Below are 57,671 nucleotides of genomic sequence, written 5' to 3'. Positions count from 1 at the left end.
CGACATCACGAAGACGCTTGCGATCGGCGCGGATTGGGTCAACGCGGCGCGTGGCTTCATGTTCGCGGTGGGTTGCATTCAGGCGCAGACCTGCCACACCGGCCGCTGCCCGACGGGCGTCGCGACGCAGGACCCGGTGCGTCAACGTGCGCTGGTCGTGCCGGACAAGGCCGAGCGCGTGTTCAACTTCCATCACAACACGTTGCATGCGCTGAAGGAAATCGTTCAGGCCGCGGGGCTCAAGCATCCGGCGGAATTGAGCGCGCATCACATTGTGCGGCGCGTGTCGTCGCATGAAGTGCGGTTGATGTCCGATCTGTTGAAGTATCTCGATCCCAACGATCTGCTGAACGGCAACTATCGCTACACGCTGTACGAGAAGTATTGGCCTTTGGCACAAAGCGATTCGTTTGCGCCGAAAATTGAACTGGCCGCGACGTAAGCCGGTTGTGGCGGCGAGAGGCTCATGAGCCTCTCGCCGCCTAAGTCTTAGGTTTCGACGGCGAGTTCTTGCAGAAAAATAAGAATTCTTGAGAGCTCGTCTCATATACAAGGGCAGCGGCGGACCGTACATTTGCGTGGTCTTTTTTCTCGCTCAATGTCCATGGTTACGCCCCCTCCTGCTCCGCTGCCGCTCAGCGAACACACGCAACTCGTCCAGACCCGTCATGGCTGGATGCTCGCCAATCCGAACAACTTCTATCTCGGCCGCGCACTCATCGAATACGGCGAATGCAGCGAACTCGAATCTGCCGTGTTGCGGCAGTTGCTGGTGCAACCCGGGATCGTCGTGGAAGTCGGCGCGAATATCGGCGTGCATACGATCATGCTGGCGCGTGAGGCGCAGGCGCGCCGTCAAGTGCTGGTTGCTTTCGAGCCGCAGCCGGTAATCTTTCAGAACCTCTGCGCGAATCTCGCGGCCAATGGTGTGCGTAACGTGCTCGCATGGCCGTATGCGTGTGGTGCGAGTGCAGGGACACTGCACTTCGCGCGGCCTGACTATGACGCGCCGGGAAACTTCGGTGGCGTGTCCATGCAGACGGAGGCTGCGGCGGACACGCTCCCGGTTCCGTGCGTACGGCTGGACGACGTACTGCGCTCGCATACCGTGGGGCTGCTGAAGCTCGACGTGGAAGGGTTCGAATTGAACGCGCTGCGAGGAGCGGAGGAAACTATCGCCCGCTCGCGGCCGGTGATTTACGTGGAGAATGACCGGCTCGATCGGTCACAGGCGTTGATCGAGTGGTTGTGGTCGAGGGAATACCGATTGTGGTGGCATTTGCCGCCTTTGTTCAACCCGGGCAACTTCTTTGAACGCGAGGAGAATATCTACGGCAGGTTGGTGTCGTGCAATATGCTCGCGCTACCGCGAGAACTGGAGATGGAGATTGATGGGTTTGTCGAGGTGACGGATTCCGCCACGCATGCGTTGATGCGTTTGAGCAATTAGCCGACGGGACACTTCCCGAGACGACGAACGACGATCGGTCGCCTCAAGCGGCCTTTTTTCGTTTGGAGAACACTTCGGCCCCCGTCCGACCCCGCAAAACGGACACCCCCCTCCCTTTCCGTTAAAATCTACGGTTTAGCACTTTGCTCCACGGCCACCCGGCGCGCTTCGGCGCTTACGACGCGGCCCTATGCCCGAAAGGCACTTCATGCTCACGTTTCAGCAAATCATCCTGACACTGCAGTCCTACTGGGATAAGCAGGGTTGCGCGTTGCTCCAGCCGATCGACATGGAAGTCGGCGCGGGCACGTCCCACGTCCACACCTTCCTGCGCGCGATCGGTCCGGAACCGTGGCGAGCAGCCTATGTGCAGCCGTCGCGCCGCCCGAAAGACGGCCGCTATGGCGAGAACCCGAACCGCCTGCAGCATTACTACCAGTACCAGGTCGTGCTGAAGCCGGCGCCGGAAAACATCCTCGATCTGTACCTCGGCTCGCTCGAAGCCCTCGGCTTCGACCTGAAGCAGAACGATGTGCGCTTCGTTGAAGACGACTGGGAAAACCCCACGCTCGGCGCCTGGGGCCTTGGCTGGGAAGTGTGGCTGAACGGCATGGAAGTGACCCAGTTCACCTACTTCCAGCAAGTCGGCGGTCTGGATTGCAAGCCGGTGCTGGGCGAAATCACCTACGGTCTCGAACGTCTCGCCATGTATCTGCAGAAGGTCGAGAACGTCTACGACCTGGTCTGGACCGAGTGGGAAGAGCAAGGCCCGAACGGCCCCGAACTCCGTCGCCTGACGTACGGCGACGTGTACCACCAGAACGAAGTCGAACAGTCGACCTACAACTTCGAGCACGCGAACGTCGATCTGCTCTTCACGTTCTTCAACAGCTACGAAGCAGAAGCCAAGCGCATGATCGAAGCGCAGATCGCGCTGCCCGCTTATGAACTGGTGCTGAAGGCCGGCCACACGTTCAACCTACTGGACGCCCGTGGGGCGATCTCCGTCACGGAACGTGCGGCCTACATCGGCCGGATTCGCGCGCTGTCGCGTCTGGTCGCCCAAGCTTACTACGACTCGCGCGAAAAGCTCGGCTTCCCGATGCTCGGCAATCCGGTGCACGGCGTGCCCGGCCTCACGACCGACGAGCAAGATGCCGCAATGCCCGCGTGGGCGCCGCCGCTGAAAGTCGAACGCAAGATCGACCAGGACTGACGAGAACATCAAGAAATGACTCAACCCCATCAAGCTACCCTGCTCGTCGAGCTGCTGACCGAAGAACTGCCGCCGAAAGCGCTCGCGCGTCTGGGCGAAGCCTTCGCCGAAGGTATTGCGCAGCGCCTCGCGGCGCGCGACCTGGTCGAAGGCGAACTGTCGTTCGAACGTTACGCCACACCGCGCCGTCTCGCCGTCACGATCAAGAACGTGCGTTCGGTCGCGCCGGAAAAACACGTGCGCGAAAAAGTGCTGCCGGTTTCCGTCGCGCTCGATAAAGACGGCCAGCCCACCGCGCCGCTCGCCAAGAAGCTGGCCGCGCTCGGCTTCCCCGATTTTTCGGTGAACGACCTGGAGCGCGCGCAGGACGGCAAGGCCGAAGCCTTCTTCCTGCGCTACGCCGCGCCGGGCGCGACGCTCGCCGAAGGCCTGCAAAGCGCGCTCGACGAAACGCTCGCCAAGCTGCCGATCCCGAAGGTCATGACGTATCAGCGCCCGGACGGCACCAACGTGCAGTTCGTGCGTCCTGCGCATCGTCTGACCACCTTGCACGGCGAACAGGTCGTGCCGGTCACGGCACTGGGCGTCGATGCCGACGACACCACGCTCGGCCACCGCTTCCTGTCCGAAGGCTTCGTGAACATCCAGCACGCGGATTCGTACGCCGACACGCTGATGCACAAGGGCCGCGTGGTCGCGAATTTCGCCGACCGCAAAGAAACCATCCGTACGCATCTGCTCGCGCAAGCCGACGGCGACCAGGTCGTGATGCCGGAGTCGCTGCTGGATGAAGTGAATTCGCTGGTCGAATGGCCGGTGGTCTACGCCTGCCGTTTCGAGGACGAATTCCTGCAAGTGCCGCAGGAATGCCTGATCCTGACGATGCAGACGAACCAGAAATACTTCGCGTTGACGGATGCGAACGGCAAGCTGCGCTCGCGCTTCCTGATCGTGTCGAACATCGAAACGAAGACGCCAGGCGATATCGTCGAAGGTAACGAGCGCGTGGTGCGTCCGCGTCTGGCTGATGCAAAGTTCTTCTTCGAGCAGGACAAGAAGAAACCGCTCGCCGACCGCGTGCCGCTGCTCGCGAACGTCGTGTATCACAACAAGCTGGGTTCGGCGCTGCAACGCGTCGAGCGCGTCGAAGCGCTGGCGGGTGCAATTGCCTCGCTGATCGGCGCAGATGTCGCGCTCGCGAAGCGCGCTGCACGGCTGGCCAAGGCCGACCTGATCACCGACATGGTCGGCGAATTCCCCGAGCTGCAAGGCACGATGGGCACGTACTATGCGCGTCACGACGGTGAACCGGAAGAAGTCGCGCTGGCGTGCTCGGAACACTATCAGCCGCGTTTCTCCGGCGATGCGTTGCCGACCACGGCAACCGGCACCGTCGTAGCGCTCGCCGACAAGCTCGAAACGCTGGTCGGCATCTGGGGCATCGGCCTGCAACCGACCGGCGAGAAAGACCCGTTCGCGCTGCGCCGCCATGCGCTCGGCGTGCTGCGGATTCTGGTCGAGAAGCAATTGCCGGTCGACCTGGTCGAACTGTTGCGCACCGCTTATGCGCAATTCGCCGCAGTGCCGGGCGTCGCTGATTCGACGCAAGCGATCTACGAATTCAGCATGGACCGCCTGCGCGGTCTGCTGCGCGAGCGCGGTTACGCGCCGGGCGAAATCGACGCGGTGCTGGCACTGAACCCCACGTGCCTCGACGACATCGTCGCGCGTCTGGATGCAGTGCGCGAATTCGCGGCGTTGCCGGAAGCGGCATCGCTCGCGGCGGCTAACAAGCGTATTTCGAACATCCTGAAGAAGTCGGAAAGCGCGACGACCGGCAGCGTGCAGGTCGCACTGCTGACCGAAGCGGCCGAAAAAACCTTGCATGCGCAACTCGAACAGGTTGCACCGCGCGTGCAATCGCAACTCGCCGCGCGCGACTACACGGGCGCACTGACCGCGCTCGCCGCGTTGCGCGAACCGGTCGACACGTTCTTCGACGACGTGATGGTCAACGCCGAAGATCCGGCGTTGCGCGCCAACCGTCTGGCTTTGCTCGGCGCGCTGCATCAGCAGATGAATTGCGTCGCCGACATTTCCCGACTCGCCGCCTGAGCCCCGCGCCATGCCGACCAAAAAAGTGGTGATTCTCGACCGCGACGGCGTGATCAACGTCGATTCCGACGCGTTCATCAAGTCGCCGGACGAATGGGTCGCCCTGCCCGGTTCGCTCGAAGCGATCGCGCGGCTGAACCAGGCGGGTTATCGCGTTGCTATCGCGACCAACCAGTCTGGCATCGGTCGCGGCCTCTTCGACATGAACGCGCTCAACGCGATGCATCTGAAAATGCATCGCATGGCGGCAGCGGTCGGCGGGCGCATCGACGCGGTGTTCTTCTGCCCGCATACGGCCCAGGATCACTGCGAATGCCGCAAACCGAAGCCCGGCATGCTGAAGATGATCGCAGAACGTTTCGAAGTCGATCCGCAGCATACGCCGGTGGTCGGCGACGCAATGCGCGACCTGCAAGCGGGCGCGTCGCTCGGACATCCGACTCATCTGGTGCTGACCGGCAAGGGCCGCAAGACGCTCCAGGCCGGCGGCCTGCCCGAAGGCACACGCGTACACGACGACTTGCGCGCGTTCGCGCTCGACTTCCTTTCCGACGCTCACGAGTGACGCGCACCACGCGCGTCCCCAATCCTCACTGACCACGCCGATGCGCTTCATTCGTTCTTTGTTGCTGTTGATCTACTTCGTGCTCTTCACGGTGCCGTACGCGACCGCGTGCTTCATCGCGTTTCCGTTCATGCGCGCCGACAATCGCTACTGGATGGCGGCCGGCTGGTGCCGCGCCACGCTCCACACGGTGCGCTGGCTGAATGGCATCCGCTATAAGATCGAGGGCTATGAGAACCTGCCCGACGGTCCTGCCGTGCTGCTGTCGAAGCATCAATCGGCGTGGGAAACGCTGGCGTTTCCGGCGCTGATGCCGCGGCCGCTGTGCTACGTGTTCAAGCGCGAGCTGCTGTATGTGCCGTTTTTCGGCTGGGCATTGGGCATGCTGAAGATGGTTCACATCGACCGCAAGGAAGGCAAGTACGCGTTCGAATCCGTCATCAAGCAAGGCAAGCAGCGCATGGCCGAAGGCGCATGGGTCATCATGTTTCCGGAAGGCACGCGCACGCCGACCGGCAAGCAGGGCAAGTACAAAACCGGCGGCGCGCGTTTCGCGATTGCCACCGGCGCGCCGGTCGTACCGATCGCGCACAACGCCGGACGTGTCTGGCCGCGCAACTCGTTTCTCAAATATGCGGGTATAGTCACAGTGTCGATCGGCAAGCCGATCGACACGACGGGGCTCACGCCCGATGAAGTGAACACGCGCGTCGAAAAGTGGATCGAAGCTGAAATGCGTCGCATCGATCCTACCGCGTACCGCGCGGCGGATAGAACCTCCGCCGCCGCACCAATCTGACGCGCCCGCGCCCTCGAAGGCGCATTTGCGCGAAGCCGAATCCGATGCAGAAGTCTCCTACGTCGCAGCCCGCTGCGGCGCTCGATAACCGGCAGCTCGATCTCCCGCTCTTCGCCGAGCCGGGGTCGACGTCGTCGTCCCCAACACCCTCCGCATCAACGGCCGGCTTGCAGAGCGGGCAGCAGCCGGTCGTGCCGCTCGCACCGGACGGTAGCAAGCTGCGCAGCCTCACCATCGGTTCGCGCACGCTGCACTATGTGCTCAAGCGCTCGGCACGCCGCTCGATCGGCTTTGCGATCGACAGCACCGGCCTGATGATTACCGCACCACGCTGGGTCACGCTCGCCGATATCGAAACCGCGATCACCGAAAAGCAGCGCTGGATTTTCACGAAGCTGATCGAATGGCAAACGCGTGTCGAACAACGCGCGTTGCCCAAGGTCGACTGGAAAGATGGCGCGGAAGTGCCGTATCTTGGTCAGCCCGTGCGCGTGAAGCTCGGCTCGCCGCAAGGCACGCTCGCGTTCAATGCGGATGAAGCCGCATTGCAGGTGCCGCTGCCGTTGCAAGCCGATCCGCAGCAGATCAAGGATCGCGTGCAAGGCTGGCTGCAAGGCGAAGCAAAACGTCTGTTCGGCGAGCGCCTCGCGATCTACTCGGAGAAGCTCGGCGTCAACTATCGCGCGTATGCACTCTCTTCAGCGGCCACGCGTTGGGGCAGCTGTTCGAGCGACGGCAAAATTCGCCTGAACTGGCGGCTGATCCATTTCCCGCTGTCGATCATCGATTACGTCGTTGCGCACGAGCTCGCGCATCTGCGCGAGATGAATCACAGTCCGCGCTTCTGGCAGACAGTCGAATCGATTTTTCCGGAATTCCGCGAAGCGCGGCAGACGTTGAAGTCGCATCCGCCGGAATTACTGCCGACGCTTTAAGGCGTTCAGGCCTTGGGGCCTTTTCTGGCCCTTCAAGACTTCGGTCTTCAGCCTTCGGTCGTGAGGCCTTGAAGCCGGCGCCTCAACGCGAAGCGCCGACCTTCTGAAACCCGCCACTCACTCCGTGCAGAAGGTTTCCTGCAGGTGACGCCACGTCACCTTGCCGTGCGCGTCGAGGTCCATCACCGCTGTCGAGCGCCGCACGTTTGCATTGCCCGCGCTGTCGCGCTGATATTCACGATATTTCACCACCGCGCCCGACGGATACTCGGACACGATCTCCATATCGCGAATTGTAATCTGCGAGCCGGGACGCGCGCCGTTCAGCTTCGCGAAAGTCGCGCGCAGGCCCGCGTGGTCGAGTGCTAGACCGGACGGCATGACCAGCGTAAATTGCGGAGCGAAGCGCGCCATGATGCGCTCCAGCGCGCCGTGATCCGCGGAGCCATCGAACAAAGACTGGATTTCGACGTGGATGTCGTCAAGTTCTTTGAAGTAGGGATTGCTGTTATTCATTGCTTGTCCTTGCCCCGCCGCTTACGTCACTTTTTCTTCTGGATGAACTCGATCTTGTAGCCGTCCGGATCTTCGACGAAAGCGATCACGGTGGTGCCGTGTTTCATCGGGCCGGCTTCGCGCACGACCTTACCGCCTTGTGCCTTGATCTTGTCGCAAGCGGCGTAGGCATCTTCGACTTCGACGGCGAGATGCCCAAAGCCGGTGCCTAGGTCGTACGAGGGCGTGTCCCAGTTATGCGTCAATTCAATGACAGTGCCGTCGCGCTCGACCGTGTAGCCGACGAAGGCCAGGGTGAATTTACCGTCCGGATAGTCTTCGCGGCGCAGCAATTTCATACCGAGCATTTCGGTGTAGAAGGCGATCGAACGGTCCAGGTCGCCGACCCGGAGCATGGTGTGAAGCAGGCGCATCGTGTACTCCCAAGTGCGTGATGTCGAGAACGACAATGTACCCGGAATCACGCCGCGCTGCAGCGGGTGCCAAACGTGGCGGCATGTGGCAAACACGCGGCGAGACACGTGGCACGCCTGCTTTCAGCCCGCGTTCTTCACCTCGTCGCGCAATGCGCGCCGCAAAATCTTGCCGACGTTGGTCTTCGGCAGCTCGCTGCGGAACTCGATGATCTTGGGGCGCTTGTAACCTGTCAGTTGCTCCTTGCAGAACGCGAGAATATCCGCTTCGGTGAGCGCCGGGTCTTTCTTCACCACGTAAAGCTTCACCACCTCGCCTGACTCCGCGTCCGGCACGCCGACCGCCACCACTTCGAACACGCCCGGGTGCTTCGCCACCACGTCCTCGATTTCGTTCGGATAGACGTTGAAACCCGACACCAGAATCATGTCTTTCTTGCGATCGACGATCTTCACGAAACCTTCTTCCGTCATCACGCCGATGTCGCCGGATTTGAAGAAGCCGTCCGGCGTCATCACCTTCGCGGTTTCATCGGGACGGTTCCAGTAGCCGGCCATCACCTGCGGTCCGCGAATGCAGATTTCGCCGCGCTCGCCGAGCGGCACTTCCTGGCCGGCGTCGTCGCGAATCGAAATGTCCGTGGACGGCAACGGCAAGCCAACTGTTCCAGTGAACGCGGTGGACGTCGGCAGATTGGTGGTGGCGCACGGCGAGGTTTCCGAGAGCCCATAACCTTCGACGATCGGCACACCGGTCAGCGCTTGCCAGCGTTGAGCGACGGCTTGCTGCACCGCCATGCCGCCGCCGTTCGATTGCACCAGTTTCGAGAAGTCGAGCGTTTTGAAGTCGGGGTCGTTCAGCAGCGCGTTGTACATCGTGTTCACGCCGGGAAACGAATTGATCGCGTAGCCTTGCAAGGTTTTGATCAGCCCCGGCAGATCGCGCGGATTCGGAATCAGGATGCCCAGGCCGCCGCAACGCATCGTCAGCAAGCCGCAGACCGTCAACCCGAAGATGTGATAGAGCGGCAGCGCGACGACCGTAATGTACTGCTTGATGTCGGTGCGCCCGCGATAAACCGGTTCGCGCCACAACTCCGATTGCAGGACGTTGGCAATCAGATTGCCGTGTAGCAAAGTCGCGCCCTTCGAGACGCCGGTGGTGCCACCGGTGTATTGCAGGACCGCCACATCGCTTTGCGTGAGCGTGACCGGTGTGAAGCCCGCGTCTGAACCACGCGCGATCGCATCGTTGAGCGCAGTACACGAAGTTGGCGGCGCATTGCCCGCAACCTCAGGACTACCCGCACCGAGCATCTCGCCGATCGAGGTCAGCACGACATGCTTGATCGACGTATGCGCCTGCACTGCCTCGAGCGTCTTCGCGAACGTGTCGAGCAGCACGATCGCTTCCGCGCCGCTGTCGTTCAACTGATGTTCGAGTTCTCGCGGCGTGTACAGCGGATTGACGTTCACCACCACGTAACCGGCACGCAGGATGGCAGCCATGACCACCGGATACTGCAATACATTTGGCAACATCACCGCGACGCGCGCGCCGCGCGCAAGGCCTAGCCATTGAAACCACGCCGCAAGATCGCGCGACTTTGCATCGAGTTCGCCGTAGGTCAACTCGCGGCCCATGCAGACGAACGCGAGCTCGGTCGCGTGCGTCTGGAAACTCTGCTCCAGCAAGTCGCAAACGGAGCTGAACTGCGTAGTGTCGATCTCCGCCGGGACGCCTGGCGGATAGGACTTCAACCAGATTTTTTCCATGTCTCCTCCTGAGGTTGCGCATCGCGATGCACCAATGCACGATGCGCCGATGCGAGCCGCGCTGCTTTTATCGCGTAGTAAGCGCGGGCATACACCGCGCGGGCTGGTCGAAACAATCAAAGAATCTGCGCAACTGCTCGGCCGTACCGCGCTCCAGCACTACTGTGCCGCTCTCAAGGAACTTCGGCAACTGCGTCGCCATGTCGCGCAGCATGCCGTACAAGGTGCTGGTTTCCAGCGCGAGTTGAACGTCGATTGCCGAAGGTGTTCGCTCGTGAATCTGCAACACGCCACGCCGGAGTTCGAGCGCGTGCGTTTCATTGCGATCCGTCACGCGGAATGCGAGTGTCATCTGCACGTCGGCGCAACGTTCCGGATCGACGCTCACGCTGAAGCGCTGGAACACATTGCGCAACGGTTGGGCGCGCAACACATCCACCGAGGCGAGGCTCGCGCTGCCCGCAAACGGCAGTTCGTCGTAGGCGTGTTCGAGTTCGCGCGCCGCGCTCAGATACCAGTTGCGCCAGTTGGTGTTCACGGTGCGGTAGCCCAACTCGCGCAACGCGGTCGCCTTAATGTTGCGCGCGTCGGCGTCGGTTTTATCGAGGCGCACCAGCAGCGTGGCTAACTCCGCGGCCCAGCGCCAGTCCGAGTCGTCCAACGCCACGAGCGCGGCGGCGCGTACCGCTTCCGCGCCGCCCATCATCTGCACCATGCGCTGCGAACGTTCAACGCGCGGCAGCGGATCGAGCGACGCCGGATCGCCATCGAACCAGCCTAGCTGACCGCTATACACCTGCCGTACCGAATGCTTGACCGTGCCGTAGTACTCGCCGAGCCACGCATGCTCCGCGAGATGCGGCGGCAGCGCGGGAATCGCTTCAGCGAGTTCGTCCGGGCTCAGGCCGAAGTTCATGTGGCGAATGGTCTGGTCGTGGATGAACTGAATCGCGTCGCGATACACGCACAGCACCTCGGCGACATACTGCGCACCCGATACCGGACGGCCATGCGCCGGCACCATATGCGCCGCGTTGAAGCCGCGCATCATGTCGATCGTTTGATACCAGCGCACCGGATCGCGGTAACGCGTGCCGCGCAGCGTATGCACGTTCGCGAGACACTCGCCCTGGATCACTTCCGCCGACAGCAGCACGCCGAGATCGGGCAGCCACATGACGATTTCGTCGTCGGCTTCCGAAGGCGCATAGCGGAACTCGAAGCGCACGCCCGCCAGCACGATGTCGAACTTGTCGTCGAACACGCGGGTCGGCGCGAAGAAGCTCGCCGGCTCGGCGATCAGCACCGGTCCGATGCCCGCGTTGACCTTGCCGGTCGCGCCGGCCGGCAGCAGTGTGCCGAAGCTGTAGGCCGAACGTGTGGCGAGAATCGGTGCGACGAGGTTCGCGTTGTTGATCACGGTGTCCATCAACGAGCGGTGCGCGATGATCTCGACGCTGCCCGTCTCGAGCGCGGCTTCGTCGACGAAAGCACGCACGCCGCCAGTGTGATCCGTGTGATTGTGCGTATAGACCACGGCCTTGACCGGCAGCCCGGCGTGCCGCGGATCGATCGCGCAGAAGTCCTCATAGATGCGTTTCGCGGCGGACACGGCCTCGGTCGCGTCGATCACCACGATGCCGTCGTCGCCCACCACGAAGATGATGTTAGCGATCGCATAACCGACCGCGCAATACACACGCTCGGCGACGTGATAGATACGCTGCGCCATGCGCCGCGAGTGTTCGGTGAGACGCGGCGGCACGGTCGGCGCGGCAATGGCGAACGCGAGATTCACACCGGCGTCGAACGCGACATCGAGCGCCTCGCCGATATGCGGCGCGTCGAAGGCGGGATTACGAACCCGTTCGGGGCAACATAAGCTCATGCGGTGTCTCCTCGAATATTTGGCTGCTGCGCGGAACGGAGATCGCGCGGCATCTGGATATGTTTTCCATGAACGGAATCGGAATTCTGATTCCTGTTTTTAGGCAAAAAAATCAGCCGTCCGCTAATCCGAGACAACGCCGCAGCCGGATTTGCAGCCACGACCGCAGTTGCCGGCTGGAGAGCGACAACGGACCGGGATCGTTTAGCACGCTGTTGACCAGCATGCCGAGAATCATCTGCAAGGTGGCGCGTACTTCGAATTCGAGCGGCTGGGTGGCGCTGGCATCGGCCTTGATGCCGCGCGACTGTGCCAACGCGCTGACGAGACGCGGCACGATCAGCGCCTGAACCTCGTGATTGGTCGACTTCACGGCGTCCCAACTGGCTTTGCGCTGCGACGCCCGCAGCAACGACGCGTGATACAGCCCGCGATTGCGCCGGAACGTCATGATATAGAACGAAATGACCGCATCGGCTAGCGTGCCCGCATCGTTCGAACGCCAGGCCGGATCACGCTCGACGGTCTCGCGTATGTGCTCGAGCCCCTCTTCCATCGCCGCGTCCTGGACGACTTCGAAGAAGCTGTCCTTGTTGTCGAAGCGCCGATAGAACGCGCCGATAGACGTACCCGCGCGCTCGACGATGTCGTTGATTGACAGATCGTCGAGATTGCCGCTCGCTTCGATCAGCTCGCGCCCGGCTTGCAGCATGCGAACGAGCCCCTGCTGACTGCGCGTCTGACGCGGCGCCGCGATGGCGCTGGGCTGCGTTTCGCGGCCGCGTGGTGAAATCGTCGTCATGCGGTGTTCAGCCTCGGTTCGCTGCTTTGAAAAAATGAAGACTTACGGAAGACTCACGGAAAACCGGAATCCGGAATCCGGAATCCGGAATCCGGAATCCGGAATCCGGATAGTCCGCGATTGGGATCGCGGTGTCAACCGCATCCAGGGTAATCACGGGGGCCGAGCATATGGTCACCCAATTGGCCGTTCAGCGGTCCAATTGTGTCGCCACTGCATCGGAGTGCAGCAAGCCCTGCGCGGCACGGTTGGCGTCCTCCATCACCTGTTCGGCGAGTCCCAACGCAGAATACGCGGCGGGCGAAGGCGTGCGCTCGGCCAGATACACCAGCGCGAATTCCAGCGCGAGACGCGGCGGATTGACGAGCGGAATGCGCGCCAGGCGCCGCAGCTCCAGATCGCGCCGCACCGCAGACGCCGTGGCGAACAGCACGGCATCGGTCTGCGCAACGACGTCCTTCAGCACCGCCACGTCGTTGCATTCGATCTGCAACGGAATCTGCTCGTGGGCGCGGTACTTGAGCAGGCGATGCAGGCCGTCCTTCATGAATGCGGGCAAGGTCACCGAGACCAGCGGAAACTCGCGCAACGCCGCGAGCTGCACTGTGCCGTGCGCAAACAGGGGATGGCCCGGCCGCGCGAACCAGCCGCCCTCGTGACGCGGCAGGCGCTGCAACGTGACATCGGGCGTCACGGGCGGCACACGGCGGTCGGTGACGAGAAAGTCGATCTGTTCGGCGCGCAGCTTGGCAAGCAGCGCATCGCCTCCGCCGAGTTCGATCGACACCTTGATCTTCGGAAAGCGCCGCGCGAACTCCACCAGCAGGTCCGGCAGCAGTATGACGGACGCATAGGGTCCGAGGCCGATGCGTACCTCGCCGAGCTCGTGCGCTTTCAGCAGTTCGACGTCGCGGAACAGGCAGCGCGTTTCGAACAGCACGCGCCGGGCGCGCTCGACCAGCAGCCGCCCGGCCGCCGTCATCGCGACGCCGCGTGCGGCACGGTCGAACAGCTTCATGCCGACTTCCTCTTCGAGCGCCTGAATGCTGCGGCTCAACGCGGGCTGGCTCAAATGAACCCGCTCGGCCGCGCGCGCGAAGCTGCCTTCCTCTGCCAGGGCGATAAGATGGGTAAGGCGGCGAGAATTGACCTCATGCATAGTTTGCAAGCTCCCGATAACGAGAATGCACTTGAACAATTCAGTTATACCACCTCAAATGGGCGAAAACCCAGCGCCTCTGCGCCAGAATTGGAGACACGCTTTGCCCACCATCCTCAGCAGCACGAAGCGCCTGGCGCTTGCCGACACCGCGCCGGCTCATCCCACCGCGCACACGAGACCGCGCAAGGCCGCCGCTGGGTGATCGTCGCCTCGCTATTCCTGTTCATGCTGATCAACTTCGCCGACAAAGCCGTGCTCGGTCTGGTCGCGATCCCACTGATGCATGACATGCAGTTGACGCACGGTCAGTTCGGCCTCGTCGGCAGCGCGTTTTTTGTGTTGTTCTCGATTTCGGGCATCGCCGTCGGCCTGTTCGCCGACCGCGTCAACATGAAATGGCTGCTCGCCGCGCTCGCGCTGATCTGGGCGGTAGCGCAGTTGCCGCTCGCATGGCCGACCAGCTTTGCCGTCTTGATGCTGTGCCGCGTCCTGCTGGGAGCGGGCGAAGGGCCGGCCTCGCCGCTCGCGCTGCATGTGGTCTACACCTGGTTCGACGACCACGAGCGCAATCTCCCTACGGCCATCGTGCAGCAAGGGGCGACTGCGGGCGTCATCATCACGGGACCGTTGCTCACCTATATCTCGCAACGGTGGCACTGGCACGCGACGTTTCTCACGCTCGGCGCGGTCGGTATTGGCTGGACCGTCCTGTGGCTGTGCGTGGGCAAGACGGGCAATCGTCAGCACAACCCATCACCCGCTTTTGCCGCCGCGTCGGCCAGCCCGCATGCCGCGTCAATGCGCTTTCGGCGCATGCTGAGCGACCGCACCGTCATCGGCGTGATGCTGCAATGCTTTGTCGGCTATGCGGTGATCGCGATCGGCTTCACCTGGGTGCCCGCATATTTCCGGCTCGGCCTCGGCTTTGCCGCGACCCAGGCCGGTTGGTTGTTCGCGCTGCAAGTCGCGGCACAGATTCCGCTCGGCATCGCGCTCGCAATGGCATCGCATCGAATGCTCAAGCGCGGCGTATCGTCGAAGGTGGCGCGCGGCAAACTGATCAGCGCGGCATGCGTGATGAGCGGGTTTGCGTACTGCTCACTGTTGTTCGGCGCGCCACCGTTCGTCAAGGTCGCCTTGATGGGGCTCGCCAGCGCATTGGCGATTCAGACTTTCACCTTCGGTCCGATGCTGGTCGCCGAAGTCGCACCGACCGCGCGGCGCGGGGCCCTGCTCGCGATCACCAACTCGATCGTCACTATCGCCGGACTGATCGGCCCCGTCGCGATGGGCAAGCTGCTCGGCGCGGCGGGCGACGCGCGTGGCTATGAGATCGGTTTTGCGGTAACCGGCACGTTGTTGCTGATCGTGGGTACAGCGGGTTTCGCATTGATCGATCCACAACGGTCGAAACGGCAAATGGAAGGTACGCCTGGGTGAGACTCGCGGCAGCGTGTTCGCCACCGCGAGTTACACCATGAACGTGAACGTGAACGGCGAGCACCGCAGCACGGTGGAGGGCAATCTGGGCGCGCGCTGGAGTTGGTAAGTGATCAGAACTGATGCCGCACACCGGCCATCAGGCCGATCTGGCTACCCTTCTGCGCAAGCCCGACACCGTTGACGCCCTGCAACTGCGCGCCAATCAGGTCGCCCCGATATAGCGAGTAGTCGCCTTCCAGATAGACATCGGTGCGCCTGGACAGGTTGTAGTCGGCGACCAGTTGGTACTGCCATGCCGAACCGTCCTGCGCGGCGGTTTTGCCGTCCTGCAGCGTGCGCCAGACATTCGCGGCGAAGTGCCACGTGGTGCCGACCTGCTGCATGATGCCGCCCATGATCATGCGACGCCGCGAAAAGTCCGTGTACTTGAGCGCAGCCAACGCGGGTGCGGTGAACGGCCCGTTGGCAAAATTCGAAAAACCGGCGTCATTCTGATCGACGATATAGCCGACGGAGAACCGGGTCAAATTCCACGTGTACGACCCGCCGAAGGTCCACGCTTTCGCGGCTGCACCGTTGACCGAATCTTTCGACTCCTGATACGCGCCGCCGAAGGTGAACGGGCCGCCCGGTGCGTAAGCAACCGCCACGCCGACCTGACTGCCATACGAATTGCCCGCGTTGCCGCCGAATGCGTAGCCAGCGGCGAGATGGAAACCGTTATATTTCGCCTGGTACTGCACCTGGTTGCTGGTCCAGATACCGCCGGTCATCGTCACTTCCGGCTGGAAGCTGAAATCGTACGGGATCCAGATATTGCTGCCGTAGCCGCCAATGGTAACGCCCTCGATCATCACGTTGTACTGACGGCCGAAGATCACCTGACCATAGGAATCTGAGCGCACGCCTACTTGCGCTTCATTGAAGAACGGCAAGGTAGGATCGCTTTGGCCGTTATTCATGTAGAACCGGTTTTCGAGCTTGAAGAACGTCGACCAACCACCGCCCAGATCCTCGGTGCCCCTTATGCCCCAGCGGCTCTCAGTCATGCCACCGTTGCCGAGTCCGATCGACGAGTCTCCGGCTTTGTTTGCATGGGTCAGATACCGCACACTCTCGTCGATCACACCGTAGAGCGTCACGCTCGATTGGGCATGTGCCATCTGACACGCAAACGCCGCGGGCACGACTGCCATCGCCCACCTGCTTACGTTCTTCATTTCGTCTCCTGCTACAGGTTCCCGCTTTTCGCGGATATTCCGACACCGCGACGCCTGATGCAAAGTACCGGCACGCTGCTCACTTGAAACCGCGCAAATCGACAGGTACGGCGCAGAGTCCGCATCGGAACCTTGCACGACGGCCAATCCAGGCTGTTTGAATAAGCTGACGAAATGCCTGTGGGTGAACCTTAGCGCGAAACAGGGGCTGCAAGAAAATAGACTGACGTAAGTGTTGTTATGTCATCGAAGTGCTTGCAGCTTGTAAGAAGCACGCGTAGGCGGTGGGGTCATCGCCTTGCGGCGCGGACGGTTTTGATATCGTATGAACTATGATCGCTGCCCTTGGCTAGCCATTCGGCCGACTACCGCGATCCGCGCCGCGACCGCATACTGGCCGCCGATCCTTCACACCGCCCTTCGTTTTCGCCACGCCACTAACCCATGAGCACCACCGCCCTGCCCGCGCGCCGCGCCCTAGATAGCTTCGCCATCCTGCTGATGATCGGCTTGTGCGCAATCTGGGGACTCCAGCAAGTCGCGATCAAGAGCACCAACGCGGCACTGCCGCCGGTATTCCAGGCCGGCTTGCGTTCGGCAATCGCGGCTGTGCTGGTCTGGGGCTGGGCGCGCTTGCGCGGCACCCCGCTCTTTCGCGACGACGGCACGTTAGGCGCGGGCTTGCTCGCGGGCGTGCTGTTCGCCGGAGAGTTCGTGTGCATTTTTCTCGGCCTGACGCTGACCAGCGCCTCGCGTATGGCGGTCTTTCTGTACACCGCACCGTGCTTTACGGCGCTCGGGTTGCACTGGTTCGTCGCCGGAGAGCGGATACGGCGCATTCAGTGGCTCGGCATCCTGGCGGCATTTGCGGGCATGGCGCTGGCGTTCGCCGACGGCTTCCTGCACAGCCATGCGGCGCAGGGCTCGACCCTGAAGGGCGTCGCCGGTGACGCGCTCGGCGTGCTGGCCGGCATCGCGTGGGCTGCGACCACCGTGGTGGTGCGCGCCACGCGCCTCGCCCATTCGAGCGCCAGCAAGACGCTGTTCTATCAATTAACGGTGTCAGCAGTGGTGCTGCTCGCGCTCGCGCTGGGGCTCGGTCAGGCACACGTGGAAACCGTCACGCCACTGGCGGGGATGAGCCTCGCGTATCAGGCGGTGATCGTGGCGTTCGTCAGCTATCTGATCTGGTTCTGGCTGTTGACGCGTTACATCGCGTCGCGCCTGTCGGTGTTCTCGTTCCTGACGCCGTTGTTCGGCGTGACCTTCGGCGTGCTGTTGCTCGGCGAGTCGTTCAGCCTGCGCTTTCTGATGGCCGCGGCGCTGGTGTTGACCGGCATTGCGCTGGTCAATGCGCCCGTCAAGCGGGTTTCTGCTTAAGGAGTGGGGAGTTTCACCCGCGCTGCAGGACACAACGTGCTTCCTTCAAGACCGTGCAACGCAACTCAGGCGTCGTCAGTCCCAGTCTCCGCGGCCGCGGCGCCACGCGCCGGCGAGGCCGCCACGATCTGCGCCACACGCACATACTCGGCCACCGGCACATCTTCGGCGCGGCGTTGCAGATCGAAGCCTAGCGCCTCGAAATCCACCGAGTCACGAAACGCGGCCAAGGTGTTGCGCAGCATCTTGCGCCGCTGCGAGAAGGCCGCCGTCACCACCTCGCCGAGCACGCGCTCGTCCACGGCCGGCAATTCATGCAGTTGGTACGGGATCATCCGCACGATCGCCGAATCGACCTTCGGCGGCGGCTGGAATGCTTCGGGCGGCACGTCGAGTTGCTTGTCGATCACGTAGCGGTATTGCAGCATCACCGAGAGGCGGCTGAACGCCTTGGTGCCCGGCTCCGCCACCATCCGCTCGACCACTTCGTTCTGCAGCATGAAATGCTGATCGATCACGCGATGCGCGAACGATGTCAGATGAAACAGCAACGGGCTCGAAATGTTGTACGGCAGATTGCCGACAATGCGCAGCGACGCCTTCTCACCGGGTGCCGCCAGCGTGCCGAAGTCGAACGCGAGCGCGTCGCCCGCATGCAACTCAAGCAGATCGCCGAATTTTTTCTTGAGACGACCGATCAGATCGCGATCCAGCTCGACCGCGTGCAACGGCGCTTCGGGCGTCGCCAGACGCTCGATCAGCGGTTCGGTGAGCGCGCCAAGCCCCGGCCCGATTTCGACCATGCGCTCGCCGCGTTGCGGCCGGATCACGTCGACGATCGAATCGATCACGCCCATATCGACCAGAAAATTCTGTCCGAAACGCTTGCGCGCGATATGGCCTTGGTGCCGGCCCGGTTGCTGTCTGCTGGTGGACATCGAAGAAACGCTTTGAAAGAAAACTACTTAAAGATAGGGGCACCCCGGGGACAACCCGGGAACAAACCAGGAACACGCGCAACGAACGCGAAAACGGCAAACGGCGAAAAAACGCGTACGAAACCGCGCCGCGACTGCTGAATCAGCCCGCGCGGCGGTGCTGCGCCATCGAAACCGCTGTATCGATCGCGGCGATCAGACTGCCCGCGTCGGCACGGCCGGTACCGGCCAGATCGAGCGCGGTGCCGTGATCGACCGAGGTGCGGATGATCGGCAAGCCGAGCGTGATATTGATGCCTTCGCCGAACGTCGCGTACTTCAACACCGGCAGACCCTGATCATGGAACATCGCCAGCACGCAGTCGGCCTGTTCCAGATAACGCGGCTGGAACAATGTGTCCGCCGGATAGGGGCCAGGCGCGTCGATGCCTTGCTCGTTCGCGAGTTTCAGTGCCGGAGAAATCACCTCGATTTCCTCGCGGCCCAGATAACCGTTTTCGCCCGCATGCGGGTTCAAACCGGTTACGAGGATGCGCGGCGCCGGCAGACCAAAATGGTGGCGCAGATCGTGATCGATGATGCGCAACGTCTCGACGATACCTTCGACCGTCAGCGCGGCGGAGACGTCTTTGAGCGGCAGATGCGTGGTAGCGAGCGCGACGCGCAACGGGCGCTTGCCGGTGCCGGCCAGCATCATCACCACGCGCGGCGTGTGCGTGCGCTCGGCCAGATATTCCGTGTGGCCGGTGAATGGCACACCGGCATCGTTGATGGTGCTTTTTTGCAGCGGCGCGGTAACGATCGCATCGAACGTGCCGGCCACGGCGCCGTCGATCGCGCTGTCGAGCAGGTCGAGCACGTAGCGGCCGTTGGCGGCGTCCAGCTTGCCGGCCAGCGAGGGCGCGCCGAGCGGCCGATGCTCCACCCGCACGCGCTTGCCGTCCGCCACCAGAAGAGCCCAATCGACGCCTACCGCCCGCGCGCGGTCAGCCAGTAAATCCGCATCGCCCAGCACGGTGAACTGTGCGCCCGGCCAATGCGCCGCCGCGCCCGCCAACGCCTGCGCGGTCAGCTCGGGGCCGACGCCGGCAGGCTCGCCGGTCGTGATCGCGATCTGCAACGGAAGGCTGGTGGACTGCGCGGCGGATGTCATGTTGGTTATTGCGTGCTGGTCAGAGTGGGCTTCACTTCCACGTAGGCGGTGTCGCGCAATTCGCGCAGCCAGTCTGCATAGGCCTGTTCCGCCTTGCGCTGACCGATCGCCTGACGCGCCAGATCCATCTGCTGCGAAACCGAGCCTTCCGATTCGCGGCGGCCCAGCACCTGAATCAGGTGATAGCCGTATTCGCTGCGCACCGGGTCGCTGATCTGACCGTCCTGCAGGCTGTTCATGGCGCGCTCGAATTCCGGCACCGTCTCGCCCGGGCTGATCCAGCCGAGGTCGCCGCCTTGCGACGACGAACCGTCTTGCGAGTAGGTGTGGGCGAACTTCGCGAAGTCGCCGCCCGCGGCGATCTGGTTCTTGATTTCGAGCAGCTTCTGACGCGCTTGCGGCTCGGACATGCCGTCGCCGACGCGCAGCAGAATGTGGCGCACGTGCGTCTGCACGAGCTTCGGTGCATCGGAGCTCGTGCCCTGGCCGGCGCGACGATCGACGAGGCGCACGATCTCGAAACCGTCGTTGGTGCGGATCAGATCCGGATTGACCTGGCCCGGGCGCAGTGCCGCGGCGGCCTTGACGAACTCAGGCGGCAGCTTGGACGACGGCACGAAACCCGCATCGCCGCCTTTCGAGGCATCCGACGCTTGCGAATTCGACTTCGCCAGCTTTTCGAAGTTGGCACCGCCCTTGGCTTCGGTCAGCAGGGCCTGAGCCTTTTGCTGCGCGGCTTCGATGTCGGTTTCCGAGGCGTTCAGCGGCGCCTTCACGAAGATGTGCTGAAGGTGCAGATCGCTGGTCAGGCCGGCGTTCGGGCCGCGCTGGCTGGCGATGTAGTTCGCGACCTCGGCGTCCGACACCGTGACCTTGCTGTCCACTTCCTTCTCACGCAGACGCGAGAGCGTGAGCTCGGTGCGCGCGTCGCTCGTGAAGGTAGTCCAGGGCACGCCTTGCGCCTCGATACGCGAGCGGTACATGTCGAGCGACATGTTGTTCGCCTGCGCGAGCCGCTCCAGCGTTTTTTGCACGGTGGCGTCGTCGATGTTGATGCCGTCTTCTTTCGCCTTCTGCAGCTGGATGCGTTCCAGCACCATCTGGTTGAGCACCTGCTGGCGCAACTGGTCCATCGGCGGGACCGGCGCGTTCTGCTGGTTCAGCCGGCGGGTGATCAGGCCGATGCGCTCGTCGAGCTCGCGCCGCGTGATGACACCGTTGTTGACCACTGCGGCGATGGTGTCGACCGTCTGGCCGCTATTGCCGGACGACAGCGCCTGCGCCTGAACCGGCGCAACCGACAGGAAAGACGCCGCGGCGGCAAGACCGGCCGCAAGCGTTGCCAAGCGAAGCTTTTTCATGATTGCCACAGATACTCCAATGATGTCGGGCGCGCCTGGCCCGTCTTTTCGCATTCTATGAATGATCGCGCGAGCGTCATTCGTAATTGGTGAAACGCGCTTCCGGCGGCGGCGGCGGCGGCAACGGCGTATAGCCCGCCACGCTGGAGCGGAATGCGGAAATCAGCCCGTTGTCGACGCTCGACAAGCCCTTGAACGTCAACTGCGCGAGAAACCGCGTGCTCGACTGCTGCTGCGACGATGTGTTCAGACCGTTCGCGTAGCGCTGGATCCCGGCACCGAGCGTCCAGCAATCGGCGTCGTATTGCAGGCCGATCAGACCGTCGACGATCCGATGCCCGCCCAGGTCGTAATTGAAACGGCCCACCCCGTACACACGGTGTGTCAGCGGCCACTGCCCCGAGATCAGCACCTGATTGATCGGCTGGTTGCTCAGCGTGGTGTTCGCGCGGGTGTAGCGATACGCGACATTGATCACCTTGCCGCTGGCCGGACTGAACCCGAAGCCGATGCTCGTCTTCGTCAACTGGTTGTTGTCGGCATTATATTGGAACGCCGTTTCCGAAGCGAAACCGGCGCCGAGCTTGAGCGACGCACCCGCGATCAGGTCCGAATGCGTGGCCTGCGTGCTCGTCTGCGTCGGCAGCAGCGTGACGCGCTGATCCTGGAAGTAATACTGCTGCGCGATCACGAAGCGCGCGCGTTCGTCGCCCGTGGCCGGGTTGATGAAGCGCGTGGTAATCGCCGCGGTCAGACGGTTCGCGTCGGCGATCCGGTCGTTGCCGACGAATGTGTTCGGCGTGAAGATTTCCGCCAGCCCGAAGTCGGAGTCGGCCGTATCGAACAGCGGCGCGGACTCCTGGTTGCGGTACGGCGTGTAGACGTAGTAAAGCCGCGGCTCCAGCGTCTGGATGTAATCCTCACCGAAGATCCGCACCGAACGGTCGAAAATCAGCCCGGTGTCGAAGCTGAGCGTCGGGATCGACTCGGTGAAATTCTTCGGCGTGCCGACCGGCACGTCGGTACCGATATTGCCCAGGTTGTACGACGCGAAGTGCCACTGCACCTTCGGCGTCACGAAGTATCCCGGCCCGACCACGGAATACGACAGGTACGGGTTGAACATCACCCGCTGACCTTGGGTCGTGTCCGCGGTGGTGATGCGGAAATTCGAGTAGTCGGCTTCCGCGCCGTAGTCGAAGCCGCCGACGTTGTACTTCGCGTACTTCACGTTCAACTGCGGCTCACGGCCATACGGCGCCACCGAAGGCGTCAGCGTCTGCCAGTGCTGTTCGCGGGCGAGCACCGACCACGGGCCGTTGTTGTAGGTCAACCCGGCTTCCTGTTGATACAGGAGCTGGGTGCCGTTCATGAACTGGTTGACCGACGACGACAGGTCTTCCGGATACGTGTTGTCCGAGACCTTGTTGTAGTAGATGTAACCGCCGAACCCGTTGCCGAAGTTCTGGTTGTGCTGGATGTACAGCGCGTAGCGGTTGGTCTTCGTCAGGCGGTCGTTCGGCAGGAATTCACCGGTGATCGAGCCCGAATACGTGGGCGACAGATAACGGAAGGACGACTGCAGCTGCACGCCGCGCTTCGAGATCAGACGCGGTGTGACCGTCAGATCGCGGTTCGGCGCGATGTTGAAGTAATACGGCACCGACAGTTCAAAACCGTTGCCCGAACTGAGCGAGAACGTGGGCGGCAGGATACCGCTGCGCCGCTCGCCCGACAGCGGGAACGACAGCCACGGCGAAGCGAATACCGGCAGGCCCTGGAAGAACAGCACGCTGTTGTACGCGATGCCTTCGTCCGCGCCGGTGTCGAAATCGAACTCGCTGCCCTTGATGTACCAGGCCGGATTGTCCGTGCACGAACAAGCCGTGTACGTGCCCTTCGTGAACACCGAGCGTTCGTTGTCGAGCAGGTCGACGCGCTCCGCGCTGCCCGAGCCACCCGTCACGTTGAAGTGATACTTCGGCGCGGACATGAAGCCTTCACTCGAGTCCACCCGCATATGCGCTTCCGGGCCGGCGAACGTGGCGCCATTGTTGTTCAGGTGAACCTGGCCATATGCGTCGGCCATGTCCGTGTCCTGATCGTAGTGCAGCGCGTCGGACTTGATCACGAAGGTGTTACGCCGCACCTCGGCCGAGCCTTTCGCGGCCATGTCCTGGTCGGTCGTGCCGCTGGTCGTATCGCCGAGTACAAAGGTGGCCGGCTTCTGGCCTGCCTGCAAAGGATGCTCTTCGAGCTGCGGGGCGAGCTGCATGCCCCAAGGCGCGTCGATAGGTTGCGGCTGCGCGGCTTCCCCCACCAGCTGGGCGTGAGCAAGCGCGGGCATCAGGCCCGGAACGGCGATCAACGCCGCGACGAGCCGCCTTTTGCGCGGCACTACGGCACAAGAGGGAGTCGTTTGGGAAAGCTGTCTAGGCGGCATGTATCGTTTGGCGAATCGGCCCGTCCGCCAGCTTTTATAGTCACGATCCACCGCCTGCACACCGCGACCGTGACAGTCGGCTGCACATCAATATTTACAATCTGTCGAACGATGAGGCGGGCGGTGAAGCGGAACACGCGAAAGCTGGCGTGAGTCGCGTCAAAAAAGTCGTGGGGTATTATATGGCAAGACGTTGCCCCTCTGAATTTGCCGCCGGTTTTCATGACGCTGCCCCTTTCCAAAAACTCCACAGATACCCGCCTCGAACTGCTCGAGGCCTGGCTGAATGCCCACGCAGCACGCTATTCGCTCGAGCTCGACACACTGGCCCCGGCTTCGTCCGACGCCAGTTTTCGCCGCTATTTCCGGCTCGCCGGTAAGGCGGCGGAAGGCGAAAGCGCCGGCACCCTGATCGCCGTCGATGCCCCGCCTCCCGAAAAGTGCCGCGAATTTGTGCAAATCGCGCAATTGCTCGAAGCCGCCAACGTGCATGTGCCGCGCGTCCTGGAGGTCGATTTCGACGCCGGGTTCATGCTCGTCACCGATCTGGGCACCGATTCGTACCTCGGCGCGCTGACCGAGGCGCAAAGCGGCGATGACCCGCGCCGCGCCCGCTCGCTGATGCGCGACGCGCTCGATGCGCTGATCCGCGGGCAGCTCACGTCGCGCGAAGGTGTGCTGCCGCCGTTCGACGAGGCCTTCCTGCGCCGCGAGATGGAGTTGATGCCGGAGTGGTTCATCGGCCGCCATCTGGGCCGCGAGGTCGACGAAAAGACCCGCGGCCTGCTCGATCGCACCTTCGCGCTGCTGATCGCGAGCGCGCGGGCGCAACCGCAGGTGTTCATGCTGCGCGATTTCATGCCGCGCAATCTGATGGTCGCGGCCGCCCCCAACCCTGTGAATCCCGGCGTGCTGGACTTCCAGGACGCGGTGTATGGCCCGATCACCTACGACGTCGCCTCGTTGCTGCGCGACGCCTTTCTCAGTTGGGACGAAGAGTTCGAGCTGGATTGCTTCGTGTACTACTGGGAGCGCGCGAAAAAAGCCGGCTTGCAGGTCAATCCGGATTTCGGCGAGTTCTACCGTCAACTTGAATGGATGGGACTGCAACGGCACATCAAGGTGCTGGGGCTGTTCTGCCGGATCAACTACCGCGACAGCAAACCGCATTACATGAAGGATCTGCCGCGTTTCATCGGTCATGCCCGCAAGGTCGCTGAACGCTATGCGCCGCTGCGTCCGTTCGCGAAGCTGCTCGACGATCTCGAAGGCCGCGCGAATGAAGTCGGCTACACGTTCTGACCGATGACGATGTCTCTGAAGAAAGCGATGATTTTCGCAGCCGGACGCGGCGAGCGCATGCGTCCGTTGACTGACACGTGCCCGAAGCCTTTGCTCGAAGTGGGCGGCAAACCGTTGATCGTGTGGCAGATCGAACGCCTCGCGCGCGCCGGCTTTCAAACCATTGTGATCAACCATGCGTGGCTCGGCGAGCGGATCGAAGCCGCGCTCGGCGACGGTTCGCGCTGGGGCGTGCAACTGCGCTACTCGGCCGAGGATGAAGCGCTGGAGACGGCGGGCGGAATCGTGCAGGCGTTGCCGTTCCTCGAAGACGAGGACAAGAGCGAAGTATTCGTCGCGGTCAGTGGCGACGTCTACGCGGATTTCGATTACGCGACGCTGAATACGCGCGCCGAAGAACTGAAGGCGCTAACCGGACCCGGCATGCATCTGGTGATGGTGCCGAACCCGGCGTTTCATCCGAACGGCGACTTCGGGTTGGTGAACGGAATGCTGTCGCTCGATGCGCATCCGCGCTTCACGTTCGGCAACATCGGCCTCTACGACACGCGCATGTTTCGCGATCTGCCGCGCGGCACGCGGCGCGCGCTCACGCCTTACTATCGCGAGACGATTGCGCGTGGTCTCGCGAGCGGGGAGCTGTATGAGGGTCTGTGGGAAAACGTTGGTACGCCCGCGCAACTGCAGGCTTTGGATCAGCGTTTGAGCGCACGCTGAGTACAGCAAGGCGTTGAGCGGCACCGTGCGATAACGCGCTGCTCAACGCCCACCATCTCCCGCCCCCACCGTTTCCGCCGACTCCGACGCCTCTGCGGCACGTTGCTGCTGCAACGCCCACATCTGCGCGAACAACCCGTTCGCACGCAACAATTCAGCATGCGTTCCGCGTTCGACGATGCGCCCCTTGTCCATCACGATGATCTGCTGTGCGTGCACCACCGTCGAAAGCCGGTGCGCGATGATCAGCGTCGTGCGCTCTCGGGCGATCTGATCGAGCTCATGCTGGATCGCGCGCTCCGAACGCGAATCGAGTGCCGAAGTCGCTTCATCGAACAGCAGGATCGGCGGGTTCTTGAGGATGGTCCGCGCTATCGCGACGCGTTGTTTTTCCCCGCCGGACAACTTCAGGCCACGCTCGCCGACCGGTGTCTCGTAACCCTTCGGCAGCCCTTCGATGAAGTCGTGAATATGCGCCGCACGCGCCGCCGCGATCACTTCCTCGCGCGTGGCCGACGGACGGCCATAAGCAATGTTGTAGTAGATCGAATCGTTGAACAGCACCGTATCCTGCGGCACGATGCCGATCGAAGCACGCAACGAGTCCTGCGTGACGTCGCGAATATCCTGACCGTCGATGGTGATCGCGCCACCCGTTGCGCGATCCAGATCGTAGAAGCGGAACATCAGCCGCGCGAGCGTCGACTTGCCCGAGCCGCTATGGCCGACCACCGCCGTGGTGCTGCCCGCCGGAATTGTGAAGCTCACGTCGTATAGAATCTGCCGCGCCGGCTCATACGAGAAGTTCACATGCTCGAAGCGCACCTGCGCACCGCTCACCCGCAACGCGGGCGCGTCCGGCACATCGGGCACTTCCTGAGCCGCGCCAAGCAGCGTGAACATGCGGTCCATGTCGGTGAGGCTTTGCTTCAGTTCCCGATACACGACGCCGAGAAAATTCAGCGGTATATAGAGCTGCAGCATGAAGGTGTTGATCAGCACCAGATCGCCGAGCGTGAGGTGGCCGGCCATCACGCCTTGCGTCACGCGCCACAGAATGAACACGAGGCCCGTGCCGATGATCGCCTGCTGCCCAAAGTTCAGCGCCGACAAGGAACGCTGCGATTTGATCGCGGCCGTGCGATAGCGTTTGAGATTTTCATCGTAACGGTGCGCTTCCCACTCTTCATTGCCGAAGTACTTCACCGTTTCGTAGTTGAGCAGCGAATCGATCGCACGCGAATTCGCCTTTGAATCGAGATCGTTCATCGTGCGGCGAAAATGCGTACGCCATTCGGTGACTTTCACGGTGAACGTGATGTACACGGCGAGCGCAATGAACGTGACGATCGCGTAATACGCCTCGTATTTGACGACAAAAAATCCCAGCACGAGACCGACTTCAACCAGTGTCGGCAGGATGCTGTAGAGCGAATACGAAATCAGTTGCGTGATACCGCGTGTGCCGCGTTCGATATCGCGCGACATGCCACCCGTTTGTCGATCGAGATGGAACCGCAATGACAGCGCGTGCAAATGGCGGAACACTTTCAGCGCGAGCTGGCGCACCGCGCTTTCGGTCACCTTCGAAAACAGGATCTCGCGCAGCTCGGTGAAGAGCGAAGTGGACAGCCGCACCACCGCATAGGCGACCACCAGCAAACCGACGCCGCCCAGCAGCACGATGGCAGGCGAATCGTGGGCGCGGCCGAGTGCGGTGAGATGCTGCACCGAAGCGAGGCTGTCGACGATCCGCTTCATCACGATCGGCACGCCGAGATTGGCGACCTTCGCGCCGATCAGGCAGCTCAGCGCGAAGCCGACGCGCCATTTATAGGTGGCGAGGTAGGGCAGCAGCGACAGGATCGTCTGCCAGTCGTTACGCGGCTGGGTAGAGATCGGTGAAGGCTCGGACGAGGGCGTACGGCGCATGGGATCGGCTGGGGAGAGTGTGGAAGCGACGGAGTTCGCAGCGGCGCGCCGACCGGCAGCGTGCAAACCCGGCACCCTGCTTCATGTCGCGCGACCCGGCTGGGCGCTTTCCCGTACAATTCCTGATCTTTCTATTGTCGCAGAAGCTGGCTGGCGCCGCTTTTCATGGGCTGTCCGGCCGCCGGTTGCACGTGGGCCATGCGGCTGTGCCGTACCGCTATGTGGTGCCGCTGGGTCGTGCAGTTGTCGTGAAATCCCCCGCCTGCCTGTCGAGCCGACCGAGCCATTACGAATTTCAAGGGTGCCCCGATGACCGATCTCCTTCAACTTCCGCAAAAGCATTGCGCGCTGCGCGTCGTGCCGCAACCGTCGGACGCGAATGTCCACGGCGACGTGTTCGGCGGCTGGATTATGGCGCAAGTGGATATCGCCGGTTCGATTCCGGCAAGCCGCCGTGCCAACGGGCGGGTGGCGACCATCGCGGTCAATTCGTTCGTCTTCAAGCAGCCGGTGTTCGTCGGCGATCTGCTGAGCTTTTACGCCGACATCGTCAAGACGGGCAACACGTCGGTAACGGTGGCGGTCGAGGTCTACGCGCAGCGCATGAGCCTGACCGAAGACCTCGTGAAGGTCACCGAGGCGACCCTGACTTACGTCGCGACCGATAGCGACCGGCGCCCGCGCGCGCTGCCGGTTCTGGATTGAGCGGCGGGCCCCTGAGCCGCTTACTGACTCGCCGCTGCCCCTATCCCCGCCTTCTTCTGTGCGTTCTGGAGATCCGTCGGATAGTTCGGATCGTTGCGCGACGGGTTATACCCGTTGCTTTCCAGTTGCTTCAACTCAGCATTCTTCTTCGCCCGCGCCTCCTTGCGGGCGGCCTTGCGTTGCGCCTTGGCGGCTGCCTTGGATGCGGCCGACGGATTGGCGGCATTGGTGGCATTGGCGGCATCGGCCGCCGGAGCACTACTGCCACCGCTTTGCGCGAACGCCGGTGCAACAGAGGCCACGCTCAGTACAACCGATGTCAGCAGCACAGCCCATTTCTTTGCAGGTGAAGACGTCATTTTTCTCTCCAGTCGTATTGGCAGATATTCGACGGCGAAACGCCCATGACAGAGTGCGAGCAGCGAAAGGCGGGCGCAACGCCACGTGAATCGATGCTTCGTGGTTCCCGGTGAAGTCTGAGATGGGAATCCCGAATATATACGACTGAAAGCCGCGCGGAAACCGGTTTAACCACGCAAGCGCCTGCCAGGCACACGAATCGACGCCAGCGTGCGGAGAAGTTAATCTAGCGGTTCAACACCTCAAAAGCACCGCTGGGCAAGCCATCAGCCGCACGCTGGCCGATTCGGGCGCGCCATGATCGATCTTCTAACGGGAATGAGATGAAACTGATTGGAATGTTGGATTCGCCCTACGTGCGTCGCGTCGCTATTTGCCTGAAGTTGCTGAAGCTCGACTTCGAGCACCAGTCGATTTCCGTGTTCAGCACGTACGAGGCGTTCGCGAAGATCAACCCGGTCGTCAAAGCGCCAACCCTGATCCTCGACAACGGCCAGAGCGTGATGGACTCGACCGTGATCCTGCAGTACGTCGCCACGCTCGCCGCGCCGGATCAACGGATCTTCCCGTCACGACCGGAGCACTGCCTGCGCGCCGCGCGCCTCACGGGGCTCGCGCTAGCCGCCTGTGAAAAGACCGTGCAGATCGTCTACGAACGCAATCTGCGTCCGGCGGAGAAACAACATGAGCCGTGGGTCGATCGCGTGACCGAGCAGTTGCACGCCGCTTACCGCGAGCTCGAAGAGGAACTCGCATCGGCCCCGCTGCCGGTCGAACCGAACTATTTCGGCGCGGTGGACGTGACGGTGGCCGTCGCGTGGAATTTCACGCAGATGTTCCTGCCGGAGATCGTCGCCAAGGCGGCACATCCACGCTTGCAGGCGTTTTCCGAGGTAGCCGAACAGCTGCCGGTGTTCCTCGACACGCCTGCTGTCTGAGAGACACGCCGTCAGGAGCGGGGAGCCGACCTACACCGTCTCGACTTCCCGCCCCACTCCACCCTGCATCAACGCGGAGATCCCATCCGTCGACAACGGCTTCGCGAAGTAGAAGCCCTGCATTTCGTCGCACGCACGCTCTTTCAGGAAGTCGAGTTGCGCCGACGTCTCCACGCCTTCCGCGATCACCTGCAATTTCAGCGAATGCGCGAGCGCGATGATCGCCGAGGTGATTGTTTCATCGTCGCCCGACACGCCGATATCCGACACGAACGAGCGGTCGATCTTCAAACGGTCCACCGGGAAACGCTTCAGATAGCTGAGACTCGAATAGCCGGTGCCGAAGTCGTCGATGGCAAGGCCGATGCCGAGCGCGTGCAGCTCGTTGAGCATCGACACCGCCTCCTCGGCATTGCGCATGATGGTGCTTTCGGTGAGCTCGAGTTCGAGGTACTGCGGCTCGAGCCCCGTCTCGGCGAGCACCTGCATGACGAGCTTCGCGATATCGCGCTGCTGAAAAACGCGCGCCGACAGATTCACCGAGACCCGCGCCGGCGGCAAACCTTCGTCCTGCCACGCCTTGTTCTGGCGGCACGCCTCGCGCAACACCCATTCCGACAGCGGCCCGATCAAGCCGCTCTCCTCGGCAACCGGAATGAACGACGACGGCAGCACCAGTCCGACTTCCGGATCGCGCCAGCGCACCAGCGCCTCGGTGCCGACAATCTGCCCGCTCACGATATCCACCTGCGGCTGGTAGTGCAGCAGGAATTCGTTGTCGCGCAAGGCACGGCGCAAACGCCGTTCGAGATTCAGGCGCGCGCCCGCGCTCGCATTCATCTCCGGCTGGTAGAACTGGAACGTATTGCGGCCCATGTCCTTCGCGCGATACATCGCGAGGTCGGCCTTTTTCATCAGCGTTTCCGCGTCCTCGCCGTCCTGCGGGAAGAGGCTCGCGCCCATGCTGCAGCCGACATACAACTCGGTGCCGTCGAGCCACACCGGCTCGGAAATCGACGCGCGCACGCGTTCCATCCACGCGATCAGCGACTGCTCGTCGACGGTATCGGTCATCACGATCACGAACTCGTCGCCGCCGTGGCGCGCGACGGTGTCGCTCGTTCGCGTGCAGCGCGCGAGCCGCTCGGCCACCACGCTCAGCAAGCGGTCGCCGACGCTATGGCCGAGGCTGTCGTTGACGTTCTTGAAGCCGTCCAGATCGATGAACACGACCGCGACACCCTTGTGATGCCGGTGCGCCACGATCAACGCATGCTGCAGGCGATCGCGCAGCAGGTTGCGATTCGGCAGCCGCGTGAGACTGTCATAGTTGGCCTGGTATTCGAGCTGTTCCTGATAGCGGATCAGATCGGTCACATCGTTGATCACGCCGATGTGATGCGTGATCATGCCCTCCGCGTTCGGCACCGGCGCAATGAACAGCTGATTCCAGAACAGCGCGCCGTCCTTGCGATAGTTGCGCACCACGGCGCTCACCTCGCGGTTCGCCGCAAGCGCCTGGCGGATCAGCGCGACGCCTTCCTGGTCGCGGTCGTCGCGCTGCAGCACACGGCAATCGTGACCGATCACTTCGGCGGGATCGTAACCGGTGATACGCATGAACGCGGGGTTCACGTATTCGATCAGATTGCCCGCGGGCGACGGCGCGGTAATCAGAATCGCGTTGACGCTGGCATCGAGCGCGCGGCTTTGCAGACGCAAGGCCAGATCGGCGCGCTTGCGCTCGGTGATGTCCGTGTAGGACCCGAGCACGCCGATCACGCGGCCGTCGCCGTCGGTGAACGGCAGCTTGCTCGTGACCGTGGTGCGGTGCACGCCGTCGATCACCAGGTCGACCTCAAAATTCATTTTCGGCACGCCGGTGGTCACCACCTCTTTGTCGTGCTCGTTCAGCAGGCCGGCGATGGCGCGCCATGGCATATCGCTGTCGCTCTTGCCGACCACCTGCTCGGGGTAAGAGAGCCCCGCATCGCGCGCGAACGCCATGTTGCAGCCGAGATAGCGCGACTCCTGATCCTTCCAGAAAATCCGCTGCGGAATGTTGTCGATCACCGTCTCGAGCATCTGGTTCGAACGCTGCGCTTCGGCTTCGGCGTTGATCTGGTCGGTGACGTCGTCGGCCAGCACAAAGAAGGCGGCGCGGCCCATGAAATTGAGCGCGTGATACGAAATGTCGGCGCTGATCGTTGAACCGTCCTTGCGCCGATGGTGCCAGACACCCGCCATCGTGCGGCCGTGTTGCATGACGTCGCTGCGCTGCAGGTGCGATTCGAGGCGCGAGATTTCGGAATTCGGCCGGATCGCGCGAATCGTCATGCCGAGAAATTCGCTTTCCGCGTAGCCGTATTGCTGGATCGCGGCCGCGTTGACGGCAAGAAAGCGCAGCGTTTCGCGGTCGAAGATGTACATCGGCACGGGATGGTCGTCGAACAGGCCGCGGAATCGCTCGTCGTTGCGGCCGAGCGCGCGGACGGCGCGCAGTTTCTCGCGCGCACGGCTTTCGCGAGCGCCGAACGTGAAGATCAGAAGCGCGCTGCCGGCCAGCATCGTCACGATCAGCAGAAACATGGCGCGTTGGGTCTCGTTCGCGGAAGCCGCGAGCGAGGCCTTCAACGCCTCATTCTCCTGCTTGCGCAACACCGCCAGACCGGTTTCCACACGGCCGAGACCCAGCCCGAGATGCGTATAGGTCGACGCCGCCCACGCGCGCGACTCGTTCGGCGTGGCGCTGGCGCTCTTCAACAGCGCATCGTCGATGTCGTGTTGCAGCGCGTGACTGTCCGTGCTCAGTTTGGCGAGCGTGTCGAGCAGGGCCGGTTCGCCGGCGAGCTCCTTGCGCAACTCGCGCTCCAGACCGGCCAGCGAGGTCGCCATGGCGGCGGCCTCGCTGACAGGCGCGGCCTCACCCGAGGCTTCGAAACGGCCGAGCGCGGCCAGCCCGCTGTCCAGCGCCGTATGGTAGGCGTCGAGATTCTGACGCACGCTCGTCGAACGCAGCATGCGCGCGTCGGCGTCACGCTGGCCGCAAATCTGCGTGTAGGCGACGAACGCGTTCGCGCCGACCGCCGCGGCGGCGACCGCCAGATTGATCAGCAGCCGCTTCGATAAAAAAGGAGTCATGGGTTCCGAACGTCAATCGTTCTGAGGGCGGGAGCACGAGGTCGCTTTCGGTGCGTCGGGTCGCATCGAGTCGAGTCTTTTTACGCGCCAACCCATGGATAACGGCAGGGTTCGGAACAGATTGAGGGGGTGAGGTGAAATATTTCCGCCGTACCTAGCCGGCAGCGCCAAATTCCTTCATCGCGGGAACGAAGTCGTGGTTACCTTCCGGTTTGCGCGACAATTTGGCAAGTACGTAGCGCTTGAACGGCCCGAGTTCGGCCCACTGAGCGACGCCCGGCGTGGGCAGACCGGCTAGTCCTGCCTGGTGCGCGACACCGTCCGGTACGGCATCGGTGCGGCGCCAGGCGGGCGTTTCCTCAGGCGTGAACCACTCCGGCTCGACATTCGCGTGCGTGCGCAGCATCTCGAACAGAGCGTGGTCGAAATTCGGCTCGATTTCCGTGTCTTCCTCGACCGGAAACCGCGCCAGCAGCTTGCGGTCTTCGAGCGGCAGCAACTGCCACTGCGCGAGCGTGATGCGCAGCCCGAAGCGATCGAGATTGAAGCGCACCGACATCGGGATGTAGGTGAAATTCTCCGAAGACGCGACTTCGAAGTTGAACAGAAGCGGTGCTTCGTTGAGTCCCATGACAGTATTCCTCTTTGATGACGGGCAACGCGCAGGCCTAGCTTGAGGTATTTTAGAACCTTATTCGCGCTATAGCAGCGTGGTCTGGCACCGCTTCGCGCCGCCGGCCAAGGCTGCCAGCCGCTCAAACGCGCGCAGCATGAAAGGAGTGAAGTAGCTTGAACGAACTGGAAACAGCCGGGCAGCCGGGCGCCGTGGAGCGCCAGGTGCACCGGCATCGCGGCGCAGCGGTCGAAACCGTCACCGATCACGTCGGTCAGGAGTGGCCGGTGGCGCTCGTCTTCAACGGCATCTCGCACGCGGTGATGATGTGCACGCCGCGCGATCTGGAAGCGTTCGCGGTCGGTTTTGCGATTTCGGAAGGGATCGTGGAACGCGGCAGCGACATTCAGGACATCGAGGTCGAACTACACGACGATGACGAATTGCCGCATGCCGAAGTGCAATTGAAGGTGGTGCAGCAGGCTTTCGTCGCGCTGAAGGAAAAGCGTCGCGCGCTCGCCGGGCGCACCGGTTGCGGCGTATGCGGGATCGAAAGCATCGATCTGCTGGATCTGAAACCGGAACGCGTGCCCGACACTGGCTTTCTGCAACGGCTCGCGCCGGATGCGATCGCTCGTGCCGCGCGCGAGTTACCGGAACACCAGGCGCTGACGCGTCTGACCGGCGGCCTGCACGCTGCCGCATGGTGCGGTGCGGCAGGCGCGATCCGCTGCGCGTTCGAAGACGTCGGCCGTCACAACGCGCTCGACAAGCTGATCGGCCAGTTGGTGCTCGACCGCGTGGATACCAAGGAAGGTTTTGTGTTTCTGTCGAGCCGCGCCAGCTACGAGCTGGTGCGCAAGGCGGCGCGTGTCGACGTGCCGATGGTCGCGACGATTTCGGCGCCGTCGTCGCTGGCGATTGCGATTGCCCGCAAAGCGGGTGTACGGCTTGTCAGCTTCTGCCGGGAAACCAGCTACGTCGACTACGACACCTTGCAGCCGACGCAACCTTGAGCGTTCAGGCGCCTGAATTATTTTCAGGCGTATTTTCAGGCGCCTGAACGCAGCCGGCTCAGTCGAACTGCCGGAAGTCCGGCTTGCGCTTCTCGAAGAACGCCTTGAACGCCTCGCGCGCTTCCGGCGCAAGCAGCATCTTGGCGAAGTGCACCGCTTCCTCGGTCATCTGCGTTTGCAGTTCATGCTGGCTGGCACGCTTCATCAGACTCTTCGTCACCCGCAACGACGACGCCGGCAGTGCCGCCAGCTTTGCTGCTTGCGCGGCTGCGAATGCATCGACTTCGGCCGCGGGCAGCACGCGATTCACGAAGCCCATGCGTTGCGCTTCGGCGGCGTCGAATGCTTCGCCGAGCAGCAGCTTTTCCGCTGCCGCCTGATAACCGGCCACGCGCTGCAACAGCAAACTCGACGCCGCTTCCGGACACAGCCCGAGCTGCGTGAACGGCAGCGAAAAGCTCGCCGTATTCGCAGCGTAGACCAGATCGCAGTGCAGCAGGAGCGTCGTGCCGATGCCGACTGCCGGCCCCGCCACCGACGCCACCACCGGCTTTTCCGCCGAACTGATTGCACGCAGAAACTGGAATACCGGCGAGTTTTCGCCGCTTGGCGGCGTCTTCATGAAGTCTTCGAGATCGTTGCCGGCACTGAAGATGCCGGCGCTGCCGCGAATCAGAATCGCCCGAACCGATGCATCGCCATGCGCTTCGACCAGTGCATCGGACATCGTCTGATACATCGCGGCCGTGATCGCGTTTTTCCTGTCGGGCCGGTTGAAGGCAATCGTCAGCACGCCGTCGGCGCGCTCGACCAGAATATCCATTGTCATCTCCTCGTACTCCTGGTGGCTGCTGAATGGAAAAAACGGTTCGCAAGCCAAGCGGCCTGCGAACCGTTTCCGCGGTCCTTAGGTGGTCACTGCAAGGATCACTGCCAGGACCAGCGCAAACATGATTACAGGCGTTCGATGATGCCCGCCGCGCCCATGCCGGTGCCGACGCACATCGTCACCATGCCATACTTGAAGTTGCGGCGGCGCAGGCCGTGCACAACCGTCGACGCACGAATCGCGCCCGTCGCACCGAGCGGGTGGCCAAGTGCGATCGCGCCGCCGAGCGGGTTGATCTTCGACGGATCGAGACCGAGGTCCTGAATCACCGCCAGCGATTGCGCGGCGAACGCTTCGTTCAGTTCGATCCAGTCCATGTCCTCGATCTTCAGGCCGGCGGCCTTCAACGCGGCCGGAATCGCTTCCTTCGGACCGATGCCCATGATTTCAGGCGGCACGCCGCGCACGGCGAAGCTGACGAATCGGGCGAGCGGCGTCAGGTTGAATTCCTTCAGCATCTTTTCCGACACGACGATCAACGCGCCCGCGCCATCCGACGTCTGCGAGCTGTTGCCCGCCGTTACCGAACCCTTGTTCGCGAACACCGCGCGCAGTTTCGCCAGGCCTTCCATCGACGTTTCCGCACGCGGGCCTTCGTCGAGCGCGATTTCGCGCGTCTTCGCCTTCACTTCGCCAGTGGCGAGATCGGGGAAACGCTCGGTGATCGTGTACGAGGCGATTTCGTCGTTGAATTCGCCGGCTTGCTGCGCGGCGATTGCACGGCGGTGCGATTCGACCGAGAACGCGTCTTGCGCTTCGCGGCTGATCTTCCAGCGCTCGGCGACGTTCTCCGCGGTCAGGCCCATGCCGTAGGCGATGCCGATGTCTTCGTTGCGATCGAAGATATGCGGCGACATCGACGGCTTGTTGCCCATCATCGGCACCATGCTCATCGATTCGCAGCCGCCCGCGATCATCGCGTCGGATTCGCCGACGCGAATGCGGTCAGCCGCCATCGCCAGCGCGGTCAGGCCCGAGGCGCAGAAGCGGTTCACCGTGACGCCGCCCACCGTGTTCGGCAGGCCCGCCAGCAGCGCGCCCATCCGCGCGACGTTCAGCCCTTGTTCCGCTTCCGGAATCGCACAGCCGATGATCGCGTCTTCGATCACTTTCGTGTCGAGGCCGGGCACTTGCGCCACGGCCGACCTGATCGCGTGCACCAGCAGTTCGTCCGGGCGCGTGTTCTTGAACATCCCGCGCGGCGCCTTGCCGATCGGCGTGCGGCTCGCGGCGACGATGTATGCGTCTTGCAATTGCTTTGTCATTTAAAGCTCCGTTTTCGTTCGTCGCTTAGTTGCGCACCGGCTTGCCGGTTTGCAGCATGCCCATGATCCGTTCCTGCGTCTTTTGCGTGCCGAGCAGATCGACGAACGCTTGACGCTCGAGTTTGAGCAGCCACTCTTCGTCGACGAGGCTGCCGGCTTCCACGTCACCGCCGCACACCGCTTCCGCGATGCGGCTGGCGATCAGGAAATCGTGCTCGCTGATGAAGCGGCCGTCGCGCATGTTGACGAGCGATGCCTTGATGGTCGCGATCGCCGAGCGGCCCGCCACCGGCACTTGCGTGACACGCAGCGGCGGACGGTAACCCGCGGCGGACAGCGCACGCGCTTCCTTCTTCGCGATGTCGAGCAGTTCGAACACGTTGAAGACGATCGTGTCGGACGGCTTCAGGTAGCCCATGGCGCGGGCGTCGAGCGCGGAGGCCGAGACCTTCGCCATTGCCGCGTTTTCGAACGACTTCTGCACGAACTTCAGCAAGTCGTTGGTCGCGCCGGCTGCGGTTGCAGCTTCCGCTGCGCGCAGTGCCGCTTCCTTCAGGCCGCCGCCCGCGGGCACGAGACCCACGCCGACTTCCACCAGACCGATATAGCTTTCGATGTGCGCGACACGCTTGGCGCTATGCAGCGCCAGTTCGCAGCCGCCGCCGAGCGCGATGCCCGACACAGCCGAGATGACCGGCACGCTCGCGTACTTAACGCGCAGCATCCCTTGCTGGAATTTCTTCACGAACGGCTCGATGCCCTTCGCGCCGCCCGTCATGAACGCCGGCATGGCTTCTTCGAGGTTGGCACCTGCGGAGAACGGGCCGCCCGGCGTGCCGAGTTTCAGCGACGTCGGCTGCCACACGACCAGACCCTTGTAGTCCTTCTCGGCCAGTTCGATGGCTTGCGTCAGGCCGTCGATCACCGACGGTCCGATCGTGTTCATCTTGCTCTTGAACGACACGATCAGGACGTCGTTCTCGCCCACACGGTCGTCGACCCACGCGCGCACGGCGTCGGTTTCAAACAGCGTCTTGCCGTAGGTCTTCGGGTCAGCCGAAGTTTCGCCAACCAGCGGTGCGCGGAAAACCTGTTTGTCATAGACGCTAAGCGACGAGCGCGGCACGAACGTCTTCGAAGCCGGCGACCACGAACCTTCGTTCGTATGCACGCCACCCTTCTCAGCAACCGGACCGTCCAGCACCCACGACGGCAGCGGCACGTTCGACAACGCCTTGCCTGCCGCGATGTCTTCCTGCACCCATTCGGCGACCTGCTTCCAGCCGGCCGTCTGCCAGCCTTCGAACGGGCCTTCGTTCCAGCCGAAGCCCCAGCGGATGGCCAGATCGACATCGCGCGCGTTGTCGGCGATCGATTCCAGATGCACGCCGATGTAGTGATACACGTCGCGGAAAATCGACCACAGGAATTGCGCTTGCGGGTGCTCCGATTCGCGCAGCAGTTTCAGACGTTCTGCAGGCGGGCGCTTCAGAATACGGCCGACCAGTTCGTCCGCTTTCGCGCCGCCGTCGACGTACCCACCCGTCTTCGGATCAAGCACCTTGATCGCCTTGCCTTCCTTCTTGTAGAAGCCGCCGCCGGTCTTCTGACCGAGCGCGCCCTTCTTCACCAGTTCAGCCAGCACGGCCGGTGTTTCGTAGACCGGGAAGAACGGATCGTCCTTCAGGGTGTCCTGCATCGTCTTGATGACGTGCGCCATCGTGTCGAGACCGACCACGTCCGCCGTGCGGAACGTTGCCGACTTCGCGCGGCCCAGACGTGAGCCCGTCAGATCGTCCACTTCGTCGAAACGCAGGCCGAACTTCGCGGCTTCGGTAATGACGGCGAGGATCGAGAAAATACCGACGCGGTTGGCGATGAAGTTCGGCGTGTCTTTCGCCCGCACAACACCCTTGCCGACCACGCTCGTCAGGAACGATTCGAGTTGATCGAGAATTTCCGGACGCGTGGTCGCGGTAGGAATCAGTTCGACCAGGTGCATGTAGCGCGGCGGATTGAAGAAGTGCACGCCGCAGAAGCGCGCCTTCAGTTCATCCGAGAAACCGTTCGACAGTTCGGTGATCGACAGACCCGACGTGTTGGTCGCGAAGATCGCATTCGGCGCGATGTGCGGCGACACTTTCTTGTACAGGTCGTGCTTCCAGTCCATGCGTTCGGCGATCGCTTCGATCACGAGGTCGCACTCGGCGAGCTTTTCGATGTCGTCGTCGTAGTTCGCGGGCTGGATGTATTGCGCGTCGTCCTTCACGCCGAACGGCGCGGGCGACAGCTTCTTCAGATTCTCGATCGCCTTCAGCGCGATCGCGTTCTTCGGGCCTTCCTTTGCAGGAAGATCGAACAGCAGCACGGGCACCTTGGCGTTGATCAGGTGCGCTGCGATCTGCGCGCCCATCACGCCGGCGCCGAGCACGGCTACCTTGCGAATGTTCAGATTGCTCACGTCGTTCCTCCGGGGAGTTATGCGGTGTCGCGAATGTGTCTCTTACGTTTCGCGATGTGTGGCTTGTGGCGGTGGAAGGCGCCACGCCTCTTGAGGGCGTGGCGCTTGCCGTAAGGGATACGCTTTAGAACAGCGACTCTTCGACGTCCATCATCGACTTCGAACCGGCGCGCGCCTGACGAATCGTCATCGCCGTTTCCGGCAGCAGCTTCGCGAAGTAGAAGCGTGCGGTAGCGAGCTTCGCCTTGTAGAACGGATCGCCCGATGCTTCGTTGTCCAGCGCGATACGTGCCATGCGCGCCCAGAAGTACGAGAACACCAGGTGGCCGACGGTGCGCAGGTACGGCACGGCGGCAGCGCCGACTTCGTCCGGGTTCTGCATCGCCTTCATGCCAATTTCCATCGTCAGCTTCTGCACCTTTTCGCCGATGTCGGCGAGCGGGTTGATGAACTCCTGCATTTCCGGCTTCACGCCTTCGGCTTCGACGAAATCCGACACCAGCTTGCCGAACTTCTTCATCTTCGCGCCCATATCGCCGAGGATCTTGCGGCCGAGCAGGTCGAGCGCCTGAATCGCGTTGGTGCCTTCGTAGATCATGTTGATACGCGCGTCGCGCACGTATTGCTCCATGCCCCACTCGGTGATGAAGCCGTGTCCGCCGTAGATCTGCATGGCGTGATTGGTGCTCTCGAACGCGTTGTCCGAGAGGAATGCCTTCAGGATCGGCGTGAGCAGCGCGACCAGATCCGCCGCTTCCTTACGCACCGATTCGTCGGCGTGCGACAGTTCCTTGTCGATGTGCAGCGCGGACCAGTACGAGAACGCGCGCGCGCCTTCGGCGTAGGCCTTCTGCGTGAGCAGCATGCGGCGCACGTCCGGGTGCACGATGATCGGGTCGGCCGCTTTTTCCGGCGCCTTCGGGCCGGTCAGCGAACGCATTTGCAGACGTTCTTTCGCGTACACCAGCGAGTTCTGGTAACCGATTTCGGTCAGACCCAGGCTCTGCATGCCGACGCCCAGACGCGCGGCGTTCATCATCACGAACATCGCGTTCAGGCCTTTGTTCGGCTCACCGACCAGCCAGCCCTTTGCGTTGTCCAGATTGATCACGGCGGTCGCGTTGCCATGAATGCCCATCTTGTGTTCGATGGAGCCGCACTTCACGCCGTTGCGCTCGCCCGGTTCGCCCGCTTCGTTCGGGATGAACTTCGGCACGATGAAAAGCGAAATGCCCTTGGTGCCCTTGGGCGCATCCGGCAGGCGCGCCAGCACCAGGTGAACGATGTTCTCCGCGAGATCGTGTTCGCCGCTGGAGATGAAAATCTTCGTGCCGCTGATCGCGTACGAGCCGTCGCTATCCGGTTCAGCCTTGGTACGCAGGATGCCGAGGTCGGTGCCGCAATGCGGCTCGGTCAGACACATCGTGCCGGTCCAGACGCCCGCGACCAGCTTCGGCAGATAGCGTTGCTGCAGTTCCGGCGTGCCGTGCGCGTGCAGACATTCATACGCGCCATGCGACAGACCCGGGTACATCGTCCACGCCTGGTTCGCCGAGTTCAGCATTTCATACAGCGCGTTGTTGACGAATGCGGGCAGGCCCTGGCCGCCGTATTCCGGATCGCAGCCGAGTGCCGGCCAACCGGCTTCCACATATTGCTTATAGGCTTCCTTGAAGCCCTTCGGCGTGGTCACCACGCCGTCACCGGCGTACGTGCAGCCGTCCTGGTCGCCGCTGTGATTGAGCGGGAACAGCACTTCGGAGCAGAACTTGCCGGCCTCTTCGAGCACGGCGTTGATCGTCTCCGCATCGAGATCCGCGTGCTTCGGCATCTGCTTGATCTCGGCTTCGACGTTAAGCAGCTCGTGCAAAACGAATTGCATGTCGCGCAGCGGCGCGGCGTACTGTCCCATGACTCTCTCCAAAGTTTGACAAGGAGCCAGGCTGTTAGCTCGGTCCGTGGAAACGGACTTTCAGCGCCGCTGAATCTGTTTAAGTTCGACGGCCTTGCTAACGGCTTTCGCTCTGATACGAAACAATCAATTTTTCCAGCGCGGCCCACGTAAGACGCACCGCATCCGGCAAGTGCAGGAAGCGCGCGTCGTGATGCAGACCGAGCGTGAAGCTGTACAGTTCGAACAGCATCAGCTGCGGATCGGTATCGGCTCGCAGATGCCCTTCTTCCATCGCCTGCGAAATTGCACGCGTGAGCGCCGCACGCCAGATCGTCACGCTCGACACCAGCTGCTCGCGCACCGGGTTGTCCCCGCGGTCGTCATACTCGACCGCGCCACTGATGTAGATGCACCCAGTGGTGACTTCCTGAATACGTTTCTCAATCCAGCGGGAGATCATCGCGCGCAAGCGCGGCAATCCACGAGGCTCACGCAAACTCGGGAAAAACACCTCGTCTTCGAAACGACGGTGATATTCGCGCACGACTTCAACCTGCAAATCCTCGCGCGAGCCGAAATGCGCGAACACACCGCTTTTGCTCATCTGCATGCGCTCGGCCAGCAGCCCAATCGTCAGACCTTCCAGTCCGTCGCGGCTTGCCAGATCAAGTGCTGCTTCGAGAATCGCGACTCGTGTTTGTTCGCCTTTTCGCATAGCTTTTTTACCGTTCTAATGTGACCGAAAGAAAATCGAACGGCCGTACTATTATTGAGTGCTGCCGTCCGCGAAACAAGGACTTTATTAGAAACCGGTTTCTAACCCGGTTTCAATTCTGCGGCATCCGTCAATCAGAGGAATCAGATTTTTTAGAGGCGTTTGCCTTCTTTTGTCCCTTTCATTGACGCTGCGCCCTTGCGGTTATGTGCGAGGTGCCGATGAGCTAGTCATAGCCACCCACCGTTAATAGCTTCATGACGACCCGATAGGTCGTGTAGGCAAGCCAGTTGAGCAAGCGCTCGCCCGCCGGACGGGCATCATAGCGCGCCTCGTCGATCCGGCGCGACTCCTTGAACGCGGCGAGGATCGCATCGCGCAGCGCGTCGAGCGACGGGTCGTTCACCAGCACCACGTTGGCTTCGTTGTTGAGCATCAGGCTCAACGCGTCGAGGTTCGACGAACCGACTGTCCCCCAGCTCGAATCCACCACCGCGACCTTGCCGTGTAGCAGGGTTTTCTCGTACTCGGCGATCTGCACGCCGGCTTTGAGCAGAGCACGATACAGGAACGGCACGGCGTAATCGAGCGCCTTGAACTCCTTGCGCCCGATGATGAGCTTCACGTCGACGCCGCGCCGCGCCGCGAACACCAGCGCGCGCCGCAGCTTGCGGCCCGGCATGAAGTACGGATTGGCCAGCAGCACTTCGCTGCGCGCCTGGCCGATCGCGGTCAGATACGCCTTTTCAATGGCGCGGCGGTTGATCAGGTTGTCGCGTGCGACGAAGGCCACGCATGGCAGCCCGCCGGCCCAGAGGGCCTCATTGCGATTGCGGCGCCGGCGGCGCAGCGTGCCGAGCGACGCCATGGCCTTCGGCCCGAGATCAGGCTCGAGCGAGTCAAGAGGCCGATGCCCGAGACGGATCCGCCGCCATTGCACCTCGAACGCCTGGCGGATATCGGCGACCACCGGCCCGTGCAATTCCACCGCGAAATCCCAGCGCCGGTAAGGCAGCTTCTCGCCGTTGTTCTCGTAATCGTCGACGATGTTGATGCCGCCGCAGTAGCCGAACTGATCGTCCACCACCGCGATCTTGCGGTGCGTACGCGAGAAGCCGAAGCGGCCGAACAGATGCGGGTTGTAGATACGATGATCGATGCCGGCGAGTGGCCATTCGCTGAACATTGCGAGGCGCTCGGTGCCGATGCCGTCGGTAATCACGCGCACCTTCACGCCGCGCGAGGCTGCGCGCAGCAACGCCGCGCCGACGGCCTGACCTGCGCTGTCGTCAGACAAGATATAGGTTTCGAGAACCACGTCGCTCCGTGCCGCGTCGATGCGTTCGATCAGCGCGGCAAAGAACTCGTCGCCGGAACGCAGCAGCTTGACGTCGTTGCCGCTGGTGAAGCGGTAGCGCTGCCAGTAGCGGCGGCCGAGCAGCGATTGCCGGAGTCGCGCGAAACGGCGCGCGCCACCTATGCTCACCGGGCACGCTCCTCGGACTGGCCATTCAGGCGTCCAGCGAGCCGCTTCGGCAATTGCAGGATCGCGTCGGCATTCGACGACGAAAAGCAGCGTGAGGCCGCCTCTTCATAGGGCAGCCACAGAAACGCGGTGTGCTCGCGCGGCGCGAGCGTCACTTCGAGCTGCTCGGGCACTTCCAGGCTGAACCAATGCTCGGTGTTGTGGATCACGCCCTCGGCATAGCGATGCCGGAACTGGGGGTAGATTTCATATTCGATCGAGTACTGCCAGTCGAACAGCGCGCTTTGCGGCACCAGCTGACTGCCGACCACGATGCCGGTTTCCTCGGCCACTTCGCGAGTCGCTGTCTCGATGAAGGGTTCGTCGAGCTGGTCTTTCGAACCGGTCACCGATTGCCAGAAATCTGCGTGATCGGCACGCCGGATCAACAGCACGTCGAGCGAGGGCGTATGGATGACGACGAGTACGGATTGCGGGATCTTCGGCGGTTTCGGCATGGCGTAAAAACTGGGCGCAACGCTTGCGCGGTACATGTCGGTGAGCGGTCCGTTGGGTGGTCCGATAAGCGGTCGAGACCGGTTGCTTCGACTGTAACGCAAAAAACGAAAAAGGCGCATCACGCGCCTTTTTCGTTTTTTGCTTCGTTCGCTTCTTCGTCCCACTCGGACCGCCGGTCTTCAGGCCGCCCGAGTTCGGCTCAGCTTAGACCTTCGGTTCCGGCTGACGCAGGCGGATGTGCAACTCGCGCAACTGGCGCTCGTCCACTTCGCTCGGCGCCTGCGTGAGCAGACACTGCGCGCGCTGCGTCTTCGGGAACGCGATCACGTCGCGAATCGAATCGGCACCGGCCATCATCGTGACGATGCGGTCCAGACCGAATGCGATACCGCCGTGCGGCGGCGCGCCGTATTGCAGCGCGTCGAGCAGGAAGCCGAACTTGGCTTGCGCTTCTTCCGCGCCGATCTTCAACGCGCGGAACACCTTGCTCTGCACTTCTTCACGGTGGATACGCACCGAACCGCCGCCGATTTCCCAGCCGTTCAGCACCATATCGTAGGCCTTGGCGAGACAGCGCGCCGGATCCGTTTCCAGATACTCGAGGTGCTCGTCCTTCGGGCTCGTGAACGGGTGATGCGCGGCGACGTAGCGGTTGTCTTCCTCGTCATACTCGAACATCGGGAAGTCGACCACCCACAGCGGCTTCCAGCCAGATTCGACCAGACCGTTGGCCTTGCCGAATTCCGAATGACCGATCTTCAGACGCAGCGCGCCCAGGCTGTCGTTCACCACCTTCGCGCGATCCGCCGCGAAGAAAATGATGTCGCCGTCTTGCGCGCCGGTGCGCTCGATGATTGCCTTGACCGCTTCGTCGTGCAGGTTCTTGACGATCGGGCTTTGCAGACCATCACGGCCCTTCGCCACTTCGTTGACCTTGATCCACGCCAGGCCCTTCGCGCCGTAGATGCGCACGAATTCCGTGTAGCTGTCGATATCGCCACGCGAGAGCTCGCCGCCCTTCGGTACGCGGATCGCCGCGACGCGGCCATCTTTCGTGTTGGCCGGCGTGCTGAACACCTTGAAGTCGACGTCCTTCACTGCATCCGTCAGGTCCGTGAATTCGAGCTTCACACGCAGGTCGGGCTTGTCCGAACCGAAGCGGCGCATGGCTTCCGAATACAGCATGACCGGGAATTTCTCGTCCAGCGAAACGCCGATCGTTTCCTTGAACACGTGACGGATCATCGCCTCGAACAGATCGCGGATTTCCTGTTCCGACAGGAACGAGGTTTCACAGTCGATCTGCGTGAATTCCGGCTGACGGTCGGCGCGCAGGTCTTCGTCGCGGAAGCACTTGACGATCTGGTAGTAGCGATCGAAGTTAGCGACCATCAACAACTGCTTGAACAGTTGCGGCGACTGCGGCAGCGCGAAGAACTGACCCGGGTTGGTACGCGACGGCACGAGGTAATCGCGCGCGCCTTCCGGCGTGCTCTTGGTGAGCATCGGCGTTTCGATGTCGATGAAGCCCAGCGAGTCCAGGTACTTGCGCACTTCGATCGCAACGCGGTAACGCAGACGCAGGTTGTGCTGCATCTGCGGACGACGCAGGTCGAGCACACGGTGCGTAAGACGCGTGGTTTCCGACAGGTTGTCGTCGTCGAGCTGGAACGGCGGCGTGATCGACGCGTTCAGCACGATCAGCTCGTGGCACAGCACTTCGATCTTGCCGCTCTTCAGTGAGGCATTCGTCGTGCCTTCCGGGCGGGCGCGAACCACGCCCTTGATCTGCAGGCAGAACTCGTTCCGGACGCCTTCGGCCGTCTTGAACATCTCAGCGCGATCCGGATCGCAGACGACCTGAACGAGGCCTTCGCGGTCGCGCAGGTCGATGAAGATGACGCCGCCATGGTCGCGGCGGCGGCTTACCCAGCCACACAGCGAGACGGTTTGGCCCAGCAGTTCTTCGGTCACCAGACCGCAGTATTCAGATCTCATCGACATGATGTTTGTCTTTCGTTTTGCATTGGTTGAACCGCGCGCAGCAATCAAACACGGCTTGAAACGCTGCGCACCGGCATTACAGCGGAGGCTCGACTGTCGTGCGGCGCACTACCGGCGCCGGCGGCGCGGACGGCGCCACGACGCCCATCGAGACGATGTACTTGAGCGCAGCGTCGACCGTCATGTCGAGTTCGATCACTTCGCTCTTGGGCACCATCAGGAAGAAGCCGGACGTTGGGTTCGGCGTAGTCGGCACATACACGCTGACGTAATCTTCTTTCAGGTGGTTGACCACGTCGCCGCCCGGAATGCCGGTCAGAAACGCAATCGTATAGGAACCGCGGCGCGGGTACTCGATCAGCAGCGCCTTGCGAAACGCATTGCCGCTGCTCGACAACAAGGTGTCCGATACCTGTTTGACGCTGGTGTAGAGCGGGCCGACCACCGGAATGTGAGCGACCACGACTTCCCACCACTTCACGAGCTTCTGCCCGATGAAATTTTGCGTCAACAGCCCGACGACAAAGATGAACGCCAGCGTCAGCACCGCGCCGAGGCCCGGCAAACGGAAGCCGAGCGCGCGCTCCGGCTGCCATGAGGTCGGCAGCAGCAACAGCGTCTGGTCCATCGTGCCGATGATCAGGCCGAGCACCCACAATGTGATAGCCAGAGGCACCAGCACCAGCAGGCCAGTCAGGAACACCGATTTGAGCGTCGTTTTTTTCGTCGTCATGTGTACCGCCAGAAAGCCGCGCGAGCCGATACCCGACGCGCGGCGTGTGCGCCGCCCCTGAGGGCGGCAGTCCCACTAGGCGCTGCCGGAACCGCTCGAACTCGCCGATGCGGCGGGTGCGGCGGGTGCGGCGGGCGTTGCGGCTGCGCCCGATGAAGCGGCGGCGGCCGTGCCGTTGGCCGAAGCCGTGTCGGATTGCGCTGCGCCGTTATTCCCGGCTGCGGCGTTTTCGCCCGAATTCGCATTCGAGTCGCCATTCGCGTCGGGCTTGGCCGGCGCGCTCGCGCCGCTGTTACCGCCGCGGAAATCGGTCACATACCAGCCGGAGCCCTTCAACTGGAAACCGGCGGCAGTCACCTGCTTGCGAAATGTGTCTTTCCCGCACTCGGGACACTGCGTCAACTGGGGGTCGCTCATCTTCTGAAGCACGTCCTTCCCGAAGCCGCATGACTCGCAACGATAAGCGTAGATCGGCATGAACTTTTCCCTACTGAAATCTTGTAAACGCTTGCAAAGCCTTGAATTATAGCCGCATATGGCTAGTCACCCGCGAATTTCGGGGACAAGCGCCAGGCACAGCCGACGCCCACCTAAATGGGGGCGGCCGTTATCGAATCAAGTGTGGCCCGAGCCGCCGTCAAACGCGGCGGCGACGCGCTCAAGCACGACGGCGCCAGCTCATCCAGCGCTCGTGGCCGGCAAAGACAGGAATCGAGTCGTTCACGGCTTCATCTTCGATCAGATCGAAGTGCGGCATGAGCAACGCGTCGAGTTCAGCGCGCTCGACGCCGAACGGGGGCCCTTTCGGCGTCGCGCCGATGAAAAAGAAACCCGCCAGCAACGCGCCAGCTGGCAACAACTCGGCCATCCGTTGCGCGTAGTCTGCACGGCGCGCCGACGGCAGCGCGCAAAAGAACGCGCGCTCGTAGATCCATGCCGGCGTGAACGGCGGTTCGTAAGTGAAGAAGTCAGCCTGCTCGACCAGTTGCGCATGCTGCGGACCCAATTGCTTGTGCGCTGCCGCTACGGCGGCCGGCGAGAAATCGATCGCTCGGACTGGATTGCCTTGCTGCGCTAGCCATAGGGCTTCGTAGGCACTGCCACAACCCGGAATCAGTACCGCAGCGTCGCGATGGCGCTCGGCGAATGACTGGAACGCCGCCGGCACGCCGGCCTGATCCCACGGCGTGAAATGGCGCTCGAAGCGTTCGTCCCAGAACTCGGGCGAGTTTGGATCGCGGGTCGCAAAGTCGGGCATGGAAGGCTCGGTCGGGTCACTCATATGGTGCCTCGCATGGATCAGGATCGGATTCATCCGCCGTAGGCGAACGCCATAAACGCCCGCGCCAGCACCGCGCCGACACCGACCGCCACGCCGAACAGCAACAGCCCTTGCAGCAACCGATTGGTGCGCTTCTGCTCGAGCAGAATCTGGCGAATCATGTCGTCGTTCGCGCCGCGGGTGTTGTCGTGACGCTCAGCCAGCACGTGATGGATCAGGCGCGGCAACTGCGGCAGCGTCTTGCTCCACTGCGGCGCCTCGATCTTCAGCCGCTCGAACCAACCGCGCAGACCAATCTGCTCGTTCATCCAGCGTTCGAGATAGGGCTTGGCCGTCTTCCACAAGTCCAGTTCAGGATCGAGCGAGCGGCCGAGCCCTTCCACGTTCAGCATGGTTTTTTGCAGCAGCACCAGTTGCGGCTGGATTTCCACATTGAAGCGGCGCGAGGTCGAGAACAGGCGCATCAACACCTGGCCCAGCGAAATATCCTTCAACGCGCGGTCGAAATACGGCTCGCAAACCGCGCGGATCGCGCTTTCCAGTTCTTCGACCCGAGTCGTAGGCGGCACCCAGCCCGACTCCAGATGCAGGGTGGCGACGCGATGGTAGTCACGCTTAAAGAAAGCGAGGAAGTTCTGCGCGAGGTAGTTTTTATCAAAGTCCGACAGCGCACCGATGATGCCGAAGTCGAGCGCGATATAACGGCCGAAATGCGCCGGGTCGAGGCTCACCTGAATGTTGCCCGGGTGCATGTCGGCGTGAAAAAAGCCGTCGCGAAACACCTGGGTGAAGAAGATCTCGACGCCTTCGCGCGCCAGCTTCGGAATATCGACGCCGGCCGCGCGCAGCGTCTCCACCTGGCTGATCGGCACGCCGACCATGCGCTCCATCACGAGCACGGTGGGCGTGCAGAACTCCCAGTACATCTCCGGCACCAGCAGCAGATCGAGTCCGACGAAGTTGCGGCGCAACTGGCTGCCGTTGGCCGCTTCGCGCATCAGATCGAGTTCGTCGTGCAGATACTTGTCGAATTCGGCGACCACCTCGCGCGGCTTGAGGCGCTTGCCGTCGGCCCACAGGCGCTCGGCCCATACGGCGATGTCGCGCAGCAAGGCCAGGTCGGAATCGATCACCGGCAGCATATTCGGCCGCAGCACCTTCACGGCGACCGCCTTGCCCGCGTGCTGCCCTGCTTTCACCTTCGCAAAGTGAACCTGCGCGATCGACGCGCTCGCCACCGGCACCCGCTCGAAATCGTCGAACAGCACGTCGACCGGTGCCCCGAGCGACTTCTCGACCAGCCCGATCGCCACCGCCGAATCGAACGGCGGCACCTGATCCTGCAGCTTGGCCAGTTCATTGGCGATGTCGACCGGTAGCAGATCGCGCCGCGTGGACAGCACCTGCCCGAACTTGACGAAGATCGGCCCGAGGCTTTCGAGCGCGAGCCGCAAGCGCACGCCCGGAGGGGCGTCGAACTTACGACCGATGGTAGTGATACGCAGCAGCAGACGCACACGCCGGTCGTTGACGCGGCTGAGCATCATCTCGTCGAGACCGAATCGAATGACCGTGAAAAAAATCTTGAGGAAACGCAGAAAACGCATAGTTGTGCCCAGTGACTAGCGCGTGCCGCGCGACGTAGCGGCGCCGCCCGGCACGTTGGCGCCGTGGGCTTCGACCTTCTGTTCAAGACGCTCGATGCGCTTTTCCACGCGCGCCAGAGCATCGCGGGCGCGGGCCAGTTCGACGTTGAAGTCTTCCAACGCGGCGCGCCGCACCAGTTGCGGATTTTCGTCGAGCAGATATTCGGCGGCTGTGTCGAGCAGATTGCGCCCGGTGCGCCGCGCATGTTCGCCGACCGTGCGCACGATCGACGCGACCCGCCACGCCGGACCGTCGCCGATCAGCTTCGCCAGATCTTCCTCCGGCTCCCAGCGCAGATGCTCGGCGAGCTTGGCGATCACGGTCGCAAACTCGGCGTCGCCTTCGATCTTCACGTGCTTCATCACGGCGGCCTGGCCGCCTTGCACAAAGGCCGGCAACGCATCGGACGGCACCGAGATAGTCACGTCGAACTGTTGCGCATCGGATTCGTCTACCGCGCCCAGGTAGCCGTCCGGTTGCACCAGCAGCATCAGCACGACCGGCGGACAGGACAGTCTGGCGGTCTTGCCCGCGTACGGGGCGAGGCGCTCTCGAGCCCACGATTCGCGGGCGAGCAGGTGATTGACGGCAGCAGCGAAGGGCTTGGCGGCGAGGGTCATTGAAAGTGGCAAGAAAAAACCCGCGCGGGCGAGGTGCCCGCGCGGGTTCCTATTGTAACGTCCGTTCGCTTCGCGGCTTGCTATGCCGAACGGCCAATGCTTTGTGCGAAGTCAGGGCGCGCAGTGCTGCCTCGGCTCTGTCTCGCTGCTGCCTCAGTGCTGCGCCACCTGCTGAATGCCGGCCAGCAGCCAGCCTTCGCCAGGCCGGTTCGACTTCGTCAGGTTCCAGACCTCGACGAACGGCTCAGCCGCCGCACCCGCCGATTCGCGGATCAAACCGGAGAAGCGCACGCTGGCGAAGTATTCGGTCGCGCGTTCTTCCACGCCCAGCAACTCCGCGTTCAGTTGCACCACGTCCGTCTGATTGGACTCGGCACCGCGCGACGACAAATCGACCTTCACTTCGGCGAACATTTCCGGCGTGGTGAATTCGCGGATGTCTTCCATGTTGCCGACGTCCCACGCGGCTTGCAGCCGCACGAAGTACACCTTGGCGTTGCGCAGGAACGCTTCCGAATCGAAGCCGGCCGGCACTGCCGGGGCAGTGTTGATGGACGGCGTGCTCAGCGGGTTGCCGTGCGGCTCGAGGTACGAGCCAGTGGGCGGAGCGGTATAACGCGGTTCCTGCGTGTAGCCGGTGCCGCCCGAATTCAGCGACGGCGAGCCGCCCGCGTACGCCGGTTGGTCCGTATCGCGCTTGCGGCCCATGAAGCGGCGGATCAGCCAGATGCCGATCATCGCAATGACCGCGATCACGATGATGTTGGCCATGGCGCCGGCAAACGCGCCACCCAGACCGAAGTGCGACAACAGCGCGGCGATACCGAGGCCTGCCGCGAGACCGGCGATCGGCCCGAGCCAGCGCGAGCGATTAGGCGCCGCGGCCGGAGTCGGCGCGGGCGCCGGTGCCGGCTGCGCGCGCTGCTGCATGGCCTGATTGCTTTGGGAAGGTTGCGACGGGGTCGACTGCTGCTGAACCGTGTTCGACTGACGGCCGATGCTGCGGCTGCCGCCCAAGCGGCGGGCTTCCGCATCGAGCGAGGCGAGAGAGCCGGCCATGATCAGACCGACCATCGCGATCAGTCCGATTCTTCTCACCAACGACCGCTTAACATTACGGGGAGATAACACACCTGAATCGGACATTTTCGTACTTTCCTTTAAAAAACGATGGGTTAGGGACCCTAGTATTTGGTCCCCACATGTAAAGCTACCACGCCAGCTGACAAATTGTAATATTTGACGCCGTCCAGGCCCGCTTGTTCCATCATTGTTTTTAAAGTTTCCTGGTCCGGATGCATCCGGATCGATTCCGCCAGGTAGCGGTAACTCTCGGCGTCCTTCGCAAAACGGTCGCCGAGCCACGGCAACACCTTGAACGAATAGACGTCGTAGACCTTTTTAAGCGGATCCCACACCTTCGAGAACTCCAGCACCAGCAGACGGCCTGCCGGCTTCAACACGCGACGCATCTCGGCCAGCGCCACATCCTTGTGCGTCATGTTGCGCAAGCCGAACGCCACGGTCACCACGTCGAAGTAATTGTCCGGAAAGGGGATCTTTTCGGCGTCGCAGAGCAGCGCCGGCGTGATCACGCCCTTGTCCAGCAGGCGGTCGCGGCCCACGCGCAGCATCGATTCGTTGATGTCGGTGTGCCAGACTTCGCCGGTTTCGCCCGCCTGTTTGGCGAACGCCTTCGACAGATCGCCCGTGCCCCCCGCAATATCGAGCACCTTGAAGCCCGGCCGGACGTTGGCCTGGGCGATCGTGAACATCTTCCACGCCCGGTGCAACCCGCCCGACATCAGGTCGTTCATCAAGTCGTAGTTGGAGGCGACCGAGTGGAACACGCCCGCCACCTTCTGCGCTTTTTCCTGTTCGTCGACCGATTGAAAGCCGAAGTGGGTTTTGCTCATCGCGCTCGTCCTTTCGCGTATTCTGAAATGTTGCGCCGCATCAGTGCGGCGATCAGGGCGAATCGTATCAGTGACAGTGTCCGTGCGCAGCACCGGCTGGCGCCATCGGTGCATCACGGTCGACGTTGGCCGCTGCCAGTTTGGCGAGATAGTCGCGCCAGAGTTCATCCTGACGGACGGCCATGTCGTACAGCAGGTCCCAGGAATAGATGCCGGTGGAATGGCCGTCGGAGAAAGTCGGCTGCAGCGCGTAGTTGCCGACACCTTCGATCATCGTGATCGTGACGTCGCGCTTACCGGTTTGCAGCGTCTCCTGGCCGGGCCCGTGGCCCATCACTTCTGCCGACGGCGAATACACGCGCAGCAGTTCGAACGGCAGGCGATACGTTTCGCCGTTCGCGTATTGCAATTCGAGTACGCGCGATTTGGAATGCACGACCACGCCGGTCGGCACCGGGGTATCGGGAGTCAGTCCACTCATGATGACCTCAGGCTAGAGCCCGTTCGATTTCCTGTCGCACCGCTTCGCGCAGCAAGGTGGCTTGCGCGCGGCGCGACGACAGCATGGCTTCGGACACCGTGCGTTGGCGCGGCGCCCAGATCGGCAGCGGGAAGTGAGCGTCGTTCGAAAAACGCGGAATCACATGCCAATGCACATGCGGCACCTGGTTGCCGAGGCTCGCCAGGTTGACCTTCACCGGCTGAAGAATGCGCCGGATCGCACGCTCGACCGCGTACACGGCCTGCATCACGCGATCGCGGTCGGTTCCGGCGAGATCGGAAAACTCAGCGACGTGCTGGTTCCAGATCACCCGGCAAAAACCCGGGTAATCATGTTCGTCGGCGAGGACGACACGCAGGGTGTCGTCCTGCCACAGCACATCGCCGCCATCTTCACGGCAAAAAACACATTCCATTGTCGTCCTCAGGCAAAAATCGTCAGTCGTGCCATTAAACCAGCACGCGTTCGATTCCGCCATTGTTCGCCCGCTGGACGTAATCCGCCATCCAGTTTTCACCGAGCACGTGACGTGCCATCTCGACGACGATGTAGTCTGCCTCGGTGCCCGCGTCTTCGTTGTAGCGCGACAGGCCTTGCAGGCAGGATGGGCAGCTCGTCAGGATCTTTACCTCAGTGGCACCGTTCGGCTGCGCGCCGTTGCCGGCCTTGAGCACGGAGCCGTCCGGTGCACCCGCCGCGCCGGACGGCGCATTGGCCGCATTGATCCCATTCGCACCCGCCTCGGCCACCAACGGAATGCCACGCAGCTTCGCCGCGCCCTTGCGTATTTCCTCTTCCTTGCGGAAGCGGACTTGCGTCGAAATGTCCGGGCGCGTCACCGCGAGTGTGCCGGATTCGCCACAGCAGCGATCGTTCTTCTCGATCTTGTAGCCGTCGTTCTCCGACCCCATCAGCTGATTGACGAGCTTGACCGGGTCCATCGTCTTGATCGGCGAGTGGCACGGGTCGTGGTACATGTAGCGCACGCCGTTGACGCCTTCGAGCTTGATCCCTTTCTCAAGCAGAAACTCGTGGATGTCGATGATCCGGCAGCCCGGGAAAATCTTCTCGAATTCGTAACCGGCGAGCTGGTCGTAACACGTACCGCACGACACCACCACCGTCTTGATGTCGAGATAGTTCAGCGTATTCGCGACGCGGTGGAACAGCACGCGGTTATCGGTGACGATCTGCTCGGCCTTGTCGTACTGGCCCGAGCCGCGCTGCGGGTAGCCGCAGCACAGGTAGCCCGGCGGCAGCACGGTTTGCACGCCCGCTTCCCACAGCATGGCTTGCGTCGCCAGACCCACTTGCGAGAAGAGCCGCTCGGAGCCGCAACCCGGGAAGTAGAACACCGCTTCCGTATCGGCGGTGGTCGTCTTCGGATTGCGGATGATCGGAACAATCTTGTTGTCTTCGATGTCCAGCAACGCGCGCGCGGTTTTCTTCGGCAGATTGCCCGGCATCTTCTTGTTCATGAAGTGGATCACCTGCTGCGTGACCGGCGGCTTGCCGACGGTTGCCGGCGGGTGTGCCGTCTGCTTCTTCGCGAACTTCTTCAGCAAGTCGTTGCCGAGGCGCTGCGCCTTGTAGCCGACGCCCATCATCGCCGTGCGCGCGAGGTTGATCGTCTGCGGGTTGGTGGCGTTCAGGAAGAACATGCCGGCTGCGTTGCCCGGATTGAACTTCTTCTTGCCCATCTTGCGCAGCAGGTTGCGCATGTTCATCGTCACGTCGCCGAAGTCGATCTTCACCGGGCACGGCGTCACGCATTTGTGACAGACCGTGCAGTGATCGGCGACGTCGTTGAACTCGTCCCAGTGCTTGATCGACACGCCGCGGCGGGTCTGCTCTTCGTACAGGAACGCCTCGACCAGCAAGGAGGTGGCGAGAATCTTGTTGCGCGGGCTGTACAGCAGGTTCGCGCGCGGCACGTGGGTCGCGCACACCGGCTTGCACTTGCCGCAACGCAAACAGTCCTTGATCGACTCCGAAATCGCGCCGATGTCGGACTGCTGCATGATCAGCGATTCGTAGCCCATCAGGCCGAAGCTCGGCGTGTACGCGTTGCGCAGGTCAGCGCCTTCGAGCAGCTTGCCCGCATTGAAGCGGCCATGCGGATCGACGCGCTGCTTGTACGCGCGGAATTCGCCGATCTCTTCGTCGGTCAGGAACTCGAGCTTGGTGATGCCGATGCCGTGCTCGCCGGAAATCACGCCGTCGAGCGAACGCGCCAGCTTCATGATGCGCGCGACCGCCGCGTGGGCGTCCTGCAGCATCTCGTAGTTGTCCGAGTTGACCGGCAGGTTCGTGTGGACGTTGCCGTCGCCCGCGTGCATGTGCAGCGCGACGAACACGCGGCCACGCAGGACCTGCTTGTGGATCGCCTGGGCTTCTTCGAGGATCGGCTTGAATTCGCCGCCGTTGAAAATCTGACGCAGTTCGGCGCGGATCTCCGCCTTCCACGACACGCGCACCGTACGGTCTTGCGTGATATGGAACACGGTCGCGTCCGGCTGCGCGTCGACTCGATCGGCGAACTTCTCCGCCAGCCCTTCGTAGCCGAGGCCGACCAGATAGTGCTGCGCCTCGCGCAAGGACAGATCGAGCTTGTCGCGCAGGAATTCCCAGCGCGTGCGCACCTTCTTCAGCAAATCGAGCGCCTGTTGCACGCGATCTTCGAGCAGCTCGGCGCTCGGGATTTCGTTGGCGTCGTCGCTCTTGCCGAGCGGCAGCTTGCCGCCCTTGAAGAACGTTTCGAGCGCGTCGACCAGTTGCAGCTTGTTCTTGATCGACAGTTCGATATTGATGCGTTCGATGCCATCGGTGTACTCGCCCATCCGGTCGAGCGGGATCACCACGTCTTCGTTGATCTTGAACGCATTGGTGTGCTTGGCAATCGCGGCAGTACGGCTGCGGTCGAGCCAGAAACGCTTGCGCGCTTCGGCGTTGACGGCGACGAAACCTTCGCCGCTCTTGCCGTTGGCCATGCGCACGACTTCCGAGGTGGCCTGGGCGACCGCGTCTGCATCGTCGCCGACGATGTCGCCGATCAGCACCATCTTCGGAAACGCGTTGCGCTTGCTCTTGGTCGCATAGCCGACCGCGCGCAGATAGCGTTCGTCCAGATGCTCGAGGCCAGCGAGAATCGCGCCGCCCTGCTTCGACGTTTCGAACAGATAGTCTTTGATCTCGACAATGCTCGGAATCGCTTCGCGGGCCTGACCGAAGAATTCGAGGCAGACCGTGCGCGTATGCGCCGGCATCTTGTGCAGCACCCAGCGCGCCGACGTGATCAGGCCGTCGCAGCCTTCCTTCTGCACGCCCGGCAGACCGGCCAGGAATTTGTCGGTCACATCTTTGCCAAGACCTTCCTTACGGAACACGCGGCCCTTGATGTCGAGCGCTTCCGTGCGCAGCAGCTTTTCGCCCGGCGCGTGGTTGCCGTCGAACCACTTCAGCTCGAAACGCGCGACTTCGATGTCGTGAATCTTGCCGAGGTTGTGGTCCAGACGCGTGACTTCGAGCCAGTTCCCTTCCGGGTCGACCATGCGCCACCAGGCGAGGTTGTCGAGCGCCGTGCCCCACAACACCGCTTTCTTGCCGCCCGCATTCATTGCGACGTTGCCGCCGACGCAGGATGCATCCAGCGAGGTCGGGTCCACCGCGAACACGAAGCCGGCCTGCTCGGCCGCTTCGGTCACGCGGCGTGTGACCACGCCCGCGCCGGAGAAAATCGTCGCCACCTTGCGCTCGACGCCCGGCAGTTCGGTCATCTCGACCGCGCCAAGTTGTTCGAGCTTCTCCGTGTTGATGACAGCCGAGAACGGCGTGAGCGGCACCGCGCCGCCCGTGTAGCCCGTGCCGCCTCCGCGCGGAATCACAGTCAGACCGAGCTCGAAACACGCTTTGATCATGCCGGCGATCTCGGCCTCGGTATCCGGCGTCAGCACGACAAACGGGTACTCGACACGCCAGTCGGTTGCGTCGGTCACGTGCGAGACGCGGGACAAGCCGTCGAACTTGATGTTGTCTTTTTCCGTGACCTTACCCAACACCTTGTTCGTGCGACGGCGCAGATCGAAGGTCTTCTGGAATTCGCTCTCAAAATCGTCGACGGCGCGGCGCGCAGCCGCAACCAGCGTTTCAACGCGAGCAGCCCGATCGATGCCGGCTTCATCGCCGTGCTCGACCAGATCCGCGCGACGGCGCTTTTCGATCTCGGTCAAACGATGGTGCAGCGCCTCGATCAGCAGCGCGCGGCGCTTCGGATTGTCGAGCAGGTCGTCTTGCAGGTAAGGATTGCGGCGCACGACCCAGATGTCGCCGAGCACTTCATACAGCATCCGCGCCGAGCGGCCGGTGCGGCGTTCCGCGCGCAGTTCGGCCAAAACCGCCCAGGCTTCGTCGCCTAGCAGACGGATGACGATTTCGCGGTCGGAAAACGACGTGTAGTTATAGGGAATTTCGCGCAGACGCGCTTCGGGATCGGCGGCCACCGCGGTGGCGGCCCCGTGCGGATCGAAACTTTGAGGTGCGTTCATGTTCGGACGACTCGGTGGGTCAACCCGGCGGGCTCATTGACGAGGCGCCGGCTGACGGTGCGCGTGGTGCGCAATGCTGGAAATTTTTTTGTGGAGCGAAGCTCAACCGACGGTCTACCCACATCAGTCGCTTCACGGCGCTCAGAGACAGCTACACGATCGTGCCTGGCGGACGTGACGCTCCGCCGCGGGGCGAGACTCACGCGGGACGGGCATCAAATGGGCGATCCGAGGCTGCCAGTGCATCTTCCGATCCTTATTCCAAAATGGAATTCTACCCCATGATCCAGCCGCGCGTTGACGCCTGAAATCGGAGCTGTGGCGGGACTTTGAGCGTTTTTGGGTTGAACGGCGCCCACAAGCGCTTGCGAAGAATTCTCCGACCGAACGGTCGGGTTGGCCTTTGCCGACGGCGCTCGGGCGCATGCCGAGGGTTCGCTGAAGGCCAGAGCGCACACCGTTGGCGCTATCATTGACCCTTTCCCGACTCACAAAGCGCACCGCGCCACCCGCATGGCTTCCCACGACTACCTGAAGAAAACCCTGACCGCGCGCGTCTACGACGTGGCCCGCGAGACCGAACTCGAACGCGCGCCGAATCTGTCGGCCCGGCTCTCCAACCCGGTTTATCTGAAGCGCGAGGACAACCAGCCGGTGTTCTCGTTCAAGGTGCGTGGCGCGTACAACAAGATGGCGCACATTCCGGCGGACGCGCTGCAGCGGGGCGTCATTACCGCGTCAGCGGGCAATCATGCGCAGGGCGTGGCGCTGTCGGCGGCCCGCATGGGCGTGAAGGCGATCATCGTTGTACCGGTGACGACCCCGCAGGTGAAGGTCGATGCGGTGCGCGCGCATGGCGGGGCGACGGTCGAGGTGGTGCAGTTCGGCGAGTCCTATAGTGATGCGTACGGGCATG

At 62.6% G+C, this 57,671-nt stretch carries 48 protein-coding genes (1 of these 48 running past the window's edge); 15 read left to right on the top strand and 33 right to left on the bottom strand.

Features of this window, described 5'->3' with window-relative positions:
• The 7 genes from GNZ13_RS17465 to GNZ13_RS17435 all read left to right on the top strand — a co-directional run.
• Window positions 1-442, top strand: partial view of an FMN-binding glutamate synthase family protein gene (locus GNZ13_RS17465; protein ID WP_172166655.1) — the 3' end only. 1,169 nt of this gene lie to the left of the window's left edge; the window shows 442 of its 1,611 coding nt (coding positions 1,170-1,611); its start codon lies off the left edge, out of view; it ends in the stop codon at window positions 440-442.
• Window positions 443-604: 162 nt separating this feature from the next.
• A complete protein-coding gene (locus GNZ13_RS17460; protein ID WP_216674891.1) occupies window positions 605-1,450 on the top strand; it encodes an FkbM family methyltransferase in 846 nt (281 codons plus the stop codon).
• A 208-nt stretch (window positions 1,451-1,658) separates the two neighbouring features.
• A complete protein-coding gene (glyQ, locus tag GNZ13_RS17455) occupies window positions 1,659-2,666 on the top strand; it encodes a glycine--tRNA ligase subunit alpha (RefSeq protein WP_172166653.1) in 1,008 nt (335 codons plus the stop codon).
• A 15-nt stretch (window positions 2,667-2,681) separates the two neighbouring features.
• Window positions 2,682-4,781, top strand: coding sequence for a glycine--tRNA ligase subunit beta (glyS, locus tag GNZ13_RS17450; RefSeq protein WP_172166651.1), 2,100 nt, complete (start codon window positions 2,682-2,684; stop codon window positions 4,779-4,781).
• A 10-nt stretch (window positions 4,782-4,791) separates the two neighbouring features.
• A complete protein-coding gene (gene gmhB / locus GNZ13_RS17445; protein WP_172166649.1) occupies window positions 4,792-5,346 on the top strand; it encodes a D-glycero-beta-D-manno-heptose 1,7-bisphosphate 7-phosphatase in 555 nt (184 codons plus the stop codon).
• Between the two features lie 40 nt (window positions 5,347-5,386).
• Window positions 5,387-6,145, top strand: a complete 759-nt coding sequence (locus tag GNZ13_RS17440) for a lysophospholipid acyltransferase family protein (RefSeq protein WP_172166647.1) — start codon at window positions 5,387-5,389, stop codon at window positions 6,143-6,145.
• Window positions 6,146-6,189: 44 nt separating this feature from the next.
• Window positions 6,190-7,080 carry a M48 family metallopeptidase gene (locus GNZ13_RS17435; RefSeq protein ID WP_172166646.1) on the top strand — a complete coding sequence of 297 codons (891 nt, stop codon included), beginning with the start codon at window positions 6,190-6,192 and terminating at the stop codon, window positions 7,078-7,080.
• A 117-nt stretch (window positions 7,081-7,197) separates the two neighbouring features.
• Here the strand turns inward: GNZ13_RS17435 and GNZ13_RS17430 are convergent, their stop codons facing one another.
• The 6 genes from GNZ13_RS17430 to GNZ13_RS17405 form a co-directional block, all read right to left on the bottom strand.
• Window positions 7,198-7,596, bottom strand: coding sequence for a hypothetical protein (locus GNZ13_RS17430; protein ID WP_172166644.1), 399 nt, complete (start codon window positions 7,594-7,596; stop codon window positions 7,198-7,200).
• A gap of 26 nt (window positions 7,597-7,622) precedes the next feature.
• Complete coding sequence (gene gloA / locus GNZ13_RS17425; protein ID WP_172166642.1) at window positions 7,623-8,009, bottom strand: lactoylglutathione lyase; 387 nt, start codon at window positions 8,007-8,009, stop codon at window positions 7,623-7,625.
• A gap of 123 nt (window positions 8,010-8,132) precedes the next feature.
• Window positions 8,133-9,785 (bottom strand): long-chain-fatty-acid--CoA ligase, encoded by a 1,653-nt coding sequence (locus GNZ13_RS17420; RefSeq protein WP_172166641.1) that lies wholly within the window; start codon window positions 9,783-9,785, stop codon window positions 8,133-8,135.
• 67 nt (window positions 9,786-9,852) lie between these two features.
• Window positions 9,853-11,673 carry an alkyl sulfatase dimerization domain-containing protein gene (locus GNZ13_RS17415; RefSeq protein WP_172166639.1) on the bottom strand — a complete coding sequence of 607 codons (1,821 nt, stop codon included), beginning with the start codon at window positions 11,671-11,673 and terminating at the stop codon, window positions 9,853-9,855.
• 112 nt (window positions 11,674-11,785) lie between these two features.
• Window positions 11,786-12,475: a TetR/AcrR family transcriptional regulator gene (locus GNZ13_RS17410; protein ID WP_172166638.1), complete on the bottom strand. Its 690-nt coding sequence runs from the start codon at window positions 12,473-12,475 to the stop codon at window positions 11,786-11,788.
• 190 nt (window positions 12,476-12,665) lie between these two features.
• Window positions 12,666-13,634 carry a LysR family transcriptional regulator gene (locus GNZ13_RS17405; protein ID WP_172166637.1) on the bottom strand — a complete coding sequence of 323 codons (969 nt, stop codon included), beginning with the start codon at window positions 13,632-13,634 and terminating at the stop codon, window positions 12,666-12,668.
• Between the two features lie 201 nt (window positions 13,635-13,835).
• Between GNZ13_RS17405 and GNZ13_RS17400 the strand changes: the two genes are divergently transcribed.
• Window positions 13,836-15,077 carry an MFS transporter gene (locus GNZ13_RS17400; protein WP_172166636.1) on the top strand — a complete coding sequence of 414 codons (1,242 nt, stop codon included), beginning with the start codon at window positions 13,836-13,838 and terminating at the stop codon, window positions 15,075-15,077.
• A gap of 113 nt (window positions 15,078-15,190) precedes the next feature.
• Here the strand turns inward: GNZ13_RS17400 and GNZ13_RS17395 are convergent, their stop codons facing one another.
• Complete coding sequence (locus tag GNZ13_RS17395; RefSeq protein ID WP_172166635.1) at window positions 15,191-16,300, bottom strand: porin; 1,110 nt, start codon at window positions 16,298-16,300, stop codon at window positions 15,191-15,193.
• A gap of 444 nt (window positions 16,301-16,744) precedes the next feature.
• Here GNZ13_RS17395 and GNZ13_RS17390 point away from each other — a divergent pair, with 444 nt between their 5' ends.
• Window positions 16,745-17,680 carry a DMT family transporter gene (locus GNZ13_RS17390; RefSeq protein ID WP_172166634.1) on the top strand — a complete coding sequence of 312 codons (936 nt, stop codon included), beginning with the start codon at window positions 16,745-16,747 and terminating at the stop codon, window positions 17,678-17,680.
• Window positions 17,681-17,745: 65 nt separating this feature from the next.
• Here the strand turns inward: GNZ13_RS17390 and rsmA are convergent, their stop codons facing one another.
• The 4 genes from rsmA to GNZ13_RS17370 form a co-directional block, all read right to left on the bottom strand.
• On the bottom strand, window positions 17,746-18,618 hold the full coding sequence (gene rsmA, locus GNZ13_RS17385) for a 16S rRNA (adenine(1518)-N(6)/adenine(1519)-N(6))-dimethyltransferase RsmA (protein ID WP_172166633.1): 873 nt from the start codon (window positions 18,616-18,618) through the stop codon (window positions 17,746-17,748).
• Between the two features lie 142 nt (window positions 18,619-18,760).
• Complete coding sequence (gene pdxA, locus GNZ13_RS17380) at window positions 18,761-19,771, bottom strand: 4-hydroxythreonine-4-phosphate dehydrogenase PdxA (RefSeq protein ID WP_172166632.1); 1,011 nt, start codon at window positions 19,769-19,771, stop codon at window positions 18,761-18,763.
• Window positions 19,772-19,776: 5 nt separating this feature from the next.
• Window positions 19,777-21,141, bottom strand: a complete 1,365-nt coding sequence (locus tag GNZ13_RS17375; RefSeq protein ID WP_172166631.1) for a peptidylprolyl isomerase — start codon at window positions 21,139-21,141, stop codon at window positions 19,777-19,779.
• Between the two features lie 67 nt (window positions 21,142-21,208).
• Window positions 21,209-23,575, bottom strand: coding sequence for an LPS-assembly protein LptD (locus tag GNZ13_RS17370; protein ID WP_172166630.1), 2,367 nt, complete (start codon window positions 23,573-23,575; stop codon window positions 21,209-21,211).
• A 222-nt stretch (window positions 23,576-23,797) separates the two neighbouring features.
• On the opposite strand from GNZ13_RS17370, the gene GNZ13_RS17365 reads away from it, so the two are divergent.
• Complete coding sequence (locus tag GNZ13_RS17365) at window positions 23,798-24,877, top strand: aminoglycoside phosphotransferase family protein (protein WP_172166628.1); 1,080 nt, start codon at window positions 23,798-23,800, stop codon at window positions 24,875-24,877.
• Window positions 24,878-24,880: 3 nt separating this feature from the next.
• Window positions 24,881-25,594 (top strand): N-acetylmuramate alpha-1-phosphate uridylyltransferase MurU, encoded by a 714-nt coding sequence (gene murU, locus GNZ13_RS17360; protein ID WP_172166626.1) that lies wholly within the window; start codon window positions 24,881-24,883, stop codon window positions 25,592-25,594.
• A 42-nt stretch (window positions 25,595-25,636) separates the two neighbouring features.
• Here murU and GNZ13_RS17355 read toward each other — a convergent pair whose 3' ends face one another.
• Window positions 25,637-27,526, bottom strand: coding sequence for an ABCB family ABC transporter ATP-binding protein/permease (locus GNZ13_RS17355; RefSeq protein WP_172166624.1), 1,890 nt, complete (start codon window positions 27,524-27,526; stop codon window positions 25,637-25,639).
• 309 nt (window positions 27,527-27,835) lie between these two features.
• On the opposite strand from GNZ13_RS17355, the gene GNZ13_RS17350 reads away from it, so the two are divergent.
• Window positions 27,836-28,231, top strand: a complete 396-nt coding sequence (locus GNZ13_RS17350; RefSeq protein WP_172166622.1) for an acyl-CoA thioesterase — start codon at window positions 27,836-27,838, stop codon at window positions 28,229-28,231.
• Between the two features lie 20 nt (window positions 28,232-28,251).
• Here GNZ13_RS17350 and GNZ13_RS17345 read toward each other — a convergent pair whose 3' ends face one another.
• Entirely contained in the window at window positions 28,252-28,590 is a 339-nt protein-coding gene (locus GNZ13_RS17345; RefSeq protein WP_172166620.1) for a DUF4148 domain-containing protein, read from the bottom strand.
• A 324-nt stretch (window positions 28,591-28,914) separates the two neighbouring features.
• Between GNZ13_RS17345 and GNZ13_RS17340 the strand changes: the two genes are divergently transcribed.
• Window positions 28,915-29,529: a glutathione S-transferase gene (locus tag GNZ13_RS17340; RefSeq protein ID WP_172166618.1), complete on the top strand. Its 615-nt coding sequence runs from the start codon at window positions 28,915-28,917 to the stop codon at window positions 29,527-29,529.
• A 30-nt stretch (window positions 29,530-29,559) separates the two neighbouring features.
• Here GNZ13_RS17340 and GNZ13_RS17335 read toward each other — a convergent pair whose 3' ends face one another.
• Window positions 29,560-32,670, bottom strand: a complete 3,111-nt coding sequence (locus GNZ13_RS17335; RefSeq protein ID WP_172166616.1) for a sensor domain-containing protein — start codon at window positions 32,668-32,670, stop codon at window positions 29,560-29,562.
• Window positions 32,671-32,824: 154 nt separating this feature from the next.
• On the bottom strand, window positions 32,825-33,301 hold the full coding sequence (locus tag GNZ13_RS17330; RefSeq protein WP_172166614.1) for a nitrate reductase associated protein: 477 nt from the start codon (window positions 33,299-33,301) through the stop codon (window positions 32,825-32,827).
• A 158-nt stretch (window positions 33,302-33,459) separates the two neighbouring features.
• On the opposite strand from GNZ13_RS17330, the gene fdhD reads away from it, so the two are divergent.
• Complete coding sequence (gene fdhD, locus GNZ13_RS17325; protein ID WP_172166612.1) at window positions 33,460-34,299, top strand: formate dehydrogenase accessory sulfurtransferase FdhD; 840 nt, start codon at window positions 33,460-33,462, stop codon at window positions 34,297-34,299.
• Between the two features lie 58 nt (window positions 34,300-34,357).
• Here fdhD and GNZ13_RS17320 read toward each other — a convergent pair whose 3' ends face one another.
• From GNZ13_RS17320 to GNZ13_RS17235, 18 genes are all read right to left on the bottom strand, one after another.
• Window positions 34,358-35,128 carry an enoyl-CoA hydratase gene (locus tag GNZ13_RS17320; RefSeq protein ID WP_172166610.1) on the bottom strand — a complete coding sequence of 257 codons (771 nt, stop codon included), beginning with the start codon at window positions 35,126-35,128 and terminating at the stop codon, window positions 34,358-34,360.
• Window positions 35,129-35,253: 125 nt separating this feature from the next.
• Window positions 35,254-36,453, bottom strand: coding sequence for an acetyl-CoA C-acyltransferase (locus GNZ13_RS17315; RefSeq protein WP_172166608.1), 1,200 nt, complete (start codon window positions 36,451-36,453; stop codon window positions 35,254-35,256).
• A 25-nt stretch (window positions 36,454-36,478) separates the two neighbouring features.
• Entirely contained in the window at window positions 36,479-38,914 is a 2,436-nt protein-coding gene (locus GNZ13_RS17310; protein WP_172166607.1) for a 3-hydroxyacyl-CoA dehydrogenase/enoyl-CoA hydratase family protein, read from the bottom strand.
• A gap of 124 nt (window positions 38,915-39,038) precedes the next feature.
• Window positions 39,039-40,826: an acyl-CoA dehydrogenase C-terminal domain-containing protein gene (locus GNZ13_RS17305; RefSeq protein ID WP_172166605.1), complete on the bottom strand. Its 1,788-nt coding sequence runs from the start codon at window positions 40,824-40,826 to the stop codon at window positions 39,039-39,041.
• Window positions 40,827-40,923: 97 nt separating this feature from the next.
• Complete coding sequence (locus GNZ13_RS17300) at window positions 40,924-41,523, bottom strand: TetR/AcrR family transcriptional regulator (protein WP_046566835.1); 600 nt, start codon at window positions 41,521-41,523, stop codon at window positions 40,924-40,926.
• Window positions 41,524-41,749: 226 nt separating this feature from the next.
• Complete coding sequence (clsB, locus tag GNZ13_RS17295; protein WP_172166603.1) at window positions 41,750-43,009, bottom strand: cardiolipin synthase ClsB; 1,260 nt, start codon at window positions 43,007-43,009, stop codon at window positions 41,750-41,752.
• Window positions 43,006-43,506 (bottom strand): dihydroneopterin triphosphate diphosphatase, encoded by a 501-nt coding sequence (gene nudB, locus GNZ13_RS17290; protein ID WP_172166669.1) that lies wholly within the window; start codon window positions 43,504-43,506, stop codon window positions 43,006-43,008. The genes clsB and nudB overlap by 4 nt, the downstream gene beginning before the upstream one ends.
• A 205-nt stretch (window positions 43,507-43,711) precedes the next feature.
• The gene (gene aspS / locus GNZ13_RS17285) at window positions 43,712-45,511 is read right to left on the bottom strand and encodes an aspartate--tRNA ligase (protein WP_172166602.1); all 1,800 of its coding nucleotides are present in this window, start codon (window positions 45,509-45,511) and stop codon (window positions 43,712-43,714) included.
• A gap of 76 nt (window positions 45,512-45,587) precedes the next feature.
• The gene (locus tag GNZ13_RS17280; RefSeq protein ID WP_172166600.1) at window positions 45,588-46,244 is read right to left on the bottom strand and encodes a DUF502 domain-containing protein; all 657 of its coding nucleotides are present in this window, start codon (window positions 46,242-46,244) and stop codon (window positions 45,588-45,590) included.
• A 75-nt stretch (window positions 46,245-46,319) separates the two neighbouring features.
• Window positions 46,320-46,721, bottom strand: coding sequence for an FmdB family zinc ribbon protein (locus GNZ13_RS17275; protein WP_172166598.1), 402 nt, complete (start codon window positions 46,719-46,721; stop codon window positions 46,320-46,322).
• Window positions 46,722-46,902: 181 nt separating this feature from the next.
• Complete coding sequence (locus GNZ13_RS17270; protein ID WP_172166596.1) at window positions 46,903-47,526, bottom strand: methyltransferase domain-containing protein; 624 nt, start codon at window positions 47,524-47,526, stop codon at window positions 46,903-46,905.
• A 29-nt stretch (window positions 47,527-47,555) separates the two neighbouring features.
• Window positions 47,556-49,133 carry a ubiquinone biosynthesis regulatory protein kinase UbiB gene (gene ubiB, locus GNZ13_RS17265; RefSeq protein ID WP_172166594.1) on the bottom strand — a complete coding sequence of 526 codons (1,578 nt, stop codon included), beginning with the start codon at window positions 49,131-49,133 and terminating at the stop codon, window positions 47,556-47,558.
• 15 nt (window positions 49,134-49,148) lie between these two features.
• Window positions 49,149-49,793 carry a ubiquinone biosynthesis accessory factor UbiJ gene (locus GNZ13_RS17260; protein WP_172166592.1) on the bottom strand — a complete coding sequence of 215 codons (645 nt, stop codon included), beginning with the start codon at window positions 49,791-49,793 and terminating at the stop codon, window positions 49,149-49,151.
• Between the two features lie 153 nt (window positions 49,794-49,946).
• A complete protein-coding gene (locus GNZ13_RS17255) occupies window positions 49,947-50,939 on the bottom strand; it encodes a Tim44 domain-containing protein (RefSeq protein ID WP_172166590.1) in 993 nt (330 codons plus the stop codon).
• A 38-nt stretch (window positions 50,940-50,977) separates the two neighbouring features.
• Window positions 50,978-51,709, bottom strand: coding sequence for a bifunctional demethylmenaquinone methyltransferase/2-methoxy-6-polyprenyl-1,4-benzoquinol methylase UbiE (gene ubiE / locus GNZ13_RS17250; RefSeq protein ID WP_153137354.1), 732 nt, complete (start codon window positions 51,707-51,709; stop codon window positions 50,978-50,980).
• A gap of 67 nt (window positions 51,710-51,776) precedes the next feature.
• Window positions 51,777-52,190: a gamma-butyrobetaine hydroxylase-like domain-containing protein gene (locus tag GNZ13_RS17245; RefSeq protein ID WP_172166588.1), complete on the bottom strand. Its 414-nt coding sequence runs from the start codon at window positions 52,188-52,190 to the stop codon at window positions 51,777-51,779.
• 7 nt (window positions 52,191-52,197) lie between these two features.
• The gene (locus tag GNZ13_RS17240) at window positions 52,198-52,626 is read right to left on the bottom strand and encodes an HIT family protein (protein ID WP_172166586.1); all 429 of its coding nucleotides are present in this window, start codon (window positions 52,624-52,626) and stop codon (window positions 52,198-52,200) included.
• A 34-nt stretch (window positions 52,627-52,660) separates the two neighbouring features.
• Entirely contained in the window at window positions 52,661-56,755 is a 4,095-nt protein-coding gene (locus GNZ13_RS17235) for a DUF3683 domain-containing protein (RefSeq protein ID WP_172166584.1), read from the bottom strand.
• Window positions 56,756-57,268: 513 nt separating this feature from the next.
• On the opposite strand from GNZ13_RS17235, the gene GNZ13_RS17230 reads away from it, so the two are divergent.
• Window positions 57,269-57,671 (top strand): pyridoxal-phosphate dependent enzyme (locus tag GNZ13_RS17230; protein ID WP_172166667.1); only part of this gene is annotated, 403 nt, incomplete at its 3' end.

Source organism: Paraburkholderia elongata, from assembly GCF_013177735.1.
In the GTDB taxonomy this organism is placed as follows: Bacteria; Pseudomonadota; Gammaproteobacteria; order Burkholderiales; family Burkholderiaceae; genus Paraburkholderia; species Paraburkholderia elongata.
The sequence above is the reverse complement of the archived record's forward strand: the minus strand, read 5'-3'. Positions and strand labels throughout refer to the sequence as shown.

Coding starts and splice junctions, on each gene's coding strand:
- glyS (WP_172166651.1), top strand. CDS start 2,682: ATGACTCAACCCCATCAAGCTACCCTGCTCGTCGAGCTGCTGACCGAA.
- GNZ13_RS17415 (WP_172166639.1), bottom strand. CDS start 11,673: ATGAGCTTATGTTGCCCCGAACGGGTTCGTAATCCCGCCTTCGACGCG.
- GNZ13_RS17435 (WP_172166646.1), top strand. CDS start 6,190: ATGCAGAAGTCTCCTACGTCGCAGCCCGCTGCGGCGCTCGATAACCGG.
- GNZ13_RS17270 (WP_172166596.1), bottom strand. CDS start 47,526: ATGAGTGACCCGACCGAGCCTTCCATGCCCGACTTTGCGACCCGCGAT.
- GNZ13_RS17275 (WP_172166598.1), bottom strand. CDS start 46,721: ATGCCGATCTACGCTTATCGTTGCGAGTCATGCGGCTTCGGGAAGGAC.
- GNZ13_RS17315 (WP_172166608.1), bottom strand. CDS start 36,453: ATGACAAAGCAATTGCAAGACGCATACATCGTCGCCGCGAGCCGCACG.
- aspS (WP_172166602.1), bottom strand. CDS start 45,511: ATGTCGATGAGATCTGAATACTGCGGTCTGGTGACCGAAGAACTGCTG.
- GNZ13_RS17395 (WP_172166635.1), bottom strand. CDS start 16,300: ATGAAGAACGTAAGCAGGTGGGCGATGGCAGTCGTGCCCGCGGCGTTT.
- GNZ13_RS17280 (WP_172166600.1), bottom strand. CDS start 46,244: ATGACGACGAAAAAAACGACGCTCAAATCGGTGTTCCTGACTGGCCTG.
- GNZ13_RS17300 (WP_046566835.1), bottom strand. CDS start 41,523: ATGCGAAAAGGCGAACAAACACGAGTCGCGATTCTCGAAGCAGCACTT.
- GNZ13_RS17235 (WP_172166584.1), bottom strand. CDS start 56,755: ATGAACGCACCTCAAAGTTTCGATCCGCACGGGGCCGCCACCGCGGTG.
- GNZ13_RS17440 (WP_172166647.1), top strand. CDS start 5,387: ATGCGCTTCATTCGTTCTTTGTTGCTGTTGATCTACTTCGTGCTCTTC.
- ubiE (WP_153137354.1), bottom strand. CDS start 51,709: ATGAGCAAAACCCACTTCGGCTTTCAATCGGTCGACGAACAGGAAAAA.
- GNZ13_RS17340 (WP_172166618.1), top strand. CDS start 28,915: ATGAAACTGATTGGAATGTTGGATTCGCCCTACGTGCGTCGCGTCGCT.
- GNZ13_RS17460 (WP_216674891.1), top strand. CDS start 605: ATGGTTACGCCCCCTCCTGCTCCGCTGCCGCTCAGCGAACACACGCAA.
- GNZ13_RS17420 (WP_172166641.1), bottom strand. CDS start 9,785: ATGGAAAAAATCTGGTTGAAGTCCTATCCGCCAGGCGTCCCGGCGGAG.
- GNZ13_RS17320 (WP_172166610.1), bottom strand. CDS start 35,128: ATGACAATGGATATTCTGGTCGAGCGCGCCGACGGCGTGCTGACGATT.
- GNZ13_RS17345 (WP_172166620.1), bottom strand. CDS start 28,590: ATGACGTCTTCACCTGCAAAGAAATGGGCTGTGCTGCTGACATCGGTT.
- GNZ13_RS17430 (WP_172166644.1), bottom strand. CDS start 7,596: ATGAATAACAGCAATCCCTACTTCAAAGAACTTGACGACATCCACGTC.
- murU (WP_172166626.1), top strand. CDS start 24,881: ATGACGATGTCTCTGAAGAAAGCGATGATTTTCGCAGCCGGACGCGGC.
- GNZ13_RS17390 (WP_172166634.1), top strand. CDS start 16,745: ATGAGCACCACCGCCCTGCCCGCGCGCCGCGCCCTAGATAGCTTCGCC.
- GNZ13_RS17255 (WP_172166590.1), bottom strand. CDS start 50,939: ATGTCCGATTCAGGTGTGTTATCTCCCCGTAATGTTAAGCGGTCGTTG.
- GNZ13_RS17355 (WP_172166624.1), bottom strand. CDS start 27,526: ATGCGCCGTACGCCCTCGTCCGAGCCTTCACCGATCTCTACCCAGCCG.
- GNZ13_RS17240 (WP_172166586.1), bottom strand. CDS start 52,626: ATGGAATGTGTTTTTTGCCGTGAAGATGGCGGCGATGTGCTGTGGCAG.
- GNZ13_RS17405 (WP_172166637.1), bottom strand. CDS start 13,634: ATGCATGAGGTCAATTCTCGCCGCCTTACCCATCTTATCGCCCTGGCA.
- pdxA (WP_172166632.1), bottom strand. CDS start 19,771: ATGACATCCGCCGCGCAGTCCACCAGCCTTCCGTTGCAGATCGCGATC.
- glyQ (WP_172166653.1), top strand. CDS start 1,659: ATGCTCACGTTTCAGCAAATCATCCTGACACTGCAGTCCTACTGGGAT.
- gloA (WP_172166642.1), bottom strand. CDS start 8,009: ATGCGCCTGCTTCACACCATGCTCCGGGTCGGCGACCTGGACCGTTCG.
- GNZ13_RS17330 (WP_172166614.1), bottom strand. CDS start 33,301: ATGGGACTCAACGAAGCACCGCTTCTGTTCAACTTCGAAGTCGCGTCT.
- GNZ13_RS17335 (WP_172166616.1), bottom strand. CDS start 32,670: ATGACTCCTTTTTTATCGAAGCGGCTGCTGATCAATCTGGCGGTCGCC.
- GNZ13_RS17245 (WP_172166588.1), bottom strand. CDS start 52,190: ATGAGTGGACTGACTCCCGATACCCCGGTGCCGACCGGCGTGGTCGTG.
- GNZ13_RS17370 (WP_172166630.1), bottom strand. CDS start 23,575: ATGCCGCCTAGACAGCTTTCCCAAACGACTCCCTCTTGTGCCGTAGTG.
- gmhB (WP_172166649.1), top strand. CDS start 4,792: ATGCCGACCAAAAAAGTGGTGATTCTCGACCGCGACGGCGTGATCAAC.
- GNZ13_RS17350 (WP_172166622.1), top strand. CDS start 27,836: ATGACCGATCTCCTTCAACTTCCGCAAAAGCATTGCGCGCTGCGCGTC.
- rsmA (WP_172166633.1), bottom strand. CDS start 18,618: ATGTCCACCAGCAGACAGCAACCGGGCCGGCACCAAGGCCATATCGCG.
- ubiB (WP_172166594.1), bottom strand. CDS start 49,133: ATGCGTTTTCTGCGTTTCCTCAAGATTTTTTTCACGGTCATTCGATTC.
- nudB (WP_172166669.1), bottom strand. CDS start 43,506: ATGCCGAAACCGCCGAAGATCCCGCAATCCGTACTCGTCGTCATCCAT.
- GNZ13_RS17305 (WP_172166605.1), bottom strand. CDS start 40,826: ATGGGACAGTACGCCGCGCCGCTGCGCGACATGCAATTCGTTTTGCAC.
- GNZ13_RS17410 (WP_172166638.1), bottom strand. CDS start 12,475: ATGACGACGATTTCACCACGCGGCCGCGAAACGCAGCCCAGCGCCATC.
- GNZ13_RS17365 (WP_172166628.1), top strand. CDS start 23,798: ATGACGCTGCCCCTTTCCAAAAACTCCACAGATACCCGCCTCGAACTG.
- GNZ13_RS17260 (WP_172166592.1), bottom strand. CDS start 49,793: ATGACCCTCGCCGCCAAGCCCTTCGCTGCTGCCGTCAATCACCTGCTC.